The sequence below is a fragment of the Streptomyces sp. NPDC056160 genome, assembly GCF_042268205.1.
Classification (GTDB): domain Bacteria; phylum Actinomycetota; class Actinomycetes; order Streptomycetales; family Streptomycetaceae; genus Streptomyces.
Genome location: NZ_JBHJUW010000037.1, coordinates 1 through 56891, shown reverse-complemented (window position 1 = coordinate 56891; position 56891 = coordinate 1). Strand labels below are relative to the sequence as shown.

50 protein-coding genes and 1 riboswitch (1 of these 51 running past the window's edge) are annotated in these 56891 nt (G+C 72.3%); of the genes, 15 read left to right on the top strand and 35 right to left on the bottom strand.

The genetic code is table 11. The features are described 5' to 3' along the window. Window positions 1-607, bottom strand: the beginning of a protein-coding gene (locus ACFC02_RS16380) for an APC family permease (protein ID WP_376357047.1). It extends 1460 nt beyond the left edge of the window; 607 of the gene's 2067 nt are visible here — the first part of the coding sequence; its start codon is at window positions 605-607; its stop codon lies beyond the left edge, outside the window. A 540-nt stretch (window positions 608-1147) separates the two neighbouring features. Here ACFC02_RS16380 and ACFC02_RS16375 point away from each other — a divergent pair. Further along, entirely contained in the window at window positions 1148-1819 is a 672-nt protein-coding gene (locus ACFC02_RS16375; RefSeq protein WP_360963640.1) for a TrkA family potassium uptake protein, read from the top strand. Further along, the gene (locus ACFC02_RS16370; RefSeq protein ID WP_376357044.1) at window positions 1819-2496 is read left to right on the top strand and encodes a potassium channel family protein; all 678 of its coding nucleotides are present in this window, start codon (window positions 1819-1821) and stop codon (window positions 2494-2496) included. The genes ACFC02_RS16375 and ACFC02_RS16370 overlap by 1 nt, the downstream gene beginning before the upstream one ends. Window positions 2497-2600: 104 nt before the next feature. Here ACFC02_RS16370 and ACFC02_RS16365 read toward each other — a convergent pair whose 3' ends face one another. The 8 genes from ACFC02_RS16365 to ACFC02_RS16330 form a co-directional block, all read right to left on the bottom strand. Beyond that, window positions 2601-3389, bottom strand: coding sequence for a DUF3159 domain-containing protein (locus ACFC02_RS16365; protein ID WP_376357042.1), 789 nt, complete (start codon window positions 3387-3389; stop codon window positions 2601-2603). 3 nt (window positions 3390-3392) lie between these two features. After that, the gene (locus ACFC02_RS16360; protein WP_360963631.1) at window positions 3393-3791 is read right to left on the bottom strand and encodes an OB-fold nucleic acid binding domain-containing protein; all 399 of its coding nucleotides are present in this window, start codon (window positions 3789-3791) and stop codon (window positions 3393-3395) included. Between the two features lie 43 nt (window positions 3792-3834). Then, window positions 3835-4521: a response regulator gene (locus ACFC02_RS16355; RefSeq protein ID WP_360963628.1), complete on the bottom strand. Its 687-nt coding sequence runs from the start codon at window positions 4519-4521 to the stop codon at window positions 3835-3837. 217 nt (window positions 4522-4738) lie between these two features. Further along, window positions 4739-7354: an ATP-binding protein gene (locus ACFC02_RS16350; RefSeq protein ID WP_376357039.1), complete on the bottom strand. Its 2616-nt coding sequence runs from the start codon at window positions 7352-7354 to the stop codon at window positions 4739-4741. A gap of 389 nt (window positions 7355-7743) precedes the next feature. Next, entirely contained in the window at window positions 7744-8436 is a 693-nt protein-coding gene (locus ACFC02_RS16345) for an ABC transporter ATP-binding protein (protein ID WP_376357037.1), read from the bottom strand. Window positions 8437-8685: 249 nt separating this feature from the next. Beyond that, window positions 8686-9453: a DUF3710 domain-containing protein gene (locus ACFC02_RS16340; protein WP_360963619.1), complete on the bottom strand. Its 768-nt coding sequence runs from the start codon at window positions 9451-9453 to the stop codon at window positions 8686-8688. Between the two features lies 1 nt (window position 9454). Next, entirely contained in the window at window positions 9455-9991 is a 537-nt protein-coding gene (gene dut, locus ACFC02_RS16335; protein WP_376357067.1) for a dUTP diphosphatase, read from the bottom strand. An 83-nt stretch (window positions 9992-10074) separates the two neighbouring features. Next, window positions 10075-10659: a PaaI family thioesterase gene (locus ACFC02_RS16330; RefSeq protein ID WP_376357035.1), complete on the bottom strand. Its 585-nt coding sequence runs from the start codon at window positions 10657-10659 to the stop codon at window positions 10075-10077. 58 nt (window positions 10660-10717) lie between these two features. On the opposite strand from ACFC02_RS16330, the gene ACFC02_RS16325 reads away from it, so the two are divergent. Continuing rightward, the gene (locus ACFC02_RS16325; protein ID WP_376357033.1) at window positions 10718-11197 is read left to right on the top strand and encodes a DUF3093 domain-containing protein; all 480 of its coding nucleotides are present in this window, start codon (window positions 10718-10720) and stop codon (window positions 11195-11197) included. Between the two features lie 250 nt (window positions 11198-11447). On the opposite strand, the gene ACFC02_RS16320 is transcribed toward ACFC02_RS16325, so the two are convergent. From ACFC02_RS16320 to ACFC02_RS16305, 4 genes are all read right to left on the bottom strand, one after another. Continuing rightward, window positions 11448-12404, bottom strand: coding sequence for a hypothetical protein (locus tag ACFC02_RS16320; protein ID WP_376357031.1), 957 nt, complete (start codon window positions 12402-12404; stop codon window positions 11448-11450). Between the two features lie 13 nt (window positions 12405-12417). Beyond that, window positions 12418-12714 (bottom strand): DUF4193 domain-containing protein, encoded by a 297-nt coding sequence (locus ACFC02_RS16315; RefSeq protein WP_005481602.1) that lies wholly within the window; start codon window positions 12712-12714, stop codon window positions 12418-12420. Window positions 12715-13108: 394 nt separating this feature from the next. After that, the gene (locus ACFC02_RS16310) at window positions 13109-14341 is read right to left on the bottom strand and encodes a sensor histidine kinase (protein WP_376357029.1); all 1233 of its coding nucleotides are present in this window, start codon (window positions 14339-14341) and stop codon (window positions 13109-13111) included. 6 nt (window positions 14342-14347) lie between these two features. After that, window positions 14348-15001, bottom strand: a complete 654-nt coding sequence (locus ACFC02_RS16305) for a response regulator transcription factor (RefSeq protein ID WP_018564589.1) — start codon at window positions 14999-15001, stop codon at window positions 14348-14350. Between the two features lie 471 nt (window positions 15002-15472). Between ACFC02_RS16305 and ACFC02_RS16300 the strand changes: the two genes are divergently transcribed. After that, window positions 15473-15646 (top strand): hypothetical protein, encoded by a 174-nt coding sequence (locus ACFC02_RS16300; RefSeq protein WP_360963605.1) that lies wholly within the window; start codon window positions 15473-15475, stop codon window positions 15644-15646. Window positions 15647-15748: 102 nt separating this feature from the next. Here the strand turns inward: ACFC02_RS16300 and ACFC02_RS16295 are convergent, their stop codons facing one another. Then, window positions 15749-16570, bottom strand: coding sequence for an inositol monophosphatase family protein (locus tag ACFC02_RS16295; RefSeq protein WP_376357065.1), 822 nt, complete (start codon window positions 16568-16570; stop codon window positions 15749-15751). Between the two features lie 8 nt (window positions 16571-16578). Beyond that, the gene (locus tag ACFC02_RS16290) at window positions 16579-17706 is read right to left on the bottom strand and encodes a ferrochelatase (protein WP_376357026.1); all 1128 of its coding nucleotides are present in this window, start codon (window positions 17704-17706) and stop codon (window positions 16579-16581) included. A 126-nt stretch (window positions 17707-17832) separates the two neighbouring features. Here ACFC02_RS16290 and ACFC02_RS16285 point away from each other — a divergent pair, with 126 nt between their 5' ends. Beyond that, window positions 17833-19071, top strand: coding sequence for an MFS transporter (locus ACFC02_RS16285; RefSeq protein ID WP_376357024.1), 1239 nt, complete (start codon window positions 17833-17835; stop codon window positions 19069-19071). Next, window positions 19031-20350 carry a D-arabinono-1,4-lactone oxidase gene (locus ACFC02_RS16280; RefSeq protein WP_376357022.1) on the top strand — a complete coding sequence of 440 codons (1320 nt, stop codon included), beginning with the start codon at window positions 19031-19033 and terminating at the stop codon, window positions 20348-20350. The genes ACFC02_RS16285 and ACFC02_RS16280 overlap by 41 nt, the downstream gene beginning before the upstream one ends. On the opposite strand, the gene ACFC02_RS16275 is transcribed toward ACFC02_RS16280, so the two are convergent. Further along, entirely contained in the window at window positions 20274-21164 is an 891-nt protein-coding gene (locus ACFC02_RS16275; protein ID WP_376357020.1) for a hypothetical protein, read from the bottom strand. The two genes, ACFC02_RS16280 and ACFC02_RS16275, sit on opposite strands and share 77 nt — an antisense overlap. Before the next feature lie 487 nt (window positions 21165-21651). Here ACFC02_RS16275 and sepH point away from each other — a divergent pair, with 487 nt between their 5' ends. Further along, window positions 21652-22689, top strand: coding sequence for a septation protein SepH (sepH, locus tag ACFC02_RS16270; protein WP_376357018.1), 1038 nt, complete (start codon window positions 21652-21654; stop codon window positions 22687-22689). Between the two features lie 69 nt (window positions 22690-22758). On the opposite strand, the gene ACFC02_RS16265 is transcribed toward sepH, so the two are convergent. Next, a complete protein-coding gene (locus ACFC02_RS16265; protein ID WP_376357016.1) occupies window positions 22759-23610 on the bottom strand; it encodes a sulfurtransferase in 852 nt (283 codons plus the stop codon). 243 nt (window positions 23611-23853) lie between these two features. Here ACFC02_RS16265 and ACFC02_RS16260 point away from each other — a divergent pair, with 243 nt between their 5' ends. After that, window positions 23854-24678, top strand: coding sequence for a VOC family protein (locus tag ACFC02_RS16260; RefSeq protein WP_376357014.1), 825 nt, complete (start codon window positions 23854-23856; stop codon window positions 24676-24678). 134 nt (window positions 24679-24812) lie between these two features. On the opposite strand, the gene ACFC02_RS16255 is transcribed toward ACFC02_RS16260, so the two are convergent. The 4 genes from ACFC02_RS16255 to ACFC02_RS16240 form a co-directional block, all read right to left on the bottom strand. Beyond that, a complete protein-coding gene (locus ACFC02_RS16255; RefSeq protein WP_360963582.1) occupies window positions 24813-25472 on the bottom strand; it encodes a thymidine kinase in 660 nt (219 codons plus the stop codon). A 71-nt stretch (window positions 25473-25543) separates the two neighbouring features. Next, window positions 25544-26737, bottom strand: coding sequence for an alkaline phosphatase family protein (locus ACFC02_RS16250; RefSeq protein WP_376357011.1), 1194 nt, complete (start codon window positions 26735-26737; stop codon window positions 25544-25546). Continuing rightward, a complete protein-coding gene (locus ACFC02_RS16245) occupies window positions 26737-27333 on the bottom strand; it encodes a DUF5998 family protein (RefSeq protein WP_360964242.1) in 597 nt (198 codons plus the stop codon). Before ACFC02_RS16245 ends, ACFC02_RS16250 begins: the two co-directional genes overlap by 1 nt. A gap of 50 nt (window positions 27334-27383) precedes the next feature. Continuing rightward, window positions 27384-30704: a GNAT family N-acetyltransferase gene (locus tag ACFC02_RS16240; RefSeq protein ID WP_376357009.1), complete on the bottom strand. Its 3321-nt coding sequence runs from the start codon at window positions 30702-30704 to the stop codon at window positions 27384-27386. 203 nt (window positions 30705-30907) lie between these two features. Here ACFC02_RS16240 and ACFC02_RS16235 point away from each other — a divergent pair, with 203 nt between their 5' ends. Continuing rightward, a complete protein-coding gene (locus ACFC02_RS16235; protein ID WP_003981826.1) occupies window positions 30908-31189 on the top strand; it encodes an HPr family phosphocarrier protein in 282 nt (93 codons plus the stop codon). 202 nt (window positions 31190-31391) lie between these two features. Here the strand turns inward: ACFC02_RS16235 and ACFC02_RS16230 are convergent, their stop codons facing one another. The 4 genes from ACFC02_RS16230 to ACFC02_RS16215 form a co-directional block, all read right to left on the bottom strand. Next, a complete protein-coding gene (locus ACFC02_RS16230; protein WP_376357006.1) occupies window positions 31392-32051 on the bottom strand; it encodes a GntR family transcriptional regulator in 660 nt (219 codons plus the stop codon). A gap of 269 nt (window positions 32052-32320) precedes the next feature. Continuing rightward, on the bottom strand, window positions 32321-33079 hold the full coding sequence (locus ACFC02_RS16225) for a peptidoglycan DD-metalloendopeptidase family protein (RefSeq protein WP_376357004.1): 759 nt from the start codon (window positions 33077-33079) through the stop codon (window positions 32321-32323). 12 nt (window positions 33080-33091) lie between these two features. Further along, window positions 33092-33253, bottom strand: a riboswitch (cyclic di-AMP (ydaO/yuaA leader). 254 nt (window positions 33254-33507) lie between these two features. Continuing rightward, window positions 33508-34896: a pitrilysin family protein gene (locus ACFC02_RS16220; protein WP_360963567.1), complete on the bottom strand. Its 1389-nt coding sequence runs from the start codon at window positions 34894-34896 to the stop codon at window positions 33508-33510. Next, window positions 34893-36266 (bottom strand): pitrilysin family protein, encoded by a 1374-nt coding sequence (locus ACFC02_RS16215; RefSeq protein WP_360963564.1) that lies wholly within the window; start codon window positions 36264-36266, stop codon window positions 34893-34895. Before ACFC02_RS16215 ends, ACFC02_RS16220 begins: the two co-directional genes overlap by 4 nt. A 610-nt stretch (window positions 36267-36876) precedes the next feature. Here ACFC02_RS16215 and ACFC02_RS16210 point away from each other — a divergent pair. Next, window positions 36877-39333, top strand: coding sequence for a DNA topoisomerase (ATP-hydrolyzing) subunit A (locus ACFC02_RS16210; protein WP_376357001.1), 2457 nt, complete (start codon window positions 36877-36879; stop codon window positions 39331-39333). Here the strand turns inward: ACFC02_RS16210 and ACFC02_RS16205 are convergent. Continuing rightward, window positions 39330-40418, bottom strand: coding sequence for a CobW family GTP-binding protein (locus tag ACFC02_RS16205; protein ID WP_376357063.1), 1089 nt, complete (start codon window positions 40416-40418; stop codon window positions 39330-39332). The two genes, ACFC02_RS16210 and ACFC02_RS16205, sit on opposite strands and share 4 nt — an antisense overlap. A 623-nt stretch (window positions 40419-41041) precedes the next feature. Here ACFC02_RS16205 and ACFC02_RS16200 point away from each other — a divergent pair. From ACFC02_RS16200 to ACFC02_RS16190, 3 genes are all read left to right on the top strand, one after another. Further along, window positions 41042-42031: a sucrase ferredoxin gene (locus ACFC02_RS16200; protein ID WP_376356999.1), complete on the top strand. Its 990-nt coding sequence runs from the start codon at window positions 41042-41044 to the stop codon at window positions 42029-42031. Between the two features lie 105 nt (window positions 42032-42136). Further along, window positions 42137-43897 (top strand): ATP-binding protein, encoded by a 1761-nt coding sequence (locus ACFC02_RS16195; RefSeq protein WP_376356997.1) that lies wholly within the window; start codon window positions 42137-42139, stop codon window positions 43895-43897. Then, window positions 43894-44574: a response regulator gene (locus ACFC02_RS16190; RefSeq protein ID WP_376356995.1), complete on the top strand. Its 681-nt coding sequence runs from the start codon at window positions 43894-43896 to the stop codon at window positions 44572-44574. Before ACFC02_RS16195 ends, ACFC02_RS16190 begins: the two co-directional genes overlap by 4 nt. 66 nt (window positions 44575-44640) lie before the next feature. Here ACFC02_RS16190 and ACFC02_RS16185 read toward each other — a convergent pair whose 3' ends face one another. The 3 genes from ACFC02_RS16185 to ACFC02_RS16175 form a co-directional block, all read right to left on the bottom strand. After that, window positions 44641-45699, bottom strand: coding sequence for an ABC transporter substrate-binding protein (locus ACFC02_RS16185; RefSeq protein WP_360963549.1), 1059 nt, complete (start codon window positions 45697-45699; stop codon window positions 44641-44643). Between the two features lie 146 nt (window positions 45700-45845). Then, window positions 45846-46709 carry an ABC transporter permease gene (locus ACFC02_RS16180; protein WP_376356992.1) on the bottom strand — a complete coding sequence of 288 codons (864 nt, stop codon included), beginning with the start codon at window positions 46707-46709 and terminating at the stop codon, window positions 45846-45848. Beyond that, window positions 46699-47514, bottom strand: coding sequence for an ABC transporter ATP-binding protein (locus ACFC02_RS16175; RefSeq protein ID WP_376356990.1), 816 nt, complete (start codon window positions 47512-47514; stop codon window positions 46699-46701). The genes ACFC02_RS16180 and ACFC02_RS16175 overlap by 11 nt, the downstream gene beginning before the upstream one ends. 161 nt (window positions 47515-47675) lie before the next feature. On the opposite strand from ACFC02_RS16175, the gene ACFC02_RS16170 reads away from it, so the two are divergent. Beyond that, window positions 47676-48368: a response regulator gene (locus ACFC02_RS16170; RefSeq protein WP_360963540.1), complete on the top strand. Its 693-nt coding sequence runs from the start codon at window positions 47676-47678 to the stop codon at window positions 48366-48368. Between the two features lie 442 nt (window positions 48369-48810). Here ACFC02_RS16170 and ACFC02_RS16165 read toward each other — a convergent pair whose 3' ends face one another. The 6 genes from ACFC02_RS16165 to ACFC02_RS16140 all read right to left on the bottom strand — a co-directional run bounded on the left by ACFC02_RS16165 (window position 48811) and on the right by ACFC02_RS16140 (window position 56110). Then, on the bottom strand, window positions 48811-50409 hold the full coding sequence (locus tag ACFC02_RS16165) for a cation acetate symporter (protein WP_376356988.1): 1599 nt from the start codon (window positions 50407-50409) through the stop codon (window positions 48811-48813). Then, window positions 50406-50963, bottom strand: a complete 558-nt coding sequence (locus ACFC02_RS16160; RefSeq protein ID WP_376356986.1) for a DUF485 domain-containing protein — start codon at window positions 50961-50963, stop codon at window positions 50406-50408. Before ACFC02_RS16160 ends, ACFC02_RS16165 begins: the two co-directional genes overlap by 4 nt. A 68-nt stretch (window positions 50964-51031) precedes the next feature. Then, the gene (locus tag ACFC02_RS16155) at window positions 51032-51715 is read right to left on the bottom strand and encodes a response regulator (RefSeq protein ID WP_376356984.1); all 684 of its coding nucleotides are present in this window, start codon (window positions 51713-51715) and stop codon (window positions 51032-51034) included. Beyond that, window positions 51712-52863 carry a sensor histidine kinase gene (locus ACFC02_RS16150; protein WP_376356982.1) on the bottom strand — a complete coding sequence of 384 codons (1152 nt, stop codon included), beginning with the start codon at window positions 52861-52863 and terminating at the stop codon, window positions 51712-51714. Before ACFC02_RS16150 ends, ACFC02_RS16155 begins: the two co-directional genes overlap by 4 nt. Next, a complete protein-coding gene (locus ACFC02_RS16145; protein ID WP_376356980.1) occupies window positions 52860-53402 on the bottom strand; it encodes a DUF1453 domain-containing protein in 543 nt (180 codons plus the stop codon). Before ACFC02_RS16145 ends, ACFC02_RS16150 begins: the two co-directional genes overlap by 4 nt. Before the next feature lie 584 nt (window positions 53403-53986). Next, window positions 53987-56110 carry a type IIA DNA topoisomerase subunit B gene (locus ACFC02_RS16140; RefSeq protein ID WP_376356978.1) on the bottom strand — a complete coding sequence of 708 codons (2124 nt, stop codon included), beginning with the start codon at window positions 56108-56110 and terminating at the stop codon, window positions 53987-53989. 438 nt (window positions 56111-56548) lie between these two features. Here ACFC02_RS16140 and ACFC02_RS16135 point away from each other — a divergent pair, with 438 nt between their 5' ends. Further along, a complete protein-coding gene (locus ACFC02_RS16135) occupies window positions 56549-56779 on the top strand; it encodes a hypothetical protein (protein WP_141357618.1) in 231 nt (76 codons plus the stop codon). Window positions 56780-56891 lie beyond the last annotated feature (112 nt).

Genomic DNA, 56891 nt, shown 5'->3' with positions numbered 1-56891 from the left:
GCATGGTGTCACCGAGGGCCAGTCCGCGGAACGCACCCCAGAGGATCATGATGAAGACGCCGGCGACGAAGACGTACGTCGGGATGGCGAACAGCGTGCCCGACTCCTTCACACCGCGCAGGTTCATCAGGGTCAGGAGCACGATCACGACGACCGCGCAGAGCACCTTGTGCTCGACGACGAACGGGATCGCGGAGCCGAGGTTCTCGATGCCGGAGGAGATCGAGACGGCGACGGTCATGACGTAGTCGACGAGCAGTGCGCTGGCCACCGTCAGGCCCGCCTTGGCGCCGAGGTTGGTCGTGGCCACCTCGTAGTCGCCGCCGCCGCTGGGGTAGGCGTGCACGTTCTGCCGGTAGGAGGCGACGACCGTGAACATCAGCACGACGACCGCGACCGCGATCCACGGGCTGAAGTGGTAGGCCGACACGCCCGCGATGGACAGGACCAGCAGCACCTCGCCAGGTGCGTACGCCACGGACGACAGCGGGTCGGAGGCGAAGACGGGGAGTGCGATGCGCTTCGGCAGGAGGGTCTCCCCCAGCCGGTCGCTGCGCAGTGCGCGCCCGATCAGAATGCGTTTGGGCACGTCGGTCAGTTTGGACACAACAGAGGATCGTAGGCCTTCGAACTGGGGCTCGCCCACCTGCCACCCGAGATCTGCCTCACGAGTGAATTCGGGGGCGGCCGGCGCCACGGATTCCGCAGGTGAGGGCGGGGACGTGCCTAGATGACTGAACTCGGCCGTCCCGCCGCCCGTTCCCCGCCCGTCGCCGACCCCCGGAGGTCCCATGCCCCCGACCGCGGAGCTGATCGGCGCCGCCGTCACGCTGCTCGGCCTCGGATTCCTGACCGTGTGCAGCGTGCGCAGCATCACGCGGCGCGGGCCCTCGGAAGCGGAATAACCCCGTCCTTGTCGTCCCCTCGGGGGTGGGAGGGACCTGGCGCGGACCCTCGGAAGCGGAACAGGCCCGTCCCCGTCGTCCCCTCGGGAGCGGGAGGGGACCGGCGCCCTGTCGTCACGCCCCGCCGTCCGTCCGGTATGCGGCACGGGGGTGCCCGCCCCGCACCGCGCATGTGTAGCTTGTCCCTCTGTCTGAGACCCTGATGGGGCTGAGAAGTAGCTGTTGACACCGGAAGGACGGTCGTGCACATCGTCATCATGGGCTGCGGGAGAGTGGGTTCCGCTCTCGCCCAGACCCTGGAGCAACAGGGGCACACGGTCGCCGTGATCGACCAGGACCCCACCGCCTTCCGTCGGCTGGGTCCCGGCTTCGGTGGTCGCCGGGTCACCGGGATCGGCTTCGACCAGGACACCCTGCGCGAGGCGGGCATCGAGGAGGCCGGTGCCTTCGCGGCGGTCTCCAGCGGCGACAACTCGAACATCATTTCGGCGCGGGTGGCCCGCGAGATGTTCGGCGTGCAGAACGTCGCGGCCCGCATCTACGACCCCCGACGGGCCGAGGTCTACCAGCGCCTCGGCATCCCGACCGTGGCCACGGTCCGCTGGACGGCCGACCAGATGCTGCGCCGGCTGCTGCCCTCGGGGGCGGAGCCGCTGTGGCGCGATCCCACCGGGGGCGTCCAGCTCGCCGAGGTGCACGCGTCCCCGAAGTGGGTCGGCCACAAGATCAGCAGGCTGCAGGAGGAGACGGGCGTCCGGGTGGCGTTCCTGACCCGCCTCGGCGAGGCGATGCTGCCGACCTCGCAGACCGTGCTGCAGGAGGGCGACCTCGTGCACGTGATGATGCGGACGGACGACGTGGACAAGGTCGAGGCGGCGTTCGCCGAGGGCCCCGAAGAGGAGAGCGGTCACTGATGAGGGTCGCCATTGCCGGTGCCGGCGCGGTCGGTCGCTCGATCGCGGGCGAGCTGCTGGAGAACGGCCACGAGGTCCTTCTCGTCGACAAGGCGCCGACCGCCATCTCGGTCGAGCGCGTCCCGCAGGCCGAGTGGCTGCTCGCCGACGCCTGCGAGATCACGTCCCTGGACGAGGCGGCGCTCCAGCGCTGCAACGTGGTGATCGCCGCCACGGGCGACGACAAGGTGAACCTGGTCGTCTCCCTGCTGGCGAAGACGGAGTACGGCGTGCCGCGCGTCGTCGCCCGGGTGAACAACCCGAAGAACGAGTGGCTGTTCAACGAGGCGTGGGGCGTGGACGTCGCCGTGTCCACGCCGCGGCTGATGTCGGCGCTGGTCGAGGAGGCGGTGAGCGTCGGCGACCTGGTGCGGCTGCTGCGCTTCAGTCACGGCGACGCCAACCTGGTCGAGCTGACGCTGCCGGAGGAGTCGGCGCTGGCCGGCACCCAGGTCGGTGACGTCCAGTGGCCCGAGGACACCTCCCTGGTCACGATCATCCGCGGCACCCGGGTGCTCACCCCGTCGCAGGAGGACTCGCTGGAGGCCGGTGACGAACTGCTGTTCGTGGCCGCGCAGGCCCGCGAGGAGCAGCTGGAGGACCTGCTGTCGGTGCGGCGCAAGGACGCGGAGGGCTGAGCCGCCCGAGGGGTACGACGACGAGGGGCGCCCGGTGGTTTCCGGGCGCCCCTCGTCGCGTCGTAGGGCTTCGGCCTTGTCCGGGCCGGTCTGGGCTGGGCTGCCTATGCCTCGCGGCGGTGGCGGCCGCCCGCCGGGCCCGCCGACGGCGTTCCCCCGGAGCCGTCGCCGCCCTCGGCCGCCAGGGCGGCCTTGCGCTCCTCCTCGGCCTTCTCCTGCGCCTCCATCTCCGCGAACACGTCGATGGGCGCGGGCGCCTTCGCCAGGAACACCCAGGTCAGCCAGACCGCCAGCAGGAACGGCGGGATCTTCAGGGCGATCAGGATCCAGCCGAGCTGGGTGGTGTCCGCCCACCAGTACAGCGGGAAGAGGATCGCGCACTTGGCGAGCAGGATCAGGCCCCATGCCCAGCTGGCCTTGGTGTACGCCTTCTTGCGTCCCGGGTTGCGGGTGCGCCAGGAGAGGTTCTCCTTGAAGACCGGGCCGAGGATCAGGCCGATCAGCGGGACCCCGGCGAGCGCGGTGACGATGTACGCCAGGCTCAGGCCCAGGGTGTACAGCATGCCCGGCAGGTAGAAGTCCTTGGCGTTGCCGGTCATCATCGCGAAGACCACGCCGAAGGCCACGCCGAAGACGCCGCTGAAGGCGTGCTTGACGGTGTCCCGCATCACCAGCCGGACCACGACCAGCACCACGGAGACCGCCAGGGCGGCGATCGCCGACCAGTGCAGGTCCTTGTTCACCGTGAAGATGCTGACGAAGAGCAGGCCGGGAAGCACGGTCTCGACCATGCCCCGGACCCCGCCGAACGCCTCGAAAAGCGCGGCCTCCGTCACCGCCCTCGCCCCGTCGTCGGCGGTCGTCTCTTCGGTCCGCTTGTCGAGTGACGTCACGGGCTACTCCCGTCCGAGGGGTCGCAGTTCGTACTTGGGGTTGAAGAGCACCCGGCGGCCCCGGCTCATGGAGATCCGGCCCGATGCGATCAGCTTGCGCCCCGGTTCTATACCCACGATGGAGCGCCTGCCGAGCCACACCACGTCCAGGGCCGCGGAACCGTCGAACAGCTCCGCCTCCAGGGCCGGGACTCCGGCGCGCGGACGCAGGGTGACCGTGCGCAAGGTACCAGTAACCGTGACGATCTGCCGGTCGTGGCAGTCACCGATCCGGGTGCACCCCGCGGTCTCGGCGTCCTCGCGCAGCTCCTCCGACTCCAGGTCCTCCTGCGACGAGGAGAGCCGGTCGAGCATGCGCCGGAACCGGCCCGTCGGCTTCTCGGGTCGAGGAACAGCACTCATGCCTGAAGGGTACCGGGGTGGGCCGACCGGGCCGTAACCGCTCTCACTTCTCGAAGCGGTAGCCCATCCCCGGTTCGGTGACGAAGTGCTCGGGGTGCGAGGGGTCCGCCTCCAGCTTCCTGCGCAGCTGGGCCATGTACACGCGCAGGTAGTTCGTCTCCGTGCCGTACGACGGACCCCACACCTCCTGGAGCAGCTGCTTCTGGCTGACCAGACGGCCGGTGTTGCGCACCAGCACCTCCAGCAGGTGCCACTCGGTCGGGGTCAGTCGTACGTCCTTGCCGCCCCTGTTGACCTTCTTCGCGGCGAGGTCCACGGTGAACTGCGCGGTCTCCACCGTCGTCACGTCGTCCTCGCCGCCGCCGACGGGCTCGGCGCGGCGGACGGCGGCGCGCAGCCGGGCCAGCAGTTCGTCCATGCCGAAGGGCTTGGTGACGTAGTCGTCGGCGCCCGCGTCCAGGGCCTCGACCTTCTCGTCGGAGGAGTGCCGGGCGGACAGCACCAGGATCGGCACCCTCGTCCAGCCGCGCAGGCCCCGGATCACCTCGACGCCGTCCATGTCGGGCAGGCCCAGGTCGAGGACGACGACGTCGGGGTGGCGGGAGGCGGCGAGGTCGAGGGCGGTGCGGCCGTCGGGTGCGGCGTCGACCTCGTACTTGCGTGCCTTGAGGTTGATCACGAGGGCGCGCACGATCTGCGGCTCGTCGTCGACCACCAGCACCCTGGTCATGAAACCTGCCTTTCTGGGTGTACGGGGCTCAGCTTTCCGGGTGTCCGGGGCTCAGTCCGGGTGTGTGTCCGGAGCTGGGTCCCGTCTCCGGGACCCGGTCCGGATGTGTGCCCGGAACTGGGTCCCGTCTCCGGGGCTCGGTCCGGTCGTACGCGACTCGGTCCGGTCGTACGCGGCTCAGTCCGGTCGTACGCGGCTCAGTCCGGTCGTACGCGGCTCAGTCCGGTCGTACGGGGCTCAGCGCCCCCTGGGGACGGTGCGGCCTGCCGCGGCCGCCGGGTGCGCGGCGCGGCTCGGGACGGTCCGCGCCGGGGCCGGCCCGGGGCGGCTCCCCGACCGGACCGGCCGCACGGAGGCTGAGCACCATCGTGAGGCCGCCGCCGGGCGTGTCCTCGGCGTTGAGGGTGCCGCCCATGGCCTCGGCGAAGCCGCGCGCGACCGCGAGGCCGAGGCCGACACCCGCGCCGCGCGGGGCGTCGCCGTACCGCTGGAACGGTTCGAAGATGCGGTCCTTGGCCTCGTCCGGCACCCCGGGGCCGCGGTCGACGACGCGCACCTCGACACGGTCGGCGATGGCGCTTGCCGAGACCAGGACGGACCCGTGCGCGGGACTGTACTTGACCGCGTTCTCGACGATGTTGGCCATCGCGCGCTCCAGGAGCCCGGCGTCCACGGCGACCATCGGCAGGGTCTCGGGGACGTCCAGGTGCACGCTGTCCTCGGGCACCCCGCCCAGGGCCATGGGAACCACCTCGTCGAGATCGATCTCGCGGATCAGCGGGGTGACGGTGCCGGTCTGCAGGCGGGACATGTCCAGCAGGTTGCCCACGAGGTGGTCGAGCCGGTCGGAGCCCTCCTCGATGCCTTCGAGCAGTTCCGCCCGGTCCTCCTCGGACCACTCGACGTCCTCGGAGCGCAGTGAGGAGACGGCGGCCTTGATGGCGGCGAGGGGGGTGCGCAGGTCGTGGCTGACGGCGGCGAGGAGGGCGGTGCGGATGCGGTTGCCCTCGGCCAGGGCCCGGGCCCGGTCGGCCTGCTCCTGGAGCCTGCGGCGGTCCAGGACCACGGCGGCCTGGGCGGCGAAGGCGGCGAGCACCCGCCGGTCGGAGGCCGGCAGGACGCGTCCGGTCAGCGCCAGCGCCATGTGGTCGCCGACGGGCATGTCCACGTCCGCGTCCTCCGGGCGCTGCAGCGGGCGGTCGGTGCCGACGCGGCCCGCGCAGGTCCACGGGTCGACGTCGCTCTGCCGTTCGAGGAGGGCCACCGATTCCATGGCGAAGGTCTCGCGGACCCGTTCCAGAAGGGCCTCGAGGCTGGTCTCGCCGCGCAGGACGCTGCCCGCCAGGAAGGACAGTATCTCGGCCTCGGCGCGCAGCCGGGCTGCCTGGTGGGTGCGGCGGGCCGCGAGGTCGACCACGGAGGCCACGGAGACGGCGACGCCGACGAAGATCGCGATGGCCACGATGTTCTTGGGGTCGGCGATGGTCAGCCGGTGCAGGGGCGGGGTGTAGTAGTAGTTCAGCAGGAACGACCCGACGGCCGCCGAGGCGAGCGCCGGCAGCAGTCCGCCGAGCAGGGCCGCTGCCACCGTCAGGGTGAGGAACAGCAGCATGTCGTTGGCCAGGCCGAGGTCGACGCCGTTGAGCAGCAGGGCGAGGACCACCGGGCCGGCGAGCGCCATCACCCAGCCCCAGGCGATGCGGACCCGCCCGAGCCGCGCGCCCCTGGCCACGGGCAGTCCGCGCCCCTTCGCGATCTGGCCGTGGGTGACGATGTGCACGTCGAGGTCGGGGCCGGACTCGCGGGCCACGGTGGCGCCGACGCCGGGCCCGAAGACGTACTGCCACGTCTTGCGGCGCGAGGAGCCCAGCACGATCTGGGTGGCGTTGACGCCGCGCGCGAAGTCGAGCAGGGCGGCTGGTATGTCATCGCCCACGACGTGGTGGAAGGTGCCGCCCAGGTCCTCCACGAGGGTGCGCTGGACGGTCAGTTCCTTCGGGGAGGCGGCGGTGAGGCCGTCGCTGCGGGCGATGTAGACGGCCATGACCTCGCCGCCCGCGCCCTTCTCCGCCAGCCGGGCGGCCCGGCGGATCAGGGTGCGCCCCTCCGGCCCGCCGGTCAGCCCCACCACGATGCGCTCGCGCGAGCCCCAGATCTTCGAGACCCGGTGCTCGCTGCGGTACTGCTGCAGGTACTCGTCGACCCGGTCGGCGACCCACAGCAGCGCCAGCTCGCGCAGTGCGGTGAGGTTGCCGGGGCGGAAGTAGTTGGACAGGGCCGCGTCGACCTTGTCCGGCTGGTAGATGTTGCCGTGCGCCATCCGGCGGCGCAGGGACTCGGGCGACATGTCGACCAGTTCGATCTGGTCGGCGCGGCGCACGACCTCGTCGGGGACCGTCTCGCGCTGCCGTACGCCGGTGATCGACTCCACGACGTCACCGAGTGATTCCAGGTGCTGGATGTTGACGGTCGAGACGACGTCGATGCCGGCGGCGAGCAGTTCCTCCACGTCCTGCCAGCGCTTGGCGTTGCGGGAACCGGGGATGTTGGTGTGGGCGAGTTCGTCCACCAGGGCGACCGCGGGGGCGCGGCGCAGCACGGCGTCCACGTCCATCTCCGTGAAGACGGCTCCCCGGTGCTCCAGCTCCGTGCGCGGCACCTGCTCCAGACCGTGCAGCATCACCTCGGTACGCGGCCGGCCGTGGTGCTCCACGAAGGCGACGACGCAGTCGGTGCCCCGTTCCACCCGGCGGTGCGCCTCGGACAGCATCGCGTACGTCTTGCCCACTCCCGGTGCCGCACCGAGATAGATCCGAAGCTTGCCGCGTCCCATGGCCTCATTGTCTTCCCGTCACACCTGTGCACGCAGCGTCGACCTTACGGCCAACAATCCCGACAAATGGAGCCGGGTGAGACCCCGACGCTGTCTTTGACACAACCCTGACGCGTAAGGAAGCGGGCACGACGCCCTGCGAAGGCCGGGGGTCTGCCAAGGGCCGGAGGAGAAGGCCGGCGGGTACCAGGCAGGGCACCGCTCCATGCGGCGGGCACCCGCCCGGGACGTCGGGCACCCGCCCGGGACGTCGGGCGCAGGCCCGGGACGTCGGGCGCAGGCCCGGGACGTCGGGCGCAGGCCCGGGACGTCGGACGGAAAGCCGCCCAGCGTCACGTCCCCGCCCGGGGACAGCAAGCGTCAGCCCGTAGCGGGAGTGTCCCCCGGGGTCAGTGTTCGACTATCTCGCCGTCCCGGAGTTCCAGGACGCGGTCGGCGAGGTCGAGGAGGGTCAGGTCGTGGGTGGCGACCAGGGCGGTGACCTGCTGGCTGTGCACCACGGCGCGGAGCAGTTCCATCACGGCGAGGCCGGTCTCCGCGTCGAGCTGGCCGGTCGGCTCGTCGGCGATGAGGAGCGCGGGGTCGTTGGCGAGGGCGCGGGCGATGGCGACGCGCTGCTGCTGGCCGCCGGACAGCTCGCCGGGCCGCTGCCTGGTGTGGTCGGCGAGGCCGACCAGGGAGAGCAGCAGCTCCACGCGCTCCTCACGCTCGCGGGGATCGGCGCGCCGCATCCGCAGGGGCACCCCCACGTTCTCCGCGGCGGTGAGGATGGGGATCAGGCCGAAGGACTGGAAGACGAAGCCGACGTGGTCACGGCGCAGGGCCAGCAGGCCTTCCTCGCCCAGTTCGGACAGGTCGCGGCCGTCGACGTGGACCCTGCCCTCGTCCGGTTCGTCGAGGCCGCCCACGATGTTCAGCAGGGTGGTCTTGCCCGAGCCGGAACGGCCCTTGAGCGCGACGAGTTCGCCCCGCGGCACCTCGAAGGAGACGCCGCGCAGGGCGTGCACCGCGCCGGCCCCCTGCCCGTAGGACTTGTGGACGTTCTCGACACGCACCATCGTGTCGGTGACGACCTGGCTCATGTGCTGCCCTCCCCGCTGTGCTCCCCCGTGGACCGGGCGCCAGTATCACGACCGGCGGCCCGTTCGATCAATCCCTCAACGGACGGCATCCGGTATTGGTTTCCGCAGGAGCCACAGAAACCGCGGAAACCGCGGAAACCGCGGAAACCGCGGAAACCGCGGAAAACACGGAAAGCACGGAAAGCACGGAAAGCGCAGAAGGGCCGCCCCTTCACGGGTGCGGCCCTCGGTGTTCTGCGGTGCTACTCCCTAGCGCACCTCGGTGATCTCCGGGCCGCGCTGCAGCTGGCCCATGCCGCCGGAGAAGCGGGACTGGCCCTCGTCCTGCTGGACGCCCTCGGGCACCATCTGCGCGTCGTTCGGCAACTGCAGCACGATCGGGTCGCGGGGCGCCATCGGCCCCTCGCCGCGGACGACGACCGTGTCGCGGAAGATCTGTTCCAGCAGCCCGGCCGCCTGCGGCTGCACCGCTCCCTGGCCGGAGATGACCCCGCGCAGGAACCAGCGGGGGCCGTCCACGCCGACGAACCGCACGACCTGGAAGCCGCCCGTGCCGTCCGGCAGCTGCACCGGCACCTGTGCGCGCAGTTCCCAGCCCAGCGGGCCCTCGACCTCGTCGATGATGCCGCCCTGCTGGGTGATGCCGGACGCGATCTCCTCGCGTACCTCGCCCCAGATGCCCTCGCGCTTGGGTGCGGCGAAGGCCTGCAACTGGACCGCGCTGTCCCCCAGGACGACGGTCGCCGCGACGATCGCGTCGCCCGCGACCTCCACCCGCAGCTCCATTCCGTCCACACCCGGCACGAACAGACCGCCCAGGTCGACGCGGCCCTCGTTCGGGTCGCCGACCTCGGTGCTGTCCCAGGGACCGTCGGGCCGCGGCTCGGGCTCGAGCCGCACCCGCTCGCGCTCGGCCTCGTCCTCTTCGTCCGCCTCGGTGCCGACGCTGTCGACGACCTGCTCGGCCTCGCCGGCCGCGTCCTCGGCGGCACCCTTCTTCTTGCGACGTCCGAACACGTCACTGTCCTTCCCGGTCGGATACGACCGAAGCGTATCGATTCCCACCCGCCGGGCCGCTCATGGCAGCCCGGCCGCTTGTGCCGCTCCTACCGTCCACCGCGGCATGGCCACCGGTGGACCCGAAGCCCCCTTCGGCCCGCGCCGAGTCGGGAAGTTCCGCCACCTCCTGGAAGCGGACCCTCTCGACCTGCTGGACGACCAGTTGGGCAATCCGGTCGAAGCGCTCGAACCGCACGGACTCGCGCGGATCGAGATTCACCACGATCACCTTGATCTCCCCACGGTACCCGGCATCAACCGTCCCCGGGGCATTCACGAGGGCGACACCGCACCGGGCGGCCAGGCCGGACCGGGGGTGCACGAAGGCCGCGTACCCCTCGGGGAGGGCGATGGACACACCCGTGGGCAGGACGGCCCGCTCTCCGGGAGCGAGCGTGCGGGCGACGGTGGTGCGCAGGTCCGCGCCCGCGTCGCCGGGGTGCTCGTATCCCGGAAGCGGTACGCCGGGGTCGACGCGGCGGATCAGCACGTCCAGCGGGGCGCGGCCGCAGGGGCCGAGAGGACGGGAGGAGCCAGCGGGGTCCGCGGGGTTTGCGGGGTCTACGGGGTTCAGGTGGCTCACGGGTTCACCTCGAAGGCGCGGGCACGGCGGACCTGGTCCGGGTCGTCCATCGCCGCCCGGATCTCCTCCTGGCGGCCGTGCTGCACGAAGTGGTCGACCTTGACCTCGATGAACAAGGCGTCGGCGCGGACGGCGACCGGCCCGGCGGGGCCGCCGACGCGGCCGGTGGCCGTGGAGTAGATCTTCCGCCCGGCCACCGCGGTGACCTCGGCCTCCAGGTGGAGCGTCGTCCCGACCGGGACCGGCCGCACGAAGTCGGTCTCCAGGCGCCCGGTGACCGCGACCGTCCGCAGCAGCCAGTTCAGTGAACCGAGCGTCTCGTCCAGGGCGGTCGCGAGGACGCCGCCGTGCGCTAGGCCCGGCGCGCCCTGGTGGGCGCTCTGCACGGTGAACTCGGCGGTGATGCTCACGCCCTCCCCGGCCCGCGCCTGCAGGTGCAGCCCGTGCGGCTGGTCGCCGCCGCATCCGAAGCATCCGCCGTAGTGCGCGCCGAGGAGTTCCCCGGGCGCGGGGGCGTCGGGGTGCCGTACGGGCTTGCGGGCGTCGGCGGGAGGCTGAAGAGCTGCGGAACTACCACTCACAGGCGCAGACCTTACCCGCGCGTCGGCGTTGTCCGGACACCGTGCCAAGCTTGGTTCCATGCAGCTTCCCGCCCAGCCGTACGAAGAACGTCTCACCGCCCCCCGTTCGTGGTGGCTGATCAGCTTCCTGATCGGTGTCTCGTGCGCCCTGATCCTGTTCCCGTTCGGCACCCTGCCGATGCTCGGCGGCCTGGTCGGCGGCACGGCGGTCGCGGCAGTCGTGGCCAGCTCCTACGGGTCGCTCCGCATCCGTGTCGTGGGCGGCTCGCTGATCGCGGGCGAGGCGAAGGTGCCCGTCACGGCCCTGGGCGACGCGGAGATCCTGGACGCGGAGGAGGCGCGCGCCTGGCGCACGTACAAGGCCGACACCCGGGCGTTCCTGCTGCTGCGCGCCTACATCCCCACGGCGCTGCGGGTGGAGGTCACCGATCCGCAGGACCCGACGCCCTACCTGTACCTGTCGACGCGGGAGCCGGAGCGGCTGGCGGAGGCGCTGCGTGCGGCGCGGGCGGCCACGTCTCCGGAGACGGCCGCTTAGAGGGCCTGTTCGGCGGATCGTGCCGCGGACGCGGGGTGCGGCACGCCCTCTCCCGAGCCATCGAGCAGGGGGACCGCCAGCGGCGTCGTCGCCGGTTGCCGACTCCCCCACGCTCGGCTTCGCTAGCGCGGGGGACCCCCACCGCGTCGACGCCCTCCTCCGCCTTGCGACTGCACGCACCGCGCCCCGCTCACGTGGGCATACAGGGCGCCGTGTCCTTCGGCGACTTGATCCGCCGGACAGTCCTTGGTCAGCCCCCTGCCCCCTGGGGGCCGTCGTCCATCGGGAGCGGGGCCTCGGGGGGCTCCAGGGGCGGCAGCGCGGGCAGTTCGTCCCAGGGGACCTGGATCTTGCGCAGGTCGGCGCGGACGCGGGCCGCGAGTCTCCTGGTGTCGCGCCGGTTGATCACGGCGCCGACGGCGGCGCCCACGAGGAAGGGCATCAGGTTCGGCAGGTCCCGGACCATGCGCTTCATGATCTGCTGGCGCAGACGGCGCTTCATCTGGCCGCCTAGGGCCGAGTCGACGGTCGACGGCTTGGTCACGTCGATCCCGCGCTCCCCGGACCAGGAGGTCAGGTACACGGCGCTGCGCGCTCCGAGGTGGCCCGGGGGCCGCACTCCGTAGACCTCGTGGAGTTCGGCGATCAGTTTGATCTCCACCGCGGCGACTCCGGTGATCTCCGCGGCCAGTTCGGTGGGCATCGCGGGCGGTACGGGCAGCATGGCCGCGGCGCCGATCCCCGCGCCGATGGTGGACGTCCCGTGGGCGGCGCCCGCGACGAGCTTGTCCGCCAGTTCCTCGGGGCCGAGGTCCGGGAACCGCCGGCGCAGTGCGGCGAGGTCGCGCACCGGGATCCGGGGGACGATGTCGATGATCCGGTCGGCGAGGTGGGACAGCGCCGCTCTGGCGCGGCTGCCGCTCTTGCGGACGCCGTTCCTCGCGGCCTCGCCGGCCCGGTCGCGGATCACCGCGAGGCGGCGCCGGGCGAGGGGCGCGGGCCTTGCCGCCGAGGCGGCGGGGTCGCCACGCCCAGACACCTGCGCGAGCGAGGCCGATCCCGTCGATGATGCTGTCGCATCCGTCCGGTCGGACGAACGGGATGGGCCTCGCTCGTGGTCACGCGCGCCGTGGGAGCCGTCAAACGGCTCCGGGTCCGCTCCCCCGTGGGAGAAGCGGCGCTTCCGAGGAGGGGTCGAGCCGGTCACGGCCGACCCTGCCTCAGTCGCAGTCGCGGCAGATCGGCTGACCGTTCTTCTCGCGGGCCAGCTGACTGCGGTGGTGCACCAGGAAGCAGCTCATGCAGGTGAACTCGTCCTGCTGCTTGGGCAGCACCCGGACGGCCAGCTCCTCGTTGGAGAGGTCTGCTCCGGGCAGTTCGAGGCCTTCGGCGGCCTCGAACTCGTCGACGTCCACGGCGGAGGTCGACTTGTCGTTCCGCCTGGCCTTCAGCTCTTCAAGGCTGTCCGAGTCGACGTCGTCGTCGGTCTTGCGTGGAGTGTCGTAATCGGTTGCCATGTCGCTCTCCCCCTCTGGGTGTCTGCGGGTGTCTCCAGCGCACGTAACGCGTGAGAGGCCGGACTTGTGCCCGACCCGAGGCGGAGATTTTGCCTCACATCAAGGTCTGTTACTCAATCGACACCCAACCGCACTCCTCAAGAGTGATCGGCTTGGATGGCGATGGGGACCGTACACGGTTCGAATGTCGCACTTCAAAGCGGTCTCACCGTGTACTTCCCGTGATCAGGACCCCTGAAAACCCGGATTTTTCCGGCTTTTCGCCACCTTCCATGATCACGGTCCGTAGACGGCCGGAAATCGTTCCATGTGATCGATCACACAGGAAGAGGTTGGTAAGGGCTCCTGAAAATTCCGCGCAAAGCGAACACGCTCAGGTGTCGCCGCCATGATCTCAGATCGGCAGGGTGACTCGCATCACGAGCCCTCCTCCCTCACGAGGCTGGGCCGCGATGTGCCCGCCGTGCGCCCGCGCCACGGAGCGCACGATGGACAGCCCGAGGCCCACACCCTTGTCGCTGCCGGTGCGCTCGGTACGCAGCCGCCTGAAGGGCTCGAAGAGGTTGTCCACCTCGTACGCCGGTACGACCGGACCGGTGTTCGTGACGACCAGGACGGCCTGCCCGTGCTGGACGTCCGTCGTGACCTCCACCCAGCCCTCCTCGGCCACGTTGTAACGCACCGCGTTCTGCAGGAGGTTCAGCGCGATCCGCTCCAGCAGCACGCCGTTGCCCTGGACGACGGCGGGCTTGCGCTCGCCGCGGATCTCCACGCCCTTGGCCTCCGCCTCCGCGTGCACCTGGTCGATCGCCTGCGAGGCGACCTCGGCCAGGTCCACCGGCTTGCGCTCGACGATCTGGTTGTCGCTGCGGGCGAGCAGCAGCAGGCCCTCCACGAGCTGCTCGCTGCGTTCGTTGGTGGCCAGCAGGGTCTTGCCGAGCTGCTGCAGCTCCACGGGCGCGTGCGGGTCCGAGAGGTGCACCTCCAGCAGCGTGCGGTTGATCGCCAGCGGCGTGCGCAGCTCGTGCGAGGCGTTGCCGACGAAGCGCTGCTGGGCGGTGAAAGCCCGTTGCAGCCGTTCCAGCATGTCGTCGAAGGTGTCCGCCAGCTCCTTCAGCTCGTCGTCGGGGCCGTCCAGCTCGATCCGCCGGGACAGGTCTGAGCCGGCCACCGCGCGGGCGGTCCGGGTGATCCGGCCCAGCGGCGCCAGCACCCGGCCCGCCATGGCGTAGCCGAAGGCGAACGCGATGACGGCGAGGCCGAGCAGCGCGAGCAGCGAGCGGCTGAGCAGGTCGTCCAGAGCGTGCTGGCGCTGCTGGTTCGCACACTCGTTCATGGCGTGGTTCAGCTCGTCGGCCGTCGTCGGGTTCGGGAAGTTGCACGTCTGACTGGAGACCTGCCCGGAGACGATCTTGAACGGCAGTTCACTGCCCACGTTCAGCGCGTTCGCCGCGAGCAGGTAGATGATCGACAGCAGCAGGATCCCGGCGATCAGGAACATGCCGCCGTACAGCAGGGTGAGCCGTATGCGGATGGTGGGGCGCAGCCACGGGAAGGGCGGTTCCGGCCTGCGGGGGTCCCAGGTGGGCTTCGGGGGCGCCTGGGGCGGCGCGGGTGACGCTGCCACGGCGGATCAGATCCGGTAGCCGGAGCCGGGGACGGTGACGATCACCGGGGGTTCCCCCAGCTTGCGGCGCAGGGTCATCACGGTGACGCGCACCACGTTGGTGAACGGGTCGGTGTTCTCGTCCCAGGCCTTCTCCAGGAGCTGCTCGGCCGAGACGACCGCGCCCTCGCTGCGCATGAGGACCTCCAGCACGGCGAACTCCTTGGGCGCCAGCTGGACCTCCCGGCCGTCGCGGAACACCTCGCGCCGGTTGGGGTCGAGCTTGATCCCGGCGCGCTCCAGAACGGGCGGCAGGGGCACGCTGGTGCGCCGGCCGAGGGCACGCACGCGTGCCGTCAGCTCGCTGAACGCGAAGGGTTTGGGCAGATAGTCGTCGGCGCCGATCTCCAGCCCCTCCACACGGTCGCTGACGTCGCCGGAGGCGGTGAGCATCAGCACGCGGGTGGGCATGCCCAGCTCGACGATCCTGCGGCAGACGTCGTCGCCGTGCACGAGCGGGAGGTCGCGGTCGAGGACGACCACGTCGTAGTCGTTGACGCCGATGCGTTCCAGGGCGGCCGCACCGTCGTACACGACGTCGACGGCCATGGCCTCCCGGCGCAGTCCGGTGGCCACCGCATCGGCGAGCAGCTGCTCGTCCTCGACGACGAGTACGCGCACGTCGCTTGTCCTTCCTGTGTCCGCCGCGCGGCGCCGCTGGGGCACACGTGGGCAGGGATCTTCATGGGTGTGTTGCCTCCATCCTGCCCTTTTCGGCCATAAGTCGGCTGTAAGCCGGGGGACCGGCGCCCGCGCGAGGGCGGCCCGCGTGACCTCCGCGACAGATGAGCGGGGCATGAGTGCCGGGTGTGCGGGGGATGAAGGACACGGGAATGCGGAACTTTCTCGCGCGGTTGAGGTTTCCGCGGGAGACAGCAGGGGGAGGACGGCTTTACACCCCGCGATCACGCTCTGCATGTACCGCACCACCATGCGGTACGCCGCGATCCGCTTCCGCAGAGTGGGCGTGGGTGTCCGGCACCGTCGCCGCCCGGCAGGGCAGCGCTGGGCACCTGATGGAGACGTGATCGCCCCTTCCCAACGGCACACCCCCGTGCCACCGACCCACGACCCAGGACGAGGGGGCGCAGCATGGACGCATTCACCGCAGGACTTCTGCAGCGCATAAAGGCGACCGAGTCCGACCTGACGCGGGCTCGTGACGAGGGCGACGACTTCCTCGTCGAGGTGGAGCTGGCCGAACTCGACGACCTGCGCCGCCTCGCCGCCGAACACGGTGTGGAGGTCGGCGTGTCCGCCGTCTGATGAGCCTGCACGCGTGACGGGACCCCGGCGAATCCAGCGCCGGGGTCCCGTTTCGTGTCCGCGCGCCCACGGGGCGCCCTGCCCACGTGGGCGAGCGAGCCGTCAAACGCCGTCGTGCCAGGCGCCGAAGTCCTCCAGGAGGCCCTGGAGGGGCTGGAAGACGCCGGGGGTGGCGGCGATGGTCAGGTCGCGGGAGACACGCTCCTGGGGGCGGCCACCGGTCACCGCGCCCGCCTCCCGGGCGATCAGGTCTCCGGCCGCGTAGTCCCAGGGGTTCAGGCCGCGCTCGTAGTAGCCGTCGAGGCGGCCCGCGGCCACGTCGCACAGGTCGATCGCGGCCGAGCCGCCGCGGCGGATGTCGCGGACGAGCGGGATCAGCCGCCGGGCGACGTCGGCCTGGTGGGCGCGGACGTCGGTGACGTAGTTGAAGCCGGTGGAGACCAGGGCCTGGTCCAGGGGGGCGTCCGCGCGGCAGGCCAGCTTGCGCTCGCCGGCCCAGACGCCGGAGGCCCAGGCGCCCCGGCCGCGCACCGCGCGGAAGGTCTCCCCGCGCATCGGGGCGGCGACGACCCCCACCACGGTCTCGCCGTCCTGCTCGGCCGCGATGGAGACGGCCCAGGTGGGCAGCCCGTAGAGGTAGTTCACGGTGCCGTCGAGCGGGTCGACGACCCAGCGGATGCCACTGGTGCCCTCGGTGGCGGCGCCCTCCTCGCCGAGGAAGCCGTCGTCGGGCCGGCGGTCGGCGATCAGGCCGGTGATCAGCTTCTCGGCCGCGATGTCCATCTCGGTGACGACGTCGATCGGGCTGGACTTGGTGGCGGCCACCCCGAGGTCGGCCGGGCGGCCGTTCCTGAGCAGGTCGGAGGCGCGGGCGGCGGCCTGGAGGGCGATCTGGAGCAGTTCGGTGTGCAGGGCGTCGGTCACGGTCGTCCTCACGCGTAGGGGCTGTCGGCGCCCGCGGCGGCGGGGCGGGGTGCGCGGGCCGGGCAGCAGCCCACCGGGCACAGGTCGTGGCTCGCGCCGAGCGCGCCCAGGGCGCACGGCGTGACCCGCCGACCGCTCTCGGTGGCGGCGCGCTCCAGGACCAGGTCGCGCACGGCGGCGGCGAAGCGGGGGTCGGCGCCGACGGTGGCCGAGCGGCGCACCGGCAGACCCAGTTCCCCGGCCTTGGCCTTGGCCTCCGTGTCGAGGTCGTACAGCACCTCCATGTGGTCGGAGACGAAGCCGATGGGTGCCATGACGAGGGCGGGGGCCCCGGCCGCGTGCCGCTCTTCGAGGTGGTCGCAGATGTCGGGTTCCAGCCACGGGATGTGCGGGGCGCCGGAGCGCGACTGGTAGACGAGCTGCCAGGGGTGGTCGACGCCGGTGCGCTCGCGGACCGCGTCGGCGATCAGCCGGGCCACGTCCAGGTGCTCGCGGACGTACGCGCCGCCGTCGCCGTGCTCCTCGGCGGGGCCGGAGGTGTCGGCGGCCGAGGTGGGGATGGAGTGGGTGGTGAAGGCGATGTGGGCGCCGTCGCGGACGTCGCCGGGCAGGTCGGCGAGGGACTCGAGCACGCCGTCGATCATGGGCTCGACGAAGCCCGGGTGGTTGAAGTAGTGCCGCAGCTTGTCGATCCTCGGCACCTCCAGGCCCTCGGCTTCGATCGTCGCCAGCGCGTCGGCGAGGTTCTCCCGGTACTGGCGGCAGCCCGAGTAGGAGGCGTAGGCGCTGGTGGCCAGGACCAGGATGCGGCGGCGGCCGTCGCCGACCATGTCCCGCAGGGTGTCGGTCAGGTAGGGCGCCCAGTTGCGGTTGCCCCGGTAGACCGGCAGGTCGAGACCGTGTTCGGCGAAGTCCTTGCGCAGGGCGTCCAGCAGGGCGCGGTTCTGGGCGTTGATGGGGCTGACCCCCCCGAAGAGGAAGTAGTGCTGCCCGACTTCCTTCAGGCGTTCGGTGGGGATGCCGCGCCCGCGGGTCACGTTCTCCAGGAACGGGACGACGTCGTCCGGCCCCTCGGGGCCGCCGAAGGAGAGCAGGAGCAGGGCGTCGTACGGGGTGGCATCGAGCACGTCTGGCATGTCTCGATCCTGCCATCCGACGCCGACGGCCGGGATCGCGACCCGCATGAGCGGGTGCGCCGCGGGCCGGCGGGGCCGTAAGCTGTATCAGCTCCTTTCACGCCTTACCGGATACCCGGAGATCCTGTGCCCAGCCCGTACCGCGCCCTGTTCGCCGCTCCCGGCTCCAGGGGCTTCTCCGCCGCCGGGTTCCTCGGCCGGATGCCGCTGTCGATGATGGGCATCGGCGTGGTCACGATGATCTCCCAGCTGACCGGGCGCTACGGGCTCGCGGGCGCGCTGTCGGCCACCATCGCGCTGGCCGCCGCCGCGTTCGGGCCCCAGATATCCCGCCTGGTCGACCGGTACGGGCAGCGCCGGGTGCTGCGCCCGGCGACGCTCGTCTCGCTCACCGCGGCGGCCGGTCTGCTGCTGGCCGCCTGGTTCCGGTGGCCGGACTGGGTGCTGTTCGTGTGCGCGGCCGGGATCGGCTCGGTGCCCTCGCTGGGGGCTATGGTCCGCGCGCGCTGGGCGGCGCTGTACCGGGGCACCCCGCAGCTGCACACCGCGTACTCGTTCGAGTCGGTGGTGGACGAGGTCTGCTTCATCTTCGGGCCGATCGTCTCCATCGGGCTGTCGACGGCCTGGTTCCCGGAGGCGGGGCCGCTGCTGGCCGCGTGTTTCCTCGCCGTGGGCGTCTTCTGGCTGACGTCGCAGCATGCCACCGAGCCCGAACCGCACCCGCGCGAGCAGCACAGCGGCGGTTCGGCGCTGCGGGCGCGCGGCCTCCAGGTGCTGGTGGCCACCTTCGTGGCGACCGGGTCGATCTTCGGGGCGGTGGACGTGGTCACCGTGGCCTTCGCCGACGAGCGGGGCCACAAGGGCGCCGCCAGTGTCGTGCTCGCGCTGTACGCGGCGGGCTCGTGCACGGCGGGCGTGCTGTTCGGACTGCTGCGGCCCTCGGGAGCGCCCGCCCGCCGCTGGCTGCTGGGCGTATGCACGATGGCCGTGAGTATGATCCCCCTCCTACTGGTCGGAAACCTTCCGTTTCTGGCCGTGGCGCTGTTCGTTGCGGGCCTGTCCGTCGCTCCCACGATGATCACGACGATGGCCCTCGTCGAAGAGCACGTACCGCGCGCGCACCTGACCGAGGGCATGACCTGGGTGAGCACCGGGCTCGCGGTGGGGGTGGCGCTGGGGTCGTCGGTGGCCGGCTGGGTGATCGACTCCTCCGGCGCGCGCTCCGGGTACGGGGTCCCGGCGGTCGCCGGGGCCGTCGCGGTCGCGGTCGGTTTCCTCGGGTACCGCCGGCTCAGCAGGCCGGCTCCGGGTCGGGGAGGCACCGTTGGGCAGCACAGCGAGCGCGAAGAACGGCATATGGCGTAACTGGGGCGGGAACGTCCGCTCCCGTCCCGCGCGGGAGGTGACACCCGCGTCGGTGGAGGAGCTGGCCGCGGCCGTGCGCCGGGCCGCCGAGGACGGTCTGCCGGTGAAGGCGGTGGGCACCGGGCACTCCTTCACGTCCATCGCCGCCACGGACGGCCTCCTGGTCCGCCCGCAGTTGCTCACCGGCATCCGCGGCATCGACCGCGAGGCCATGACGGTCACGGTGGAGGCGGGCACTCCCCTCAAGCGCCTGAACACGGCGCTGGCGCGCGAGGGGCTCTCGCTCACCAACATGGGCGACATCATGGAGCAGACGGTGTCGGGGGCGACGAGCACCGGCACGCACGGCACGGGCCGCGAGTCGGCCTCCATCGCCGCTCAGATCAAGGCCCTGGAGCTGGTCACGGCGGACGGCTCGGTGCTCAGCTGCTCGGCGCAGGAGAACCCCGAGGTCTTCGCGGCGGCCCGGGTGGGCCTCGGCGCGCTCGGCATCATCACGGCGATCACGTTCGCGGTGGAACCGGTCTTCCTGCTGACCGCCCGCGAGGAACCGATGCCGCTGGACCGGGTGCTGACGGAGTTCGACCAGCTCTGGGCGGAGAACGAGCACTTCGAGTTCTACTGGTTCCCGCACACCGACAGCACCAACACCAAGCGCAACAACCGCAGCGCGGGCCCCGAGGCGCCGGTGGGACCGCTGGCCGGCTGGTTCGAGGACGAGTTCCTGTCCAACGGGATCTTCCAGGTGGCCAACTGGGTCGGCAGGGCGGCGCCCGCGGCCGTCCCGGCGATCGCCCGCGTCTCCAGCCGGGCGCTGTCCGCGCGGACGTACACCGACATCCCGTACAAGGTCTTCACCTCGCCGCGCCGGGTGCGCTTCGTGGAGATGGAGTACGCCGTCCCGCGGACGGCCCTGGCGGACACCCTGCGTGAGCTGAAGGCGATGGTCGACCGTTCCGGCCTGCGGGTGAGCTTCCCGGTGGAGGTGCGCACCGCGCCCGCCGACGACATCACCCTGTCCACCGCCTCGGGCCGGGACAGCGCCTACATCGCCGTCCACATGTTCCGGGGCACGCCCTACCAGCGGTACTTCACCGCCGCCGAGCGCATCTTCACCGCGCACGAGGGACGGCCGCACTGGGGGAAGATCCACACCAGGGACGCGGAGTACTTCGCGCGGGTGTATCCGCGGTTCGGCGAGTTCACTGCGCTGCGGGACCGGCTGGATCCTGAACGCCGTTTCCGGAACGACTACTTGCGGAGGGTGCTGGGGCAGTAGCCGAGGCACCCGGTTCGGGGGTGGCCGTTCCGCCGGTGCCCGGCGTGCCGTCCCCGCGCGGCCCCGCGGAGGACTGGCCTCCGGTTCCCGTGCCGCCGTCCGCGCTCCCGGCGCCCGCGCCGCCTGGGCTCCCCGTGCCCGCCGAGCCCGTGCCGGCGCCGGGGGTCGGTGTGGGGCTCCCCGCCGCGCCCCGGCCGGGGCCTCGGGAGGTGTCGCCCGGCGCGTGTCCGTCACCCGTTCCGGTGCCCGCGCCCGGGGAGGTCGACGTCTGCGGCGTGTCGCCGCCGGAGGGCGACGGCTTGCCGCGGTGACCGGTCACGGCGTCTCCGACCGTGGTGCCGCCCCGGCCGCTGAAGCTGCTGCCCGAGACCAGTTCGTAGGCGGTGATGCCGGCCATGGTGACCCCGAACACCAAGGCCGCCGCGATCACCGGCCGCTTCCAGCTCTTGACGCGGGCCCGGTAGACCGTGCCCTCGGAGAACTCGCCGGGGGCCGGGGCGCCGCGCCCGGCGGGCACCCCGGCGGGCGCACCGGCCGCCACCGGCCGGGTGGGGACGGTGACGGTGACGGTGCGGATCTGCTCGCCCGTGCGCCGGAAGAAGTGCTGGAAGACGGAGCCGCCGCAGGTGGCGACCACACTGACGACCCCGGCCCCGAGGATCGTGCCGTAGACGCCGAAGTACGAGGCGAGTTTCGCGGCCACCACCGCGGCCACGGCACTGCCCGCGACCTGGGGCACGCTCAGGTCGATCCGCCGCTTCCTCACTTCCTCCCCGGCACTCGCCCCGCCATCGCTCTCGGGCTTTTCGCGCATACCCGGACCTTGCCTGCCTCTCCCACACATGACCGACCTTCGGGATCTGATCGGCCGACTGCACGAGAAAGGGACGTACGGACGAAACCGTTAGTTCCGTTTCTGGTGATTACGTGAAGTACGCCACGTTCATGATCGATAAAACGGGTCAGGGGCGGCCAAGTCCTTCGCCTCGCCAGAAGTTGGGCGGCGCGCCGATCCACGCACGTGGTCCGAATGGAGTACTGTGGCGAGCCCTGGGTCCGGCCTCCCGCCGGGGTGTCCGAGACCTGCTGGACCGCCGGGAGGGGGCTGGTTGCACAGGGTGACGCAGTTGGTCACCGAGCGTGGTGAACAGGTAACCGTGCCATAACGGCGATCCAGGGCCCGTGCCCGACACGCCGGGCAACTCGGCAAGGTTGTGGCAGGCTGCACCCGGGCAGGCCACACTCGACTAGCGGAAGCAGCGACGCACGTGACGTCGGCAGGCACCACCCGGGAGGTCCCCATGCCCGAACTGCGTGTCGTGGCCGTCTCCAATGACGGCACACGGCTGGTGCTGAAGGCTGCGGACAGCACGGAGTACACGCTTCCCATCGACGAACGGCTCCGCGCCGCCGTGCGCGGCGACCGTCCCCGCCTCGGCCAGATCGAGATCGAGGTGGAGAGCCATCTCCGCCCCCGCGACATCCAGGCGCGGATAAGAGCAGGTGCGACCGCGGAAGAGGTGGCCCAGCTCGCCGGCATCCCCGTGGACCGCGTACGCCGCTTCGAGGGCCCCGTGCTCGCCGAGCGCGCCTTCATGGCCGAGCGGGCCCGCAAGACCCCGGTCCGGCGCCCCGGCGAGAACTCCGGACCGCTGCTCGGCGAGGCCGTCCAGGAACGGCTGCTGCTGCGCGGCGCAGAGAAGGACACCGTGCAGTGGGACTCCTGGCGCCGCGACGACGGCACCTGGGAGGTCCTGCTGGTCTACCTGGTCGCGGGCGAACCGCACTCGGCGAGCTGGACGTACGACCCGCCACGACGCCTGGTGCAGGCCGTCGACTCGGAGGCGCGCGCCCTGATCGGCGAGTCCGACGACCTCGGCGCCCCGGAACCCAGCTTCCCGTTCGTGCCGCGCATCGCCCGGCTGCCCCGCGACCGCCCCTTGGACCGGGATCGCGACCGGGATCGTCCCGCACTGCCCGCGCAGGCGCTCGAACCGGCCGAGGAGAGCGCGGGCGAGCGCGACTCCCTGACCAGCCTGCTGGAGGCGGTGCCGAGCTTCCGCGGCGACCTGGTGGTGCCCGAGCGCACTCCGGAGCCCGTGGAGGAGCCCGACCAGGAGGCGACGGTGGAGGAACCGCCGGCCCCCGCGGCGTCCGCCGGTGCCGGTTCCGCCTACGCGGACGTCCTCATGCCCCGCTCGGTCAGCAGCCACCGTGACCGCCTCGTCGGCGCGACCGACCGCCAGGCCGAGGCGGACGGCGTCCGGCCCGGCCGCCGGGCCGCCGTCCCGAGCTGGGACGAGATCGTCTTCGGCACCCGCCGCAAGAAGCAGGAGTAGCGGGCGACCGCGTACGGGAAGGAGGGCCGCGCGGACCGGCGCGGCCCTTCCCGTGCGCGCTGCCCGCGCCTACTGCGGGTCGGCTCCCACCGCCACCGGACGCGACGGGTCCGAGGACCACTCCGACCACGAGCCGACGTACAGGGCGGCCGGGATGCCCGCCACGGCCAGGGCCAGCACCTCGTGCGCGCCGGAGACGCCCGAGCCGCAGTACACGCCCACGTGCGTGTCGTCGGCCGCGCCCAGCGCACGGAACCGCTCCCGCAGCTCGGCCGCGGGCAGGAAACGACCGTCGGGGCCCACGTTCTCGGTCGTGGGTGCGGACACCGCGCCCGGGATGTGGCCGCCGACGCGGTCGATGGGCTCCACCTCACCGCGGTAGCGCTCCCCCGCGCGCGCGTCGAACAGCACTCCGGAGCGGGCCAACTCCCCCGCGCCGTCGGCGTCGAGCAGTTCCAGGGCGCCGGGCGACGGCGTGAAATCACCCGCGTCCGGCTCGCGCACCGTCGTCTCCAGCGGTCCGTCCCAGGCCGCCAGGCCCCCGTCGAGGACCCGTACGTCGGGGTGCCCGGTCCAGCGCAGCAGCCACCACGCGCGAGCCGCCGCCCAGCCCTGCCCGCCGTCGTAGACGACGACCGGCGCTCCGGAGCGGACCCCGGCGCGGCGCATCGCCGCACCGAACTGCTCGGTGCCGGGCAGCGGGTGCCGGCCGTTGAGGCCCGGTGCCGAGGCCAGCTCGCGGTCCAGATCGACGAAGACGGCGCCGGGGACGTGCCCCGACGCGTACGCGGCACGCCCGTCGAAGGGTGGCTCCCCGGCGGCCTTGGCCACGCTGAGCTGCCAGCGCACGTCGAGGACGACCGGCGGGTTCGGCCCGGCGAGGGCGGTCGCCAGTTCGGATGCGGAGATGATGGCGTTCATGGTCACCATCCTTGCGCACGGGGTGGCCGCGGCGTCCGGGTCCCGCTACTCTGCTCGGCCGGACAGGTCCGATCACGAGGCGTACGGGATCGGCCACATGCTGTGCAGTCGATCGACATCCGCCGGCAAGCGAGCCGAAACGGGCAGGACACCGCACAGGGGGCATCCTCCGGTCATCGACCGGGGTCCGGGGGAAGAGCGGAATCGACGCGGCCACCTCGATGGCCGAAGGAGAGAGTGACGATGACGCAGGCACCGGGGCCGACCGGACGCGACGGCCGGACACCCGCTCGGCACACGCCCGGCGCACCCTGCTGGGTGAGCCTGATGGTCCACGACATGACGGCGACACAGGCCTTCTACGGGCAGCTGTTCGGCTGGGAGTTCGAACCGGGACCGCCCCAGCTCGGCCCGTACGTGCGGGCACTGCTGGGCGGGCGGCACGTGGCGGGGATCGGCCGGCTGCCCGCGGACCGGCAGCTGCCCGTCGCGTGGACGCCGTATCTCGCCTCGGACGACGTGGATCTGACGGCGGAAACGGTACGGCTGTGCGGCGGCACGGTCGGGGTGGGGCCGCTCGACGCGGGCGCGGCCGGCCGGCTGGCCCTGGGCTGCGATCCCTCGGGGGCGGTCTTCGGCGTCTGGCAGGTGCCGGCCGAGCGCGGCACGAACGCCGGCGGGGTGCCCGGCACGCCCGTCTGGAACGAGCTGCGGACCTTCGAGACCGCGAACGTCGCCAAGTTCTACGGGACGCTGTTCGGTTACGAGGAGCGGCGGGCCGAGTCCGGCGGTGCCGGCGCGGACGGGGAGGCCGTCGACCAGGTCACCCTGTGCCTCGACGGCCGCCCGGTCGCGGGGATCCTCGGCGTGGGGCCCGCCCTGCGGCACGACGGGGGGTCCCACTGGACGACGTACTTCGCGGTCGACGACGTGGACGCGGCGCTGGAGCGCGTGATCGGGCTCGGTGGCCGTGTCCTCGCTCCGGCGCGGGAGACCGCCCACGGCCGGGCGGCCACGGTCGCGGACCCCGAGGGGGCCCGGTTCGCCCTGGTGCGGAGCGGACGCTGACGCGGCAGGTCCCAGCGGCGGTGAACGCGCTCGGCGCACCGGGACCGCAGGAACGCGGCGGGCCGTCGTCACCCTCTCGCGTGAGGCTCGGGCCGGGTTCGCCCGGCCGGCTCGGCGCGGCCGACGCCTCGGTGTCAGCGACGGGTGCCCGGCTCCACCGGGAGGACGTCCGGCGACAGTGCCGCCGCCCGGGCCGAGGCCGCCGTCATGCGGCGACGGTGGTGGCGGCGGCACAGTACCTCGTAACCGACCTCGTCCTCGGACTGGTCGACGTCGCCCACGACCACCTGGGCGCCCTCGACGACCATGACGCCGCCCACCGTGCGGGCGTTGTGCGTGGCGCGGGCGCCGCACCAGCACAGGGCCTCGACCTGGAGCACCTCGACCCGGTCGGCCAGTTCGACCAGGCGCTGGGAGCCGGGGAACAGCTTGGAGCGGAAGTCCGTCGTGATGCCGAACGCGTAGACGTCGATCTCCAGGTCGTCGACGACGCGGGCGAGCTGGTCGATCTGTCCCGGAGCGAGGAACTGCGCCTCGTCGGCGATCACGTAGTCGGCCCGGCCGCCCTGGGAGAGGTGGTCGACGAGGTAGGCGTACAGGTCGACGCCGTCCTCGACCTCCACCGCGTCCGTGACCAGGCCGAGCCGTGAGGAGAGTTTGCCCTCGCCCGCCCGGTCGTCGCGGGTGAAGATCATGCCGGCGAGGCCGCGCGCCGAGCGGTTGTGCTCGATCTGGAGAGCCAGTGTCGACTTCCCGCAGTCCATGGTTCCGGAGAAGAACACCAGCTCGGGCATGAGGGGGCGGGCACCTTTCGGCGAGGCGGGGCGGGCTGGGCAGGTGGGGAGAAGGGGGCCGGGCGGGGGCTTCAGGAGCGTACTTCGAGGAGTGGGACGAGCTGCTCGGCCGGGGTCATCGAGCCGTGGTTGCCGACCATGGAGGACTCCTTGGGCTCGCGCTCGGAGGCGATGAGCAGGACGTCGTCGCGGGCCGCCGCGACGACGTCGCCGATCCGCGCGTACACCCGCTCGTCGATGCGGGGACCGAACCAGCCGGCGTCGATCGCCTCGTCCCGCGAGGCCACCCAGAACTGCTCGCCCAGCACCTCGCGCCAGCAGGTCAGCACGGAGCCCGCGGCACCCGGCACCGCGTAGACGTGCCGGGCGCGGCCCTCGCCGCCGAGCAGGGCGACCCCGGCGCGCAGTTCCCAGTCCTCGTCGAAGTCGACGCGGTGCTCCTCGTCGAACGGGATGTCGACCATGCCGTGGTCGGCCGTGACGTAGAGGGCACTGCGCGGCGGAAGCTGCTCGGCCAGCCGCTGGACCAGCCGGTCGACGTACATCAACTGGCCCCGCCAGGCGTCGGAGTCCACGCCGAAGCGGTGGCCGGCGCCATCGAGTTCGGAATAGTACGTGTAGACGAGGGCGCGGTCGCCGGCGGCGAGCTGCTCGGCCGCGACGTCCATGCGGTCCTCGCCGGTCAGCCGCCCCAGGAAGGTGCCTCCGCTGAGCGCGACCTTGGTGAGCGGGGTGTTCTGGAAGGTCGGGGAGGAGACCTGCGCGGCGTGCACCCCGGCGCGGTGGGCCAGCTCGAAGACGGTGGGGTACGGCTGCCAGGGGCGCGGATCGGTGTACGGCTGCCAGCGCAGCTGGTTCATGAGTGCGCCGGTGGCCGGGTCGCGCACGGTGTAACCGGGCAGGCCGTGCGCGCCGGGGGGCAGGCCGGTGCCGACGGAGGCGAGGGAGGTCGCGGTGGTGGCCGGGTAGCCGGCGGTGAGCGGCCGGCCGGTGCCGCCGCGCGAGCTGCCGAGCAGGGAGGTCAGGAAGGGCGCCTCGTCAGGGTGCGCCCTCAGCTGCTCCCAGCCGAGGCCGTCGATCAGGAAGACGCAGGCGCGGTCGGCGGGGGCCAGCTCGGCGATCGCCGCGGTCGTCTCGGGAACGCCCATGCCCGCGGCCAGGGTGGGCAGCAGGTCGGCGAGCGACCCCGACCCGTACTCGGGGACGGGCGCGGACTCGACGGCCAGGGGCTCGGGGTGGTCCCAGGCGGTGGGCTGTGCCGACATCAGCGGGTGACGTCCGCGGTGGCCTCGGAGATGGCCTGGGCGAAGGCGAGGGCCTGGCGCACGGTCTCCGGGCCGTCCCCGGCCTCGCTGACGCGGAGGCTGAGGTCGTCGGCGGTCGAGTTGCCGGTGTAGCCGTGGTCCGCCTCGCAGTTCGGGTCGCCGCAGGCGGCGGGCTCCAGGTCGATGCGGGAGACGGCGCCCCAGCCGATGGTGAGGACGACCTCGCGGGGCAGGGTGCCCGGCGTGTACTGCTCCGGGTTGGCGACGACCCGGCTGACGACGACCGAGGAGATCCGGCCGAGCTTCACCGACTCCGTGGACGTGGTGGCGTACGGGGTCGGGGAGGTGCTGTCGGCCGCCTGCTCGTCGGTGTGGCTGACGATGAAGCGGTTGCCGGTGAGGACGAGCACCGTGACGTGGCGCCGTACCTCGTTCTGGTCGAAGGTGGTCTCCTGGTGGACCAGGTACGACCGGATGGGCTCGCCGCCCACGGCGGCCTCCACCGCCTCGGCCACGAGAGCCGGGTAGTAGCCGCTGCGTTCGATCGCCGTCCGCAGCCCCTGGGTCGTCGTACTGGTCTTGGCCATGCCGTCCATCCTACGGGGAGGCACTGACTGCGAGGCACCGGTCGGTGCGGGGGATGCGGTCAGTACGCCGGGAGGGTGCGCGGGCCGAGGTCGTCACGGACGGGCGGGGGCGCGAGGCGCACGCTCGCGCCGAGGACGTTCAGCCCGCGCGGGGAGACGACGACCGGCTCCAGGGTGACGGCGACGACCTCCGGGTGGTCGTCGACCAGCCGGGACACACGCAGCAGCAGTTCCTCGAGGGCGAGAGTGTCGACCGGGGCGGAGCCGCGCCAGCCGAACAGCAGGGGGGCCGTCCGGATGGAACGGATCATGGAGGTCGCCTCCCGGCCGGTCACCGGGACCAGTCGGTGCGCCATGTCGTCGAGCAGCTGGGAGGCGGCTCCGGCGAGCCCGAAGGAGAGCACCGCGCCGGCCGCCGGGTCGATGACGGACCGTACGACCGTGTCGACGCCCCTGGGCGCCATCGTCTGCACCACCGGCCGCACTTCCTGCGGGGTCCCGAACAGGTCCGTCAACTCCGCGTAGGCCCGGCGCAGTTGCTCCTCGCCGGCCAGGTCGAGGCGGACGCCTCCCAGGTCGGCGCGGTGGCGCAGGTGCGGGGCGGTGGCCTTCAGGGCTACCGGGTAGCCGAGGGTGCGGGCGGCTGCGGCGGCGTCGTCGGGGGTGGGCGCGGGTACGGCACGGCGGACGGGGATGCCGTAGCGGCCGAGCAGCGCGCAGGTCTCCTCCGTGCCGAGGGTGAGGCCCTGGTCGCGCGCGAGCAGGCCGCCGATGAGGTCGGCGGCGCCCTTCTCGTCGATGTCCTCGTACTCGGGCACCTTGCCCGGGTCGGCCGCCTCCCGCCGCCACTGCCCGTACCGGACGGCTTCGGCGAGCGCCCGCACGGCACGCTCGGCGGCCGGGTAGGCGGGGATGAGCCGGGGGCCGCCGGGCGGGGTGGGGGCGGAGACGGGGGCGGGGGTGGATCCGGGGACGGCTGGGGCAGGGGTGCGGCCGGGGGCGGCGGTGGCAGTGGCGGCCCGGCCGGGGACCTCGGTGGCGGGGGGCGATGCCGGGTACGGACCGGCGCCGGGGGACGAGACCGACGGGGAGCTGGGGGCGGCCGGTGAGCCGGCAGTGGCGGGTGATCCGGAAGCGGCTGGTGGGCCGGGCACGGCGGGTCGGCGGGGCACGGCGGGTGAGCCGGGAACGAGGGGCGAACCCGGAGCAGCGGGTGAGCCGGGAGCCGCTTGTGAGCCAGGAGCAGCGGGTGAGGCGGGAGCCGCTTGTGAGCCAGGGGCCGCCGGTGAACCGGGAGCCGTCGGTGAACCGGGAGCGGCTTGTGAGCCAGGAGCAGCGGGTGAGCCGGAAGCGGCCGGGGAGCCGGAAGCGGCCGGGGAGCCGGAGGCGGTCGGGGTGCCTGGAACGGCCGGGGAGCCGGGAACCAGGGGCGAACCCGGAGCCGTCGGCGTGGCGGGCTGGGGGCCCGTGCTGGCTGCCGCCGACAGGGCCTCCGCGAGGCCGCCCAGTTCGACGTGGACCACCAGCACCGGCTTGCCGGGGCTCGCTTCCGCGGCCGACCGCAGCGCCTCGGCCAGGGCGGCGTCCTCGGCGGCCCCCTCCCCGAGTGCGGGTATCGCGGTGACCACCACCGCGTCGCTCGTCTCGTCGGCGAGCGCCCGTGCCAGCGCCGTGCGGAAGTCCTCCGCCGACGCGGCCGTCGTGAGGTCCAGCGGCGGCTGCGGGCGCAGGCCCTCCGCCAGGCAGCGGTCGTAGGTGAGCACGCCCAGCGACTCGGAGTTGCCGAGGATCGCCACCCGGGGCCCGGCGGGCAGCGGCTGCCGGGCCAGCAGCAGTCCGGTGTCGACCAGCTCCGTGATGGTGTCGACCCGGATGACGCCGGCCTGCCGCAGCAGCGCGGACACCGTCGCGTGCGGCAGGCGTGTGGCCCGGACGGCGTGCCCCTGCGGGCCCGATCCGGCCCCCTGCACGACGACGAGCGGCTTCGCCGCCGCCGTGCGCCGGGCGAGGCGGGTGAACTTGCGCGGGTTGCCGATGGATTCCAGGTACATCAGTGCGACGTCGGTGTCCGGATCGTCGTACCAGTACTGGAGGACGTCGTTGCCCGAGACGTCCGCGCGGTTGCCGGCGGAGACGAACGTCGACACGCCCGTCACCCCGGTCACCCCGCCGCCGCGCCGGTGCAGCCGGGAGAGCAGGGCGATGCCGATGGCACCGGACTGGGCGAACATGCCGATCCGGCCGGGGCGGGGCATCGCGGGGGCGAGCGAGGCGTTCAGCCGGACCTGGGGCGAGGTGTTGACGACGCCGAAGGCGTTGGGCCCGACGATCCGCATGCCGTACGTGCGCGCCTGCCGTACCAGGGCGCGCTGGCGCTCCCGCCCCTCCGGGCCGCTCTCGGCGTACCCGGCGGAGATCACGACGAGTCCCTGCACGCCGTGCTCACCGCACTCGGTGACCACCTCGGGGACGTGTGCGGCCGGCACGGCGACCACGGCGAGGTCGACCGGCCCGTCGATCTCCCGGACCGAGCGGTGTGCGGGCACCCCGTCGATCTCCCCGCGCGCCTCGCCGAAGGCCCGGTTGACGGCGTACAGCCGGCCCGGGAAGCCGGCTTCGCGCATGTGGTCGAGGATGCTGCGGCCCACGCCCCCGCGGGTGCGGCCCACTCCGATGACGGCGACCGAGCCCGGCGTCAGCAGCCGCCGCACCGACCGCGCCTCCGCGCGCTGCTCCCGCGCGCGCTGCACGGCCAGCGAGCGGTCGGTGGGCTCGATGTCGAACTCCAGGCGTACGACGCCGTCCTCGAAGCTGCGCTTCTGGGTGAACCCGGCATCGGTGAACACCTTGATCATCTTGTTGTTGGCGGGCAGCACCTCGGCGGTGAAGCGGCGGATGCCGCGCTCGCGGGCGACGGCCGCGATGTGCTCCAGGAGGGCGGAGGCGACCCCGCGGCCCTGATGGGCGTCCTGCACCAGGAAGGCGACCTCGGCCTCGTCGGAGACGGGGGGCGCGGGCGCGGCGCGCCCTGCGGCAGGGGCGGTGGGGGGCGACGGGCGGTCGGAGGCGGCCGCTCCCGCCGTGCCGACGCGGTCGTAGCGTACGGTGGCGATGAACTCGCCGCCGATCGTGGCCGCGAGTCCCACCCGGTCCACGAAGTCGTGGTGCGTGAAGCGGTGGACGTCCTTCGCGGACAGTCGCGGGTACGGCGCGAAGAAGCGGTAGTACTTGGACTCGTCAGACACCTGTTCGTAGAAGCTGACCAGCCGGTCGGCGTCCTCGGCGGTGATCGGGCGGATCCGCGCGGTGCCGCCGTCGCGCAGCACCACGTCGGCCTCCCAGTGCGCGGGGTACTCCTGCCGGTCCGACGAGGTGTGCATGGGCCCCAGAGTACGGCTCGCGTCCGACAACGGCGCGAGGCAGTCTGTGGGGGACACGCGTGAAGACACGCCCGGGGCGGAGCCCCGCCGGACCGAGGCCGCGGTCCGGCGCCGCCGGGGCACCGGCTCCGGTGCCGTCCGGGACGAGCTTCACGTATGGGAAACTGGTCTAGACAACCTGAAACACTGAAGGGCAGCATCACATGGCTGAGCGCCGCGTCAACGTCGGCTGGGCCGAGGGCCTCCACGCCCGCCCCGCTTCCATCTTCGTCCGGGCCGCCACGGCCTCAGGGGTCCCCGTGACGATCGCCAAGGCCGACGGCAACCCCGTCAACGCGGCCTCCATGCTGGCCGTCCTCGGCCTCGGTGCGCAGGGCGGCGAGGAGATCGTCCTCGCCTCCGACGCCGAGGGCGCGGACGCCGCCCTTGACCGGCTGGCCAAGCTGGTCGCCGAGGGGCTCGAGGAGCTTCCCGAGACCGTCTGACCGGTCGCCGGTCGCGGCGGGGCGGCACATATCGCATACGGAAACCGCGTCGTCCCCGTCTTTCCGGGCGGCGCGGTTTCCGTACGGCCCCGGTGGCGGGAAATGCGGAGCGCATCGGGGACGCCTGAACCAATTCAAGGCAGCGTGAATACCGCCCCGGGCAACCCCTCAGGCGATTTCCTCTTTGTATACGGCAGTCGTGTTAATTCCGTCCGGCCGATGTGTTGAGGGGACGTTTCAGAGCCCTCACTCGGTGTGCGGCGGTCACCCGTTCGGCGTGCAGGGCGGCGAGCGCACGGGCGCGTCCGGTGTCGCCGCGTGCCACGGCGTCCGTGATCGCCCCGTGCTCGGCCCACGCCTCCACCGGGTCGGCCGGGTCCGGCACCCCGTACATCCAGGCGATCTTGTGCCGCAGCTGCGCCAGTACGGTGCTCAGCGCGGCGCTGCCGCAGGCCTGGGCCAGGGTCTCGTGGAACCAGGCGGCCAGGGACCGCAGCTCCTCGCCGCCGCCGCTCACCGCTCGCTCCTGCCCCAGCCTGACCAGGCCGCGCAGCACCTTCAGATGGGCCTCGGTGCGCCGCTGGGCGGCCCGTGCGGCACCCAGCGGCTCCAGCAGGAGGCGCATCTCCAGCAGGTCGGCGGCCTCCTGCTCGGTCGGCTCGGCGACGCAGGCGCCCGCGTGCCGCCGGGTCACGACGAAGCCCTCGGCCTCCAGGGTGCGCAGCGCCTCGCGCACGGGCACGCGCGAGACGCCGTAGCGGCGCGCGAGGACTTCCTCGGTGAGCCGGGTGCCGCGTTCGTGGACCCCGGCGACGATGTCGTCCCGGATCGCCGTGCACACCGCGTGCGCCGGAACGCGCATGACCGACCTCCGCATTGATCCCCGTGGAACTCCCGCGATGAACGCGTGTTCCGTGACTCTATGGCAACGCGCGGGAATTTCCGACGGCGTGACGGAATCCGGGGATATTTTTTGGACAGTACGGAAGCACGGAAGCACGGAAGCACGTAAGCACGGAAGTGCGGAAGTGCGGAAGTGCGGAAACAGGCGCCGGAATGCGGAGAGCCCCGGCCGGTGGGCCGGGGCTCTGCCTGACGGTCAGCGCTTCACGCCTTCGGGCGGGTGCCGCCTCAGACGTGCACGCCGTGCTTGCGGAGGTAGGCGATCGGGTCGACGTCCGAGCCGTAGTCCGGGGCGGTGCGCGCCTCGAAGTGGAGGTGCGGGCCGGTGGCGTTGCCGGTGGCGCCGGACAGGCCGATCTGCTGACCTGGCGTGACCTGCTGGCCCACCGAGACGCCGATGGACGACAGGTGACCGTACTGGGTGTACATGCCGTCGGCCATCCTGATCACGATCTGGTTGCCGTACGCCCCGCCCCAGCCGGTCTGCACGACGGTGCCGACGCCGACCGCGTGCACCTCGGTGCCGGCGGCGGCGTGGAAGTCGATGCCGGTGTGGGAGCCGGAGGACCACAGGGAGCCGCCGGTCTTGTAGCCGGTGGAGACGTAGGAGCCGGTGATCGGCGGCACGAAGGTGTTGAGGCGCCGGCGCTCGGCCTCGCGGGCGGCCCGCTCCTTGGCCTCGCGCGCCTTCCTCGCCTGCTCGGCGGCCCGCTTGCGCGCGGCCTCCTCGGCCTGCTTCTGCCGGGCCGCCTCCATCTGGGCGGTGGCCTGCGCGTCGACCCGTTCGGCCACGGTGTCGCCGAGGGTGACGACCGGGGTGAGCCCGGTGTCCGCCGGGGCGGGGGTCTCGGCGGCGAGCGCCGGGGAGGCGGCGAGGGTGCCGATGACACCGGTGGTGGTGAGGGCCGCTACGCCCGCCGCGCGGGCGGTGGTGCGCTGCATCCGGCTGGGGCGACGGTGCTTCCCGGTGGCGCGCGTGAACGCCATGTGGTGGCTGGTCCTTTCCTTCCCTCTCGCCTACCGGGTTAGCTGACGGGTTCGGAGCAGGAAGGTCTCCTACGGGCCCCGCGCGCGGCGCGCGGTGTCCGATTCACCCCAGGGACTGCGTGGGTCCCCGGCTCCCCTGGCTCGCGCCGTACGGGGACTCGGCGATGACTGTCCGGTGCCGCGGGTGCGGCGCACTGCCCGACGAACAGCCGGACCGACGCTAGACGGGGCCGCTTCCGCATCCCAAACGGATCCGGGTTTTTGTAGCGCAGCCCACAGGGCAGACTGGCGGTCTCTCCCGCAATCCGGACATCACGGGGCCCTGGTGACGCCTCGGTCACCAGGGCCTCCCGCGTACCTGACTCTCGGTCTTCTCCGGGGCTCCCGCGCAGCTGCCTCTCGGTCACCCCCGCGGCTCCCGGCGTTGGTTACTCGGCGGCGACGACGGTCACCGGGCCGGCGCCGACGGCTTCGACGGGCTCCCTGATCTGTGCCGCGTCACCGACGAGAACCGTCACCAGCCGGTCCACCGGGAACGCGCTGACGACCGCCGCGGTGGCCTCCACCGTGCCGGTCTCGGCGAGCTGCTGATAGAGCGTCGCCTGGTAGTCGTCCGGCAGGTGCTGCTCGACCTGGTCGGCCAGCGTGCTCGCCACGGCGGCGGCCGTCTCGTACTTGAGCGGCGCCACACCGACGAGGTTCTGCACGGCGACGTCCCGCTCGGCCTCGGTGAGCCCCTCGGCGGCGAGCTTGCGCAGCACCGTGAAGAGGTCGTCCAGGGCCGGGCCGGTGTTGGGCGTGTCGACCGAGCCGCTGATCGCGAGCATCGCCGCGCCCGTGCCGTCGGGCGCGGAGCGCAGCACCTGGCCGAACGAGCGCACCCCGTAGGTGTAGCCCTTCTCCTCGCGCAGGACGCGGTCCAGGCGGGAGGTGAGGGTGCCGCCCAGGCAGTAGGTGCCGAGCACCTGGGCGGGCCACACGCGGTCGTGCCGGTCGGGTCCGACGCGGCCGATGAGCAGCTGCGTCTGCACGGCGCCGGGCCGGTCCACGATCACCACACGGCCGGTGTCGTCGGCGGTGACCGGCGGCACGGGCCGCGGCTCGGCCGGCGAGCCGGTCCAGGCGCCCAGGGTCTCGCCGAGCAGTTCGCCGAGGTCGATGCCGGTGAGGTCGCCGACGACCACGGCGGTGGCGGTCGCGGGCCGCACGTGCCGGTCGTAGAAGGCGCGGACGGCGGACGCGTCGACGGCGCGGACGGTCTCCTCCGTGCCCTGGCGCGGCCGCGACATGCGCGTGCCGGCCGGGAACAGCTCCTTGGAGAGTTCCTTGGCGGCGCGGCGGGAGGGGTTGGCCAGCTCGTGCGGGATCTCGTCGAGCCGGTTGCGCACCAGCCGCTCGACCTCGGACTCGGCGAACGCGGGCGCCCTGAGCGCGTCGGAGAGCAGACCGAGCCCCTTGGCCAGGCGGGAGGCCGGGACCTCCAGGCTGAGCCGTACGCCGGGGTGGTCGGCGTGGGTGTCCAGGGTGGCGCCCGCGCGCTCCAGCTCGGCGGCGAACTCCTCGGCGGAGTGCTTGTCGGTGCCCTCGGAGAAGGCCCGCGCCATGATGGTGGCGACGCCGTCCAGGCCGGCCGGCTCGGCGTCCAGGGGCGCGTCGAGGAGCACCTCGACGGCGACGACCTGCTGGCCGGGTCGGTGGCAGCGCAGCACCGTCAGGCCGTTGTCCAGCGTGCCGCGCTCGGGGGCCGGGAACGCCCACGGCCGGGCCTCGCCCGCCTGGGGGCGGGGGTGGAAGTCCATGGTGGCCAGCTCGGTCACTTCGCCGTCTCCTCGGTGTCTTCGCCGGCCGCGGCGTCCGCGTCCGGTGCCTGCTCCTGTGCGTCGGGGGCGGTCGGCTCGTAGACGAGGACCGCGCGGTTGTCGGGGCGCAGACGGGCCTTGGCGACCTCCTGGACCTCCTCGGGCGTCACCTCCAGTACGCGCTGGACGGCGGTCAGGGCGAGCTGCGGGTCGCCGAACAGGACGGCGTAGCGGCACAGTTCGTCGGCGCGGCCCGCGACGGTGCCGAGCCGGTCCAGCCACTCGCGCTCCAGCTGGGCCTGGGCGCGCTCCATCTCCTCGGCGGTCGGGCCCTCCTCGGCGAAGCGGGCCAGCTCCTCGTCGATGGCGGTCTCGATGACCGGTACCTCGACGTCGCCGGAGGTCTTCACGTCGAGCCAGCCCAGGGAGGGCGCGCCAGCCAGCCGCAGCAGGCCGAACCCGGCCGCGACGGCGGTGCGGTCGCGGCGCACCAGGCGGTTGTACAGCCGGGAGGACTCGCCGCCGCCGAGGACGGTCAGGGCGAGGTCGGCCGCGTCGCACGCGCGCGTGCCGTCGTGCGGGAGCCGGTAGGCGGCCATCAGGGCGCGGGCCGGGACCTCCTCCTCGACGACCTCGCGCAGCTGCCCGCCGAGCACGTCGGGCAGCGAGCCGTCGCGGGGCTGGGGCTTGCCGTCGTGGGACTCGATGGAGCCGAAGTACTTCTCGATCCACGCGAGGGTCTGCTGCGGGTCGATGTCACCGACGACCGAGAGGACCGCGTTGTTCGGCGCGTAGTACGTCCGGAAGAACGCGCGCGCGTCCTCCAGGGTGGCCGCGTCCAGGTCCGCCATGGACCCGATCGGCGTGTGGTGGTACGGGTGGCCCTCCGGGTAGGCGAGGGCGGTCAGCCGCTCGAAGGCGGTCCCGTAGGGGACGTTGTCGTAGCGCTGGCGGCGCTCGTTCTTGACGACGTCGCGCTGGTTCTCCATCGACTCGTCGTCCAGGGCGGCGAGCAGGGAGCCCATGCGGTCGGCCTCCAGCCAGAGCGCCAGCTCCAGCTGGTGGGCGGGCATGGTCTCGAAGTAGTTGGTGCGTTCGAAGCTGGTGGTGCCGTTGAGCGAGCCGCCGGCGCCCTGCACCAGTTCGAAGTGACCGTTCCCCTTCACCTGGGCGGAGCCCTGGAACATCAGGTGCTCGAAAAGGTGAGCCAGACCGGTACGTCCCTTGACCTCGTGGCGGGAGCCGACGTCGTACCAGAGGCACACCGCCGCGACCGGGGTCAGGTGGTCCTCGGAGAGCACCACGCGCAGGCCGTTGGCCAGACGGTGCTCGGTCGCTGTCAGGCCGCCGGAGCCTGCCTCGGCTGTGGCCGTGTGACCCTTGGGCATGTACGTCCCTTCGATCGCGATGGCGGTCCGGGAACCGCCCTGTTCCTGCCGGTCCTGCCACCTTATGCAAGCGTGCGGACGCCTGGCGAAGTTCCCGGCGGGGGTACGCCCAGAGCGAGATGGAAGTGGGGGCGGGGCCGGGGGGCGGGGCCGGAGCGGAGCCGGGGGCGCGGACGGGGTCGGGAGCGGGAGCAGACGGCGCTGGGGGCACGCGGGCGGGGGCGTGCGGGTGGCAGGACGGCGCGCCCGGGCGGGGCCGCCGACGCGTGGGCGGCGGGCGGGACTTCGGCAGGAAGGTGCCGGGGCGGGCGGTTCGGGTGCGGGCTGTGCGCGGGCGGACCATGCGCGGGCGGGCTGTGGCCCGTTGCCGGGGTTCAGGCAGGGCTCCGGGAGCGTTCCGGTGGGGTCCCGGGAGCAATCCGGTGGGACTTGCGGAGCGATCCGGGGGGGTTTCCGGAGCAGTCCGGTGGGGTTTCCGGGCGGTCCGACGGGGTTTTTGGGGTGGTCCGGTGGGGCCTGCGGGACGGGGTCCGGTCCACGTTGTCAGTCCGGCGGTCCACAATGGTCGGCGTCAGATCCCGTCACACGCTTCAGCAAGGAGCCGGCAGCGATGGCCCGCCGCAGCACGAAGACCCCGCCGCCCGACGACCCGTACGAGGAGAAGATCCTCGACATCGACGTGGTCGACGAGATGCAGGGCTCCTTCCTCGAGTACGCGTACTCGGTCATCTACTCGCGCGCCCTGCCGGACGCCCGGGACGGACTGAAGCCGGTGCACCGCCGCATCGTCTACCAGATGAACGAGATGGGCCTGCGCCCGGAGCGCGGTTACGTGAAGTGCGCCCGTGTCGTCGGCGAGGTCATGGGCAAGCTCCACCCGCACGGCGACGCGTCGATCTACGACGCGCTGGTGCGGCTGGCCCAGTCCTTCTCGATGCGCGTCCCCCTGGTCGACGGCCACGGAAACTTCGGCTCCCTGGGCAACGACGACCCGCCCGCCGCCATGCGGTACACCGAGTGCCGCATGGCCGAGGCGACGAGCCTGATGACCGAGTCGATCGACGAGGACACGGTCGACTTCGCGCCCAACTACGACGGCCAGGAGCAGGAGCCGGTGGCCCTGCCCGCCGCCTTCCCGAACCTGCTGGTGAACGGCGCGTCGGGCATCGCCGTCGGCATGGCCACCAACATGCCCCCGCACAACCTCGGCGAGGTCATCGCGGCCGCCCGCCACCTGATCCGCCATCCGAACGCGGACCTGGACGCGCTGATGCGGCACGTCCCGGGCCCCGACCTGCCCACCGGCGGCCGGATCGTCGGCCTGTCCGGGATCCGGGATGCCTACGAGTCGGGCCGCGGCACGTTCAAGATCCGCGCCACGGTCTCGGTGGAGACCGTGACCGCCCGCCGCAAGGGCCTCGTCGTCACCGAGCTGCCGTTCACGGTCGGCCCGGAGAAGGTCATCGCCAAGATCAAGGATCTGGTCGGCGCGAAGAAGATCCAGGGCATCGCCGACGTCAAGGACCTCACCGACCGCGAGCACGGGCTGCGCCTGGTGATCGAGATCAAGAACGGCTTCGTGCCGGAAGCGGTCCTCGAACAGCTCTACAAACTGACGCCGATGGAGGAGTCCTTCGGCATCAACAACGTCGCCCTGGTCGACGGTCAGCCCCTCACGCTGGGCCTGAAGGAACTGCTGGAGGTCTACCTCGACCACCGCTTCAACGTCGTACGGCGCCGTAGCGAGTACCGGCGCGGCAAGCGACGCGACCGGCTGCACCTGGTCGAGGGCCTGCTCACGGCGCTGGTGGACATCGACGAGGTCATCCGGCTGATCCGCTCCAGCGAGAACTCCGCGCAGGCCAAGCAGCGCCTGATGGAGCGATTCTCGCTGAGCGAGGTCCAGACGCAGTACATCCTCGACACGCCGCTGCGCCGGCTGACCAAGTACGACCGCATCGAGCTGGAGGCCGAGAAGGACCGGCTCATCGCGGAGATCGAGGAGCTGACCCGGATCCTGGAGTCGGACGCGGAGCTGCGCAAGCTGGTCTCCAACGAACTGGCTTCGGTCGCCAAGAAGTTCGGCACCCCGCGGCGCACGGTCCTCCTGGAGGCGGGCGCCGTCCAGGTCGCCGCGGTGCCGCTGCAGGTGGCGGACGACCCGTGCCGGGTCCTGCTGTCCTCGACGGGTCTGCTGGCCCGTACGCCGAGCGCGGGGGCGTCCCCGCGGGACGCGGACGGCAAGCGGCACAAGCACGACGTGATCGTCTCGGCGGTCCCGGCCACGGCGCGCGGCGAGGTGGGCGTGGTCACGTCGGCCGGTCGCCTGCTGCGGGTGAACGTCGTCGACCTGCCGCAGTTGCCGGAGACGGAGGCGGCGCCCAACCTGTCCGGCGGCGCGCCGATCGCGGAGTTCATCTCCCTGGAGGACGACGAGACCGTGGTCTGCCTGACCACGCTGGACGAGTCGTCACCCGGACTCGCGATCGGCACGGAGCAGGGTGTCGTCAAGCGGGTGGTACCCGACTACCCCGCCAACAAGGAGGAGCTGGAGGTCATCACCCTCAAGGAGGGCGACCGGATCGTCGGCGCGATCGAGCTGCGCACGGGTGAGGAGGACCTGGTCTTCATCACGGACGACGCGCAGCTCCTGCGCTACCAGGCGTCCCAGGTCCGGCCGCAGGGCCGCCCGGCCGGCGGCATGGCGGGCATCAAGCTCGCCGACGGCGCCAAGGTCATCTCGTTCACGGCGGTGGACCCGGCCGTGGAGGCGGTGGTGTTCACGGTCGCGGGCTCGCGCGGGACGCTGGACGACTCGGTGCAGACGACGGCCAAGGTGACGCCGTTCGACCAGTACCCGCGCAAGGGCCGGGCCACCGGCGGGGTGCGCTGCCAGCGGTTCCTGAAGGGCGAGGACTGCCTGTCGTTCGCCTGGGCCGGCCCCACCCCGGCGCGGGCCGCGCAGAAGAACGGCACTCCGGCCGAACTGCCGGAGATGGACCCGCGCCGCGACGGCTCGGGCGTGTCGCTGCCGAAGACGGTGGCGGTGGTGGCCGGCCCCGTCTAGACGGGAAGGTCCTCGGCGGGTTCTTCCTCCCCGCCGGGGCCCTGGACGTAGCGCAGGACGCCCCACATGCCGTGCTCGTCGGCGTGCGGGGTGTCCTGCTCGCACGCCTGGAGTTCCTTGACGAGGCCGGGGACGTCCGTGCCGGAGCCGATGAGCACGAGCTGGGTCCGGTGCGGCTCGCCGGCCGGCCAGGGTTCGGGGTAGAAGCGCAGGAACCGGCCCACGGCGTGCACGGCGTAGCGGTTGCGCGGGTCGTACGGGCCGAAGCCGACGTACCCCTTGACGCGGTAGAGCCCCTCCGGCCTGCTGTCGAGGAACCGCATCAGGCGCCGGGGGTCCAGCGGCACGTCGGAGACGAAGGAGAGGCTGTCGTACCCGGCGTGCAGATGGCCGGCGTGGTCGTCGTCGTGGGCGTCCTCGCCGGGGAGGCCCAGGTCGTCGAAGGACAGCTGGCCGACGCGTTCCTCACTGGGACGGCAGTCGAACAGGAACTCGGGGTCCACACGGCCGTAGGAGGCGGGGACGACGGCGGCCCGGTCGACGAGGGACCGTACGGTCGCGAGCACCCGTTCGCCTCCGCCGGCCCGGTCGGTCTTGTTGACGACCACGAGGTCCGCGAGCGCGAGGTGCCGGTCGATCTCGGGGTGCCGCGCGCGGGTGCCGTCGAACTCGGCGGCGTCGACGACCTCGACGAGCCCGCCGTAGACGACACGGGGATTCTCGCTGGCCAGCACCATGCGGACCAGTTCCTGCGGCTCGGCCAGTCCGCTCGCCTCGATGACGATCACGTCGATGCCGACGCCGGGGCGCGTGAGCCTCTCGAGGTACTGGTCCAGCTCCCCCGCGTCGACGGCGCAGCACAGACAACCGTTGCCGAGGGACACGGTGGAGTCCCCGAGCGCACCCGCGACCGCCATCGCGTCGATCTCGATGGCCCCGAAGTCGTTGACGACGGCCCCGATACGGCTGCCACCGCTGTGGTGGAGGAGGTGGTTGAGCAGGGTGGTCTTCCCGGACCCGAGGAACCCGGCGAGCACGATGACGGGAATCTGGGGGCCGGGGCGCGGTGAAGGGGCGTCGCCCATGTCCATGTCCATGTCCGTGCCCGTCACCGTGTCCACGCCCGAGCCGGTGTCCATGCCCGAGCCCGGGTCCGTGTCGATGCCCGAACGGGGGGCCGTGGGGAGGTCCGCCTCCTGAGCGGGCCCCGCGGCCCGGGCCGGACTCGTGTTCGGGGGCGGAACCGGGTTCGGGAGCGGCTGGCTCACCGTGCGACCTCTCTCCCAGCGGTGCGTGCCCGGGGCGACGGGCCCCGGCGCAGGCGCGCGGACTGACTGCCGCACCAGGATACGAGCCGCCGGCCGACGCGACGATCAAGTACTCCCGGCCCGAGGCTTCCTGCACGGGGCTTCCTGCACGGGCCCGTCGGCGCCCGACCGGGCGACCTCCGCGCACTGGCAGCGGTCGGCGGCGTTGTGCCGGCGCCCGGCGCCGGCCGGAGCACGCCGGCGAGGTCGCGTGCGGCAAGTTCGCTGCGGCCGGACGCCCGTACCTCGGAGCGTCCACGTAACGGGCGCATCCACGCCACCCGTACCGCGGAGCGTCCACGTACCGCGGAGCGTCCACGCCCGCCGGGACCGTGGCGCGACCGAAGCCGCAGGCGGGCCCGGTCGATCCGAGGGTCCCCGCCCGCAGTAGGCTCGCCTCTGTGAGTACGTGCGCGACCGCCTCCCGGCAGTTCGGCGAACCGCTGTCCGCCACCGCGCCCACGGCGACGACGTGGCTGCTGCTGGAACAGCCCGGCCCCTGGGGCGCCAAGGCGCTCACGTCCAGCCATCTGGACCCGGCCCTGGGACGCGCACTGGAGCGGGCCACGCGGGGCACCGGCGTGCGGGTGGCTCTCATCCGCCGCCCCGGCCGCCACGCCGACTGCCACACGCCTTCCGTACGGCATGTGTACGCGGCCCACACCGTGCCCGGCAGCACCTGGCTCCGCGGCGCCCTGACCGCCGCCCCGGAGCACCTGCTGGACCTCGACTTCGCCGCCCTGGGCAGGGGTGAGCACCACACCTTCGACGCGGTCCTCACGGGCGGGCCGCACACGGCCGACCCGCTCGCCCTCGTCTGCACCAACGGAAAACGCGACCGGTGCTGCGCCCTGCTGGGCCGGCCCCTCGCCGCCGAACTGGCCTCCTGCGCAGTGCGCGGGGCCTGGGAGGTCTCGCACCTCGGCGGCCACCGCTTCTCCCCCACCCTGCTCGTCCTCCCGTACGGCTACGCCTACGGCCGCGCCGAGGCCCACGCCGTCATGGAGGCCCTGCACGGTGTGCGGGAGGGCCGGGTCGTCCTCGACGGCTGCCGGGGCCGTACCGCGTGGGAGCGGCCCGCGCAGGCCGCCGAGCTGGCCGTGCGCGAGGCGACGGGCGAGTACCGCGCGGACGCGCTGACCGTCGTACGCACCGACGGCCCGGCCGCCGCCCCCGACGCCCCGGTTGCGGACGGCTCCCCGCCGTACTGGGACGTGACGGTCGCCCACGTCGACGGACGCCGCTGGCACGTCACCGTCGCGCGCGGCGCCGCCGAACCGCCCCGCCCGGAGAGCTGCGGCGCGTCGGTGCTGGGCACGCCCGCCCGCATGGACGTACGGGCCGTCCGGGAACTGTCGGTGCCCGGTACGGCGCCCGGCGCCCACCGCTGACACCGCAGAAGGACCCGCCGCGCCAGCCCCGTCAGCCGCATCAGCCGGGAGATCCGCGCCACACCTCGTGGGACGGTCGCCGCCGGGCACCGTACGGTCGTCGCCATGAGCACCACACCTCCCGCACGCCGCCGACGCCTGGGACTGCCCCGGCGGGTGTTCTCACAGGTGCTGCTGATGCAGCTGGCGATCGCCGCGGGAGTCGCGGTCCTGGCCACCGGGCTGTTCCTCGCGCCGCTCAGTCACCAACTGGACGACCAGGCGATGCGCCGCGCCCTCTCCATCGCCGAGACCACCGCCGAGAACCCGCAGATCGCCCGGGACCTCCAGCACACCCCGCCGAGCGTGGACGGACCGGTGCAGCGGGAGGCGGAGCGGATCCGCAGGGCGACCGGGGCCGAGTACGTCGTGGTGATGGACCTGCGGGGCACACGCTGGTCGCACGCCGATCCGAAGCAGATCGGCAAGATCGTTTCGACGAGTCCCGAAGCTCCCCTGGCGGGCCAGAAGGTCATGCAGATCGACACCGGCACCCTGGGCCGCTCCGCCCGCGGCAAGGTGCCGCTCTACGACGACGGCCACCACATCGTCGGCGCCGTCTCGGTCGGCATCGCCTACACCAGCGTCCGCGCCCGCCTGATCGACGCCATACCGGGGCTGCTCGCGTACGCGGGCGGAGCCCTGGCCGTCGGCGCGCTGGCCGCCTGGCTGGTCTCCCGGCGCGTGCAGCGGCAGACCAGGGACCTGGCCTTCTCCGACATCGCCGCCCTGCTCGCCGAGCGGGAGGCCATGCTGCACGGCATCCGCGAGGGCGTCGTGGCCCTGGACCGCGGCGGCCGGGTCCGGCTGCTCAACGACGAGGCGCGTCGGCTGCTCGGCATCGGGGACGAGGCGGTCGGCCGGTCGCTGGACGAGGCGCTCGGCGCGGGCCGGACGACCGATGTACTGGCCGGGCGGGTGACCGGCACGGACCTGCTCACCGTGCGCGGGCAGCGCGTTCTGGTCGCCAATCGCATGCCCACCGACGACGGCGGCGCCGTCGCCACCCTGCGCGACCGCACCGAACTGGAGCAGCTCGGACGCGAACTCGACTCCACGCACGGCCTGATCGACGCGCTGCGCGCCCAGGACCACGAGCACGCCAACCGCATGCACACCCTGCTCGGGCTGCTGGAGCTGGAGATGTACGACGACGCGGTGGAGTTCGTCGGGGAGGTGGTCGGCGATCACCGGGCCACGGCGGAACAGGTCACCGAGAAGATCCAGGACCCGCTGCTCGCCGCCCTGCTGGTCGGCAAGGCGACGGTCGCGGCCGAACGCGGGGTGGCGCTGTGGATCTCGGACCGGACGTGGCTGCCGGACCGGCTGGTCGACCCCCGGGGCCTGGTGACCGTCGTCGGGAACCTGGTGGACAACGCGCTCGACGCGGTGGCGGCCACCCCGCACGCGCGCGTGGAGGTCGAGTTGCGCACCCAGGGGCGTACGGCCGTCCTCCGGGTTCGCGACACCGGGCCGGGAATCCCGCCGGAGCTGCGCGAGCTGGTCTTCACGGAAGGCTGGTCCACCAAGCGGCCACCGGCGCACGGCAAGCGCGGCATAGGGCTCTCCCTGGTGCGCAGACTCGCCGAACGGCAGGGCGGGAGCGCGGCGGTGGGGACGGCGCACGGCGGCGGCGCGGAGTTCACGGTCGTCCTGCCCGAGGCGCTGGAGGAGGACGCCGACCTGACGCCCCCTCACGCCACCGCGTTCCCCTCGCTGCCCACGCTCGCCGCGTCCGCGACGTCCCCCGACTCGACCACGTTCCCCACGTCCGCGTCCGCCGCGTCCGCCGCGTCCCCCGGCTCCGGTGAGGAGGAGTCGCGGTGATCGAGGTTCTGGTCGTGGACGACGACACACGGGTCGCACGGGTCAACGCGGCGTACGTCGCGAAGGTGCCCGGTTTCCGCGTCACGGGCCAGGCGCACAGCGCCGCCGAGGCGCTGCACCGACTGACGGCCCTGCCGTGCCCGGACCTGGTGCTGATGGACCACCACCTGCCGGACGAGACGGGGCTCGCGGTCGTCCGGGAGATGCGCCGACGCGGCCACGAGACCGACGTGATCATGGTGACGGCGGCCCGGGACGTGGCGACCGTCCGGGCGGCGATGCGGCACGGCGCGTTGCAGTACCTGGTCAAGCCGTTCACGTTCGCGGGCCTGCGGGTGAGGCTGGAGGCGTACGCGGCGCTGCGCCGCACCCTGGACGGTGGTGGGGAGGCCGAGCAGGCAGAGGTGGACCGGATCTTCGGGGCGCTGTCCGCGCCGTCGGCGCCGGCCCTCCCCTCGGCGCACTCCCCCACCACCGCCGACCTGATCCGCCGCTGCCTGGCGCGGGCCGAGGCGCCCGTGTCGGCCCAGGACGTCGCCGACCGGACGGGGCTCAGCCGGCAGACCGCCCAGCGCTATCTGAAACTGCTGGAACGCGCGGGACGGGTCAGGCTGACCCTCAAGTACGGCGACGCGGGCCGCCCGGAACACCGTTACGTGTGGGCGGCCCGCGGCTGAAGCGAGCGGACACGGCTCGTGGAGCCGGGGCAGGGGACCGTGTCCCCTTGGTGCAGGGGTGTCAGCTCAGCCGGTGGCCTTCTTGACGAACTCCGTGGTGAACGTCTTGCTCAGGTCCACGGTGGCGTTCTTGATGGCGGGGTTGAAGGCCTTGAGGACCTTCTCCACGGTCTCGGGGCCGTTCGCCGGCATGACGCCGTCCTTGGTGAACATCGGAAGCGTGCTCTTGATCGCCTCGGCGTAGAGCTTCTTGTTGCCCTGGGAGTAGTCGGCGGGCATCTTGGCGGCGATCTCGTCGGCGCTGTGGGTGGACATCCACTTGAGCGTCTTCACGAACGCGTTGGCCAGCTTCTGGACGGTGTCCTTGTGGCTGTTGACCCAGTCCGTCTGCATGTACAGGCTCGACGACGGGTAGGGACCGCCGAGCGCCTCCTGGGAGCCCTCCGGGGTCCGCATGTCGAGGAGGATCTTGCCGGCCTTCTTGTCCAGGATCGTCGCGACGGTCGGGTCGGTGGTCATGCCGCCGTCGATGGAGCCCTGCTGGAGCGCCGAGATGAACGTCGGTCCGGCCCCCACGGCGACCGGGGTGAAGTCGCTGACGTTCACGCCGTTCTTCACCGCGAGGTACTTGGTGAGGAAGTCGGTCGAGGAACCGAGGCCGGTGACGCCGAGCTTCTTGCCCTTGAAGTCCTTGGGGGACGTGATGTCGCCGGCGGCCTTGGCGGAGACCACCTCCACCTCACCGGGGGCGTGCGAGAGCTGCACCACGGACTCGATGCTCTTGTGCTTGACCTGGAGATCGAGGGTGTGGTCGTAGAAGCCGACGGCGCCCTGGACCTGGCCGGAGACGAGCGCGGTCTCGGCCTGGACCCCGGCGGGCTCGCTCAGAAGTTCCACGTTCAGGCCCTCGGCGGAGAAGTAGCCGAGGCGCTGGGTGAGCATGGCGGGCATGTAGATGACCTTGTCCAGGCCGCCGACCATGATCTTGACGTGCTCGCCCTTGCCACCGCCCCCGCTGCCGCTGTCGGCCGTCGAACTGGCCGCGTCGTTGGCGCAGGCGGTGAGGGAGGACAGGGCGAGCAGGCCGGCTGCGGCGGACGCCGCGAGTCTGACGGTCTTGCGCATGGCGGTTCACGTCCTAGGGGTGAGCGGTACGGGGCGGGTGGGGTGCGGGAAGGAAGTGCGGAGCCGGGCCGAGTGGCCGGTGGCTCGACGACCGGAGTCGGTGACTCAGCGGCCTGAGTCGACGACTCGGTGGCCCGGGTCGGGGCTCAGTGACCCGAGTCGGCGGGCTTCCAGCGGAAGATGCGGCGCTCGGCGAAGGTGAGCAGCCCCTCGGCGACGAGGGCCACCACGGCGAGGATGACCATGGCCGCGTACACACCTGCCGCGTTGAACGTGCCCTGGGACTGCGCGACGAGCAGGCCGATGCCGTTGGTGGCGCCGATGTACTCGCCGACGATGGCGCCGATGAGCGCGAAGCCGAAGCTGACGTGGAGGCTGGTGAAGATCCAGGAGGTGGCGGACGGGATGACCACCTGGAGCGTGACCCTGCGGTCGCTCGCGCCGAGGATGCGGGCGTTGGCCACCAGGTTGCGGTCGACCTCGCGAGCGCCCTGGAAGGCGTTGAAGAACACCGGGAAGAAGACGAGGACGACGGCCGAGGCGATCTTGGACATCGGCCCGAGCCCGAACCAGATGACGAAGATCGGGGCGAGCACGATCCTCGGGAGCGAGTTGAGCACCTTGATGTAGGGGCCGAGGACGTCGGCCAGGAAGGCGATGCGTCCCAGCGCGATACCGAGGATCACGCCGGCCACCACACCGAACACCCAGCCGAGCAGCGCCTCGTAGAGCGTGTACCAGATCTGCTCGCCCAGCGAGCCGAGCGCGGTGCCGTGGGTGGTCCAGGTCCACATCTGGTCCCAGATCTTGGAAGGCATCGAGAAGTTGAAGGGATCGATGACCTCGGCCCGCGAGAGCGCCTCCCACAGACCGAGCACCGCCACCAGGAGCAGAATGCGGGCTACGGTGACGATCACCTTCCGCTTGCGGGCGGCGCGGGCCCGCGAGTGCGCCCGGTCGGGCGTCCTGGCCGTCTCGGCGACCGGCGTGCTGAGAACCTCAGGCGACACGGGCGGCACCTCTTTCACGGGTGATGCGGACCTCTTCGCCCAGGGACTCCCAGATCTCGCGGTAGATGTCGATGAACTCGCTCTGCAGGCGCACCTGCTCGACCTTGCGCGGCCGGGGCAGGCCGATGTCGAAGACCTGCTTCACGGTGGCGGGACCGGCCGTCATCACGACGACCCGGTCGGCCAGCGCGATGGCCTCCTCCAGGTCGTGGGTGACGAAGACGACCGAGGAGCCGGTGCCCTCCCACAGTTCCAGCAGTTCGTCCGACATCAGTGCCCGGGTCTGGACGTCGAGCGCGGAGAACGGCTCGTCCATGAGCAGGATCTCGGGGTCGTTGACGAAGGTCGCGGCGAGCGCGACCCGCTTGCGCTGACCACCGGAGAGCTGGTGCGGGTAACGGTCCTCGAAGGCGGCGAGCCCGACCCGGGCCAGCCACGCCCGCGCCTTCTCCCTCGCCTCGGCCTTCGGAACGCCGCGGAAACGTGGACCCGCCATCACGTTGGACAGCACCGTGCGCCAGGGAAAGGTGGCGTCCTGCTGGAAGACGAAGCCGACCTTGCCGCCGACACCGGCCACCGGCTCACCGGCCACCAGCACTTCACCCTCGCTGGGCTCCTCCAGACCGCTGACCAGGGTCAACGTCGTCGACTTGCCGCAGCCGGTGGGACCCACCACGGCCACGAACTCACCGCGCCGAACGGTGAGGTCGAGATCCCTCACAGCGGTGTGCAGGCCCCCTGACGGGGTCCTGAACGTCTTGCTCGCGCCCCGTAGCTCGATGGCGGGGCTGGTGTCTGCGCTCATGACCCGGGACGGTAGGTGTGGCCCCCGCCACAGCAGCAGTCTTCTGTTCGCAAGCCGTTCTTTTGCTCGCAAGCACCTGTTGTGCTCGTTTTGCTCGCGCTAAAACAACGGAGCCGAAACACGGGCTTAACGCTCGCCAGGCCTTGAGGGAAAGAGGCCCGATGATTGACGTCCTGGTGGTCGACGACGACTTCCGTGTCGCCGAGATCAACGCGAAGTACGTGGGAAAGGTTCCCGGATTCCGGGTGACCTCCCGCGCGCACAGTGCTGCCCAGGCACTGACCGCCGTACAACGCGGAGGCATCGACCTGGTCCTGCTCGACCACTACCTGCCCGACCGCACCGGCCTGGAACTCGTCCACCGCATGCGCGAACAGGGTCTGGGCACCGACGTCATCATGATCACGGCAGCCGGCGACGTGGCGACCGTGCAGCAGGCGATGCGGCTTGGCGCACTGCACTATCTGGTCAAGCCCTTCACGTTCGCCGCCCTGCGCACCCGCCTGGACTCCTACGCCGCCTTGCGCCGCACCGTCGACCGCGTCGGCGGCCGCGGGGTCGCCGGGCAGGAGCAGGTGGACCGGATCTTCGGTGCCCTGCGCACCACGCCCGCGCCGTCCTCCCCCGGCCTGCCCAGCGGCCACTCGGAGCCGACGACCGACCTCATCTGCGGTGTCCTGCACGGTGCGGGGCAGCCCCTGTCGGCCCACGAGGTGGCCGCCCGCACGGGCCTGAGCCGGTCCACCGCCCAGCGCTACCTGCGTCACCTGGAACAGGCCGGCCGCCTGCGCCTGTCCCTGAAGTACGGCGACACAGGACGCCCGGAGCACCGTTACGCGTGGGTGGCGCCGTAGCCGGGCGGACCGGCCGGTGCGTGTGGCCGACCGGTGCCGGTGGTCGGCCGGTGCCGATGGTCGGCTGGTGCCAGTGGCCGACCGGTGGCCCGCCAGTGATCGGGCAATGCCGGTGGTCGGAGGGGGCCGGTGGTTGCCGGTGGTCGGAAGGGGCCAGTGGTTGCCGGTGGTCGGAAGGGGCCAGTGGTTGCCGGTGGTCGGAAGGGGCCAGTGGTTGCCGGTGGTCGGAAGGGGCCAGTGATTGCCGGGGACCGGGCGGGGCCGGTGGTCGGGTGGTTGCCGGTGGTCGGGTGGTTGCCGGTGGTCGGGCAGGGCCGGTGACCGTGCGGTGATCGGTCAGTGCCGGTGGTCGGGTGGGGCCGATGGCCGCCCTCCGGGGCTCTGTCGCAGCCGGTCGTAGCCGCGGACGGGGCGGTGCCACGACGGCCGGGGGCGGCCTCGCTCACACGGCCCCCGCCCCGGTCAGCGACCGCACCTCCGTCTCCGCGTGCTTGGCCTCGTCGGGCGGTTCGGCGGAGGTGACCGTGCCCAGCCAACCCGCCAGGAATCCCAGCGGGATGGAGACGATGCCGGGATTCTGCAGTGGGAAGTACTGGAAGTCGACGCCGGGGAAGAGCGAGTCGGGGCTGCCGGAGACGACCGGGGAGAGCACGACGAGCCCCAGGGCCGGAACCAGGCCGCCATACACCGCCCACACCGCGCCCCGGGTGGTGAACCCGCGCCAGAACAGCGAGTAGAGCAGCACCGGCAGGTTCGCGGAGGCGGCGACGGCGAAGGCGAGGCCGACCAGGAAGGCGACGTTGAGGTCGCGGGCGAGCAGGCCGAGGCCGATGGCGACCACCCCGACGCCCACCGCCGCGATCCGCGCCACGGCCACCTCGCCGCGCTGCCGCCCGCCGCGCCGCCGCAGCGACGCGTACAGGTCGTGGGCGACGGACGCGGAGGAGGCGAGCGTGATCCCGGCGACCACCGCGAGGATGGTGGCGAACGCGACCGCGGCGACCACCGCGAACAGCACCGTGCCGCCCGTGGAGGCCGCGCCGCCGCCCAGGTCGAGGGCGAGCAGCGGTACCGCCGTGTTCCCGGCCGCGTTCGCCCCGCGCACGGCCTGGGGCCCGACGATCGCGGCGGCGCCGAACCCGAGCACGATCGTCATGAGGTAGAAGCCGCCGATGAGCCCGATGGCCCAGAGCGCCGACCGCCGGGCCGCCCGGGCGGTCGGCACGGTGTAGAAGCGGGACAGGATGTGCGGCAGACCGCCCGTGCCGAGCACCAGTGCGAGTCCGAGACTGATGAAGTCCAGGCGCGCGGTCCAGTCGCCGCCGTACTTCAGTCCCGGCGCCAGGAAGGCCTCCCCGTGACCGCTGTGCTCGGAGGCGGCACGCAGCAACCGGTCGAGGTCGCCGTGGAATCGGACCATGACGAGCACGGTCAGCACGACGGTCCCGCCGAGCAGCAGCACGGCCTTGACGATCTGGATCCAGGTGGTGGCCCGCATCCCGCCCAGCGACACGTAGACCACCATCAGCGCACCGACGCCGATCACGGCCCACGCCTGTGCAGCGCCGCCCGCACCCGTCCGCCCCAGCAGCAGCGCCACCAGGCTGCCCGCCCCCACCATCTGCGCCACCAGGTACAGCACGGACACGGTGACCGAGGACGTGCCCGCCGCGATCCGCACCGGACGCTCGCTCATCCTGGCCGCCACCACGTCGGCGAGGGTGAACCGCCCGCAGTTGCGCACCAGTTCGGCGACCAGGAACAGCACCACCAGCCAGCCCACGAGGAAGCCCACCACATACAGCACGCCGTCGTAGCCGAAGAGCGCGATCAGCCCCGGCACCCCCAGGAAGGAGGCGGCCGAGGCGTAGTCCCCGGCGATGGCAAAACCATTCTCCATGGGGGAGAACAACCGCCCGCCCGCGTAGAACTCCTCGGCCGAACCGTGTCTCCCGCGGCTCACCCAGGTGGTGATGGCCAGCGTGACGGCGACGAACGCACTGAACAGCAGCAGCGCCAGTGTCTGATGTCCACCAGTCACGACGCACCCCCCTGCGCGGCGCCCCGGGTCAGCGCCTGGGTGTCCCAGCGCAGGTCGAGCGCGGCCTGGTCCCGGCGCAACCGCGCGTGCCGGGCGTAGGCCCACGCGAAGAGGAAGGTGGTGAGGAACTGCCCGATCCCCGCGAGCATCGCCACGTTCACCGCGCCCGCCACCGGCCGCGCCATCAGCCCGGGCGCGGTCGTCGCGGCCACGACGTACGCCGCGGACCAGACGAGGGAGACCACCACTGCCGGCACCACGAACCTCCGGTAGCGCCCGCGCACCTCCTGGAACGCCGCACTGCGCTGCACGGCCAGATACACTTCGGCCGCCGCTCCGTCAGCTGGCCGGCCCGGTCCTTCCCGACGCGCCGCCGGCACCCGCGCTGCGGGGGTTCCCGTGCCCTCCCCCTCGCCCCAGCCGGACGCCAACGCGTCGTACCACGGATCGCGGTACCGCACGTCCTCGGACGTCTGTTCCTGGTTCTCGTGCTTCCCGGACGGGTCCGCGGGACCGCCCCCGTCCCCGTGGGGACGGCCGTTGCTTGACTGCATGCCCAAGGATGGGCAGAGCGGGAAGACCCCGGCTTCTCTTCCCTCAGCGCTTCACCCCATCAGGTGATTCAGCTCGCCGGCGGTCGCGCCAGCCCCTTCGCGTACGCATACCGCACGGCCTGCGCCCTGTCCTTGAGGCCCGCCTTGGCGAACAGGTTGTTGATGTGCGTCTTCACGGTGGCGGTGGAGACATGCAGCCGACGCGCGATCTCCTGGTTGCTCAGGCCCTCGGCGATCAGCGCCAGCACCTCGCACTCCCGCGTGGTGAGCCCGTCCGGCGGCTCGGCGGCGGGCACCTGCCGGGGGTCGGCCCCGGACAGTCGCTCCAGCAACCGCCGCTGGATGCTGGGCGACAGCCCCGCGTCCCCGGACAGCACGCTCTCCACGGCCCGGACGATCTCGTCACCCCCCGCGTCCTTGGTCAGATAGCCCCGCGCTCCGGCCCGCAGGGCGGGGAAGAGCGACTCGTCGTCCGCGTACGTCGTGAGGATCACCACCTGGGTACCCGGATGCTCCGACCGGATCCGCCGCGTGGCCTCGACGCCGTCGCACCGCGGCATCCGCAGGTCCATCAGCACCACGTCCGGAGCCACTTCTGCGACGAGCTCGACCGCTTCGTCCCCGTCGCCCGCGGACCCCACGACCTCGATGCCCGGCAGCAGTCCCAGCAGCATCACGATGCCTTCCCGGACCACCGTCTGGTCGTCCGCCACGACCACCCGCGCGGGCTTCCTCCCCGCCTCCTCGCTCATACCGGCACCTTCAACGTCACAGCGAACCCCTCCTCGTGCGGGCCTGCCTCCAGCGAGCCGCCCAGCAGCTCGGCGCGCTCCCGCATGCCCAGCAGACCGTACCCGCCGCCGGCCCCGGCGAGGTCGCCGGGCGTACCGCCCGAGTCCCGCACGTCCAGCACGACCTGGTGCTCTCCGTAGTCGAGCCGGAGCCGGACCTTGGCGCCCGGGGCATGCTTGCGGACATTGGTCAACGCCTCCTGGGCGACGCGGCGCACGGCCTGCGAGGCCTCGGCGGGCAGTTGTCTGCGTTCACCCGAGACGGTGACCTCCGCGCCGGCGTTCGCCGCCACCAGCTGGCTGAGGAAGTCCTCCAGAGGGGTCAGCTCGCCGCGCAGCGCGGACAGGGCCTGGCGGGTCTCGTCGAGCCCGTCGCGGGCCATCCCCCGGGCGGCCACCACCCGCTCCAGGATCCGGTCCCGGTCCGCGCCCCGCTCGATGAGGAGCCGGGCGGTCTCCAGGTGCACGAGCTGCGCCGAGAGACTGTGGGCCAGTACGTCATGGATCTCCCGCGCGATCCTCGCCCGCTCCCCCAGCGCCGCCGACTCCGCCTCCGCCACCCGGGCGGCCCGTTCCTGGGCGAGCAGCCGCTGAGCGTTGCCCCGGGCCTCGGCGTCCAGCCGCAGGACGTAGCCGGCGAGCGCCAGGCCGATCGTGGTGACGACGGTGGTGATCCACCGGTCGTCGTCGGCCACGGCGAACGCGGCGAGCGCGATCGCGGTCAGGGGCATGGCCGCCGCGAGCGGCAGCCTTTCCAGAGCGACGATCCCGCAGGCGCACCAGATGACGAGGGCGGGCACATGGAGGCTTCCCGCCTGCGCGGCGCCCGCCACGCCGAAGAGAACGGCGAAGAGCCCCAGCGAGGGCACGAGCCGATGCGCGAGCGTGGTCCTGAAGAAGCCCCAGGCAGTTGCCGTCACCACGACGACACCCACCGCTCCTGCGAGCGCACCCCAGAGATGGACATGACTGCTGCGGAAGGCGCCCCAGAGAAAAACGGCGGCCATCAGGATCCGCGCACCCCACCCCAGGAGGCGTCGGGGCCGGGATACCCCCACCCGGCCCAGCGCCTCCGGAGAGGGCCAGCGCGTCCAGACGTTCTCCGTCACACGCGCTCCTTCCACGCGGGTCGGGGCCTGTCGTCACCGTACGCCGGAATCCGGTCGTACGACGGGGTCCGGCCGCCCGCCGAGGTGAGGGCTTGCGTCCGCCGGACCAGGACGCCCGAGCGGACCAGCAGCGTCGCGGCCAGGGCGAGCATCAGGGCCGGACTTCCCTGGCGCACGCCGAGCAGCTCGCCCAGGCCGAACAGGCCGGCACGCAGGACGATGCCTCCGATCCAGACGCTCGCACTCGCCTTGGTGCTCTTGGTCCACACGGCTCCGTCCGGCTCCACCCATATCCGGGTGGTCCAGGCCCAGCCGGCTCCGATGCCGAGGCCGATGATCAGTTCGGCGGCGAGGAGCAGCGCGGCCTCGGTGTGGTGGTGGGCGTCGATCAGGCCGGGTTCGCGCAGCGCGACCACCGCCAGAATCGCAGGGAGGAGCCACCAGCGGCGGTCGGCGTCGAGCCGGCGGGCGCTGAACTGCCTGGAGATGACGAGGGCGGCGACGGCCACGATCACCAGCGCGTTGACGAGCCCGGACATCAGAGCCTCCATGAACGGGAAGGGGAGGCCGACGGCGAGACCCGTCGACGCCTTCGACGCTACGGAAAATCAAGGGCGGACTGATCGGCGCAGGGGTGGATCACGGGTGGATTCACGCGGTCGACGGTCTCCACCCGCGGGTGGAGGGACCCCCGAGTGCATGGTTTTCCCACCGGCGTTGCTCCGGTTCCGCACCGGGTTTCCAGCGACTCCACCGCAGGGTGGTACCGGCTCCACCGGCTTTCACCGAGGGTGGTACCGGCTCCCCCTTGTGCTCGCCTCGGATCGCCCCGGGCTCGTACCGGCTTCGCGTCGACCTCGCCCCGGTCCCGCCGGTGCCCGCGCGGGTGGCCGACCGCGTTCCACCACCTCGTACCGGGCCGACCGGCCACCGGCAGGGGCCCGGGGCCCGGGCAGCCGGCGGCCCTCTCCCCATCCGGCGAGCGGGAAGCCGCCCGCCGGGTCGGTCCCAACCGAACCGGGGCCGACCCGATCCGGGCCGCCCCGATCCGAGCCGACCCGATCCGGCCCGTCCGGATCCGCGACCGCTCGGCCCGCCCGTCGGCCGGTCAGCCGGTCAGCCGCTACGCGTCGATGCGTGAGCGGTCGAGTGTGGCCGCCGAGCTGGCGATGAACTCCTTGCGGGGAGCAACGTCGTTGCCCATGAGCAGGTCGAACACCCCTTCGGCGGCCTCCAGGTCGGAGAGGTTGATCCGGCGCAGGGTGCGGTGGCGCGGGTCCATGGTGGTCTCGGCGAGCTGGTCGGCGTCCATCTCTCCGAGACCCTTGTACCGCTGGATCGAGTCCTTGTACCGGATGTTCTTGCTCTGGAACTCCAGCAGCTTGTCGCGCAGTTCACGGTCCGAGTACGTGTAGACGTACTTGTCCTGGCCCTTCTTCGGCTGGATCAACTCGACGCGGTGCAGCGGCGGCACCGCGGCGAACACCCGGCCGGCCTCGACCATGGGCCGCATGTAGCGGTGGAACAGGGTCAGGAGCAGGGTGCGGATGTGCGAGCCGTCCACGTCCGCGTCGGTCATCATGATGATCTTGCCGTAGCGCGCGGCGTCCAGATCGAAGGTCCGGCCGGAGCCTGCTCCTATCACCTGGATGATCGCGCCGCACTCGGCGTTCTTCAGCATGTCGGTGACGGACGACTTCTGGACGTTGAGGATCTTGCCGCGAATCGGCAGCAGCGCCTGGAACTCGGAGTTCCGGGCGAGCTTGGCGGTGCCGAGCGCGGAGTCCCCCTCGACGATGAACAGTTCGCTGCGGTCGACGTCGTCGCTGCGGCAGTCGGCGAGCTTGGCGGGCAGGGAGGAGGACTCCAGGGCCGTCTTGCGCCGCTGGGCGTCCTTGTGCTGGCGGGCCGCGATCCGGGTCCGGGCGGCGGCGACGGCCTTCTCCATGATCACACGGGCCTGTTGGGCCGCGTCCCGCTTGGGGGAGGTCAGGAACGCCTTGAGTTCCTTGGTGATCACGTTGTTGACGATGCGGCGGGCGGCCGAGGTGCCGAGGACCTCCTTGGTCTGCCCCTCGAACTGCGGCTCGGCGAGGCGGACCGTGACGACCGCGGTGAGGCCCTCCAGGGCGTCGTCCTTGACGATGTCGTCCTCGGCGACGCGCAGCATCTTCTTCGCCCGCAGCACCTCGTTCATCGTCTTCGCGACCGCCTGCTCGAAACCGGCGACGTGGGTGCCGCCCTTGGGCGTGGCGATGATGTTGACGAACGACCGGAGGGTGGTGTCGTAGCCGGTCCCCCAGCGCATGGCGACGTCCACGCCGAGATCGCGGGTGACCTCCGTGGGGGTCATCTGGCCGTGCTCGTCGAGTACGGGGACCGTCTCCTTGAAGGATCCCTGTCCGCTGAACCGGAGCACGTCGCAGACCGGCCTGTCGCTCGCCAGGTACTCGCAGAACTCGCTGATGCCGCCGTCGAAGCGGAAGGACTCCTCCCCCTTGCTGCCGCCCTCGCCGAGGCCGTACTCATCACGGACGACGATGGTCAGGCCGGGCACCAGGAAGGCCGTCTGCCGGGCGCGCTGGTGCAGGTTCTCCAGGGAGAGCTTCGCGTCCTTGAGGAAGATCTGGCGGTCGGCCCAGTAGCGCACGCGCGTGCCGGTCCGCGACTTGGGGATCTTCTTGGCCTTGCGCAGGCCGCTGCCGGACTCGAACTTGGCCTCGGGGCCGTTGCCCGTGAACGCGCCGGGCACGCCGCGCCGGAAGCTGATCGCGTGCGTGTGGCCACCGCGGTCGACCTCGACGTCCAGGCGGGCGGAGAGCGCGTTGACGACCGAGGCGCCGACGCCGTGCAGACCGCCGGAGGCGGCGTACGAGCCGCCGCCGAACTTGCCGCCGGCGTGCAGCTTGGTCATGACGACCTCGACGCCCGACAGGCCGGTCCTGGGCTCGACGTCGACCGGGATGCCGCGGCCGTTGTCCCGGACCTCCACGGAGCCGTCGTCGTGCAGGACGACCTCGATGTGGTCGCAGACGCCCGCCAGGGCTTCGTCCACGGAGTTGTCGATGATCTCCCACAGGCAGTGCATCAGACCGCGGCTGTCGGTCGATCCGATGTACATGCCGGGGCGCTTGCGCACGGCCTCGAGCCCCTCGAGGACGAGCAGGTGCCGCGCGGTGTAGTTGGAGCCGTCACGGTCTGCTCCTGCCAGCAGAGCTGTGGACGGCACGGACGTATCGGCGGTCACGCGGTTCGCTCCTCGCTGAATTTCAGGTGAGGCCCTCGTGGGTAAGGGCGCGGCTTCGGTTGCCGCTCAGAGGGTACCGAGGCCTGGTAGAGCCCTTGTAACGCAACCCTCGGCAGCGACCCAGACTAGTCGACGGTCGTATGTACGTTCGATCCCTCCATGGAGTGAAGCACATATCACGTTCCCTTCGAGGCATGAACCATTTAGGCTCCGGGCACGTCCTCATGAACAACCGGCAACCCGGCCGGGGAGGACTGACCATGACCGACAGCGCGAACCCGTAAGACACACAGACGTAATACGGCACATTCGCCGCCAAACCGGCAACGGACAGCCCCTCGGAAAGATTTTTCGAGGAAAAGCCGCGAGCGGGAACGTTTGGGGCTGGTTGGATGTTGACCCTGGTACGACAGCTCGTCGAGCTAGAGAAGAGGCGACGTGACTACTGTTCTGACCCCCGCGAGCCCGCTGACGGCCGCTGATCGCTGCGACCGCTGCGGCGCCCAGGCTTACCTGCGCGTCGTCCTGCTGAGCGGCGGAGAACTGCTCTTCTGCGCCCACCACGGTCGCAAGTTCGAGCCGGAACTCAAGAAGATCGCCGCTGAGATACAGGACGAGACGGAGCGCCTCACCTCCGTGCCCGCCAACGCATCCGAGGAAGAGCGCTGACAAAGCGCTGACCGTCTCGCACGACGAGCGAGCTCCGGCACAGGCCGGTGAACGGGCGGCCGCTCCTGACATGCAGGAGCGGGCGCCCCGCGGCGGGCCCCGCACCCCGGGC

Coding starts and splice junctions, on each gene's coding strand:
- ACFC02_RS16370 (WP_376357044.1), top strand. CDS start 1,819: ATGAGGGTCGCCATTGCCGGTGCCGGCGCGGTCGGTCGCTCGATCGCG.
- ACFC02_RS16360 (WP_360963631.1), bottom strand. CDS start 3,791: ATGAGTGCTGTTCCTCGACCCGAGAAGCCGACGGGCCGGTTCCGGCGC.
- ACFC02_RS16355 (WP_360963628.1), bottom strand. CDS start 4,521: ATGACCAGGGTGCTGGTGGTCGACGACGAGCCGCAGATCGTGCGCGCC.
- ACFC02_RS16350 (WP_376357039.1), bottom strand. CDS start 7,354: ATGGGACGCGGCAAGCTTCGGATCTATCTCGGTGCGGCACCGGGAGTG.
- ACFC02_RS16345 (WP_376357037.1), bottom strand. CDS start 8,436: ATGAGCCAGGTCGTCACCGACACGATGGTGCGTGTCGAGAACGTCCAC.
- ACFC02_RS16325 (WP_376357033.1), top strand. CDS start 10,718: ATGCAGCTTCCCGCCCAGCCGTACGAAGAACGTCTCACCGCCCCCCGT.
- ACFC02_RS16315 (WP_005481602.1), bottom strand. CDS start 12,714: ATGGCAACCGATTACGACACTCCACGCAAGACCGACGACGACGTCGAC.
- ACFC02_RS16300 (WP_360963605.1), top strand. CDS start 15,473: ATGGACGCATTCACCGCAGGACTTCTGCAGCGCATAAAGGCGACCGAG.
- ACFC02_RS16290 (WP_376357026.1), bottom strand. CDS start 17,706: ATGCCAGACGTGCTCGATGCCACCCCGTACGACGCCCTGCTCCTGCTC.
- ACFC02_RS16275 (WP_376357020.1), bottom strand. CDS start 21,164: ATGCGCGAAAAGCCCGAGAGCGATGGCGGGGCGAGTGCCGGGGAGGAA.
- sepH (WP_376357018.1), top strand. CDS start 21,652: ATGCCCGAACTGCGTGTCGTGGCCGTCTCCAATGACGGCACACGGCTG.
- ACFC02_RS16265 (WP_376357016.1), bottom strand. CDS start 23,610: ATGAACGCCATCATCTCCGCATCCGAACTGGCGACCGCCCTCGCCGGG.
- ACFC02_RS16260 (WP_376357014.1), top strand. CDS start 23,854: ATGACGCAGGCACCGGGGCCGACCGGACGCGACGGCCGGACACCCGCT.
- ACFC02_RS16255 (WP_360963582.1), bottom strand. CDS start 25,472: ATGCCCGAGCTGGTGTTCTTCTCCGGAACCATGGACTGCGGGAAGTCG.
- ACFC02_RS16250 (WP_376357011.1), bottom strand. CDS start 26,737: ATGTCGGCACAGCCCACCGCCTGGGACCACCCCGAGCCCCTGGCCGTC.
- ACFC02_RS16245 (WP_360964242.1), bottom strand. CDS start 27,333: ATGGACGGCATGGCCAAGACCAGTACGACGACCCAGGGGCTGCGGACG.
- ACFC02_RS16240 (WP_376357009.1), bottom strand. CDS start 30,704: ATGCACACCTCGTCGGACCGGCAGGAGTACCCCGCGCACTGGGAGGCC.
- ACFC02_RS16235 (WP_003981826.1), top strand. CDS start 30,908: ATGGCTGAGCGCCGCGTCAACGTCGGCTGGGCCGAGGGCCTCCACGCC.
- ACFC02_RS16230 (WP_376357006.1), bottom strand. CDS start 32,051: ATGCGCGTTCCGGCGCACGCGGTGTGCACGGCGATCCGGGACGACATC.
- ACFC02_RS16225 (WP_376357004.1), bottom strand. CDS start 33,079: ATGGCGTTCACGCGCGCCACCGGGAAGCACCGTCGCCCCAGCCGGATG.
- ACFC02_RS16215 (WP_360963564.1), bottom strand. CDS start 36,266: ATGCCCAAGGGTCACACGGCCACAGCCGAGGCAGGCTCCGGCGGCCTG.
- ACFC02_RS16210 (WP_376357001.1), top strand. CDS start 36,877: ATGGCCCGCCGCAGCACGAAGACCCCGCCGCCCGACGACCCGTACGAG.
- ACFC02_RS16205 (WP_376357063.1), bottom strand. CDS start 40,418: ATGGGCGACGCCCCTTCACCGCGCCCCGGCCCCCAGATTCCCGTCATC.
- ACFC02_RS16195 (WP_376356997.1), top strand. CDS start 42,137: ATGAGCACCACACCTCCCGCACGCCGCCGACGCCTGGGACTGCCCCGG.
- ACFC02_RS16185 (WP_360963549.1), bottom strand. CDS start 45,699: ATGCGCAAGACCGTCAGACTCGCGGCGTCCGCCGCAGCCGGCCTGCTC.
- ACFC02_RS16175 (WP_376356990.1), bottom strand. CDS start 47,514: ATGAGCGCAGACACCAGCCCCGCCATCGAGCTACGGGGCGCGAGCAAG.
- ACFC02_RS16170 (WP_360963540.1), top strand. CDS start 47,676: ATGATTGACGTCCTGGTGGTCGACGACGACTTCCGTGTCGCCGAGATC.
- ACFC02_RS16160 (WP_376356986.1), bottom strand. CDS start 50,963: ATGCAGTCAAGCAACGGCCGTCCCCACGGGGACGGGGGCGGTCCCGCG.
- ACFC02_RS16155 (WP_376356984.1), bottom strand. CDS start 51,715: ATGAGCGAGGAGGCGGGGAGGAAGCCCGCGCGGGTGGTCGTGGCGGAC.
- ACFC02_RS16145 (WP_376356980.1), bottom strand. CDS start 53,402: ATGTCCGGGCTCGTCAACGCGCTGGTGATCGTGGCCGTCGCCGCCCTC.